This window comes from Streptomyces sp. NPDC002463, assembly GCF_042889835.1.
Lineage (GTDB): Bacteria > Actinomycetota > Actinomycetes > Streptomycetales > Streptomycetaceae > Streptomyces > Streptomyces nymphaeiformis.
The window spans coordinates 56,844-113,391 of record NZ_JBIARL010000013.1; the positions used below are offsets into that span (position 1 = coordinate 56,844).

General features: G+C 72.9%; 50 protein-coding genes (2 of these 50 only partly in view). 17 read left to right on the forward strand and 33 right to left on the reverse strand.

What is annotated here, in order from left to right; all coding sequences use genetic code 11:
• The 4 genes from ACFYX3_RS25565 to ACFYX3_RS25580 all read left to right on the forward strand — a co-directional run.
• Window positions 1-708, forward strand: partial view of a hypothetical protein gene (locus ACFYX3_RS25565; RefSeq protein ID WP_389017617.1) — the end only. It extends 834 nt beyond the left edge of the window; the window shows 708 of its 1,542 coding nt (coding positions 835-1,542); its start codon lies beyond the left edge, outside the window; its stop codon occupies window positions 706-708.
• Window positions 709-856: 148 nt separating this feature from the next.
• The gene (locus ACFYX3_RS25570; protein WP_389017620.1) at window positions 857-1,771 is read left to right on the forward strand and encodes a thiopeptide-type bacteriocin biosynthesis protein; all 915 of its coding nucleotides are present in this window, start codon (window positions 857-859) and stop codon (window positions 1,769-1,771) included.
• On the forward strand, window positions 1,771-2,763 hold the full coding sequence (locus ACFYX3_RS25575) for an ABC transporter ATP-binding protein (RefSeq protein WP_389017623.1): 993 nt from the start codon (window positions 1,771-1,773) through the stop codon (window positions 2,761-2,763). Before ACFYX3_RS25570 ends, ACFYX3_RS25575 begins: the two co-directional genes overlap by 1 nt.
• Window positions 2,760-3,602: an ABC transporter permease gene (locus tag ACFYX3_RS25580; protein WP_389017626.1), complete on the forward strand. Its 843-nt coding sequence runs from the start codon at window positions 2,760-2,762 to the stop codon at window positions 3,600-3,602. The genes ACFYX3_RS25575 and ACFYX3_RS25580 overlap by 4 nt, the downstream gene beginning before the upstream one ends.
• Window positions 3,603-3,731: 129 nt before the next feature.
• Here ACFYX3_RS25580 and ACFYX3_RS25585 read toward each other — a convergent pair whose 3' ends face one another.
• Window positions 3,732-5,297, reverse strand: a complete 1,566-nt coding sequence (locus ACFYX3_RS25585) for a bifunctional 3-(3-hydroxy-phenyl)propionate/3-hydroxycinnamic acid hydroxylase (RefSeq protein ID WP_389017629.1) — start codon at window positions 5,295-5,297, stop codon at window positions 3,732-3,734.
• 237 nt (window positions 5,298-5,534) lie between these two features.
• On the opposite strand from ACFYX3_RS25585, the gene ACFYX3_RS25590 reads away from it, so the two are divergent.
• The 5 genes from ACFYX3_RS25590 (at window position 5,535) to ACFYX3_RS25610 (ending at window position 10,631) form a co-directional block, all read left to right on the forward strand.
• Complete coding sequence (locus tag ACFYX3_RS25590) at window positions 5,535-5,738, forward strand: thiazolylpeptide-type bacteriocin (protein ID WP_382659422.1); 204 nt, start codon at window positions 5,535-5,537, stop codon at window positions 5,736-5,738.
• Between the two features lie 79 nt (window positions 5,739-5,817).
• Complete coding sequence (locus tag ACFYX3_RS25595; RefSeq protein ID WP_389017633.1) at window positions 5,818-7,464, forward strand: class I adenylate-forming enzyme family protein; 1,647 nt, start codon at window positions 5,818-5,820, stop codon at window positions 7,462-7,464.
• The gene (locus ACFYX3_RS25600; RefSeq protein WP_389017637.1) at window positions 7,461-8,303 is read left to right on the forward strand and encodes a 2-amino-3,7-dideoxy-D-threo-hept-6-ulosonate synthase; all 843 of its coding nucleotides are present in this window, start codon (window positions 7,461-7,463) and stop codon (window positions 8,301-8,303) included. The genes ACFYX3_RS25595 and ACFYX3_RS25600 overlap by 4 nt, the downstream gene beginning before the upstream one ends.
• The gene (locus tag ACFYX3_RS25605; RefSeq protein ID WP_389017640.1) at window positions 8,275-9,393 is read left to right on the forward strand and encodes a 3-dehydroquinate synthase II family protein; all 1,119 of its coding nucleotides are present in this window, start codon (window positions 8,275-8,277) and stop codon (window positions 9,391-9,393) included. Before ACFYX3_RS25600 ends, ACFYX3_RS25605 begins: the two co-directional genes overlap by 29 nt.
• 2 nt (window positions 9,394-9,395) lie before the next feature.
• The gene (locus tag ACFYX3_RS25610; protein WP_389017643.1) at window positions 9,396-10,631 is read left to right on the forward strand and encodes an FAD-dependent oxidoreductase; all 1,236 of its coding nucleotides are present in this window, start codon (window positions 9,396-9,398) and stop codon (window positions 10,629-10,631) included.
• A 139-nt stretch (window positions 10,632-10,770) separates the two neighbouring features.
• Here ACFYX3_RS25610 and ACFYX3_RS25615 read toward each other — a convergent pair whose 3' ends face one another.
• Window positions 10,771-11,379, reverse strand: a complete 609-nt coding sequence (locus tag ACFYX3_RS25615; RefSeq protein WP_389017646.1) for a LuxR C-terminal-related transcriptional regulator — start codon at window positions 11,377-11,379, stop codon at window positions 10,771-10,773.
• Window positions 11,380-11,650: 271 nt separating this feature from the next.
• On the opposite strand from ACFYX3_RS25615, the gene ACFYX3_RS25620 reads away from it, so the two are divergent.
• On the forward strand, window positions 11,651-12,307 hold the full coding sequence (locus ACFYX3_RS25620) for a phosphatase PAP2 family protein (RefSeq protein WP_389017649.1): 657 nt from the start codon (window positions 11,651-11,653) through the stop codon (window positions 12,305-12,307).
• Between the two features lie 2 nt (window positions 12,308-12,309).
• On the opposite strand, the gene ACFYX3_RS25625 is transcribed toward ACFYX3_RS25620, so the two are convergent.
• The 21 genes from ACFYX3_RS25625 to ACFYX3_RS25725 all read right to left on the reverse strand — a co-directional run bounded on the left by ACFYX3_RS25625 (window position 12,310) and on the right by ACFYX3_RS25725 (window position 39,877).
• Window positions 12,310-13,629 carry a glutamate-1-semialdehyde 2,1-aminomutase gene (locus tag ACFYX3_RS25625; RefSeq protein WP_389017652.1) on the reverse strand — a complete coding sequence of 440 codons (1,320 nt, stop codon included), beginning with the start codon at window positions 13,627-13,629 and terminating at the stop codon, window positions 12,310-12,312.
• A 7-nt stretch (window positions 13,630-13,636) separates the two neighbouring features.
• Window positions 13,637-14,188 carry a dTDP-4-dehydrorhamnose 3,5-epimerase gene (gene rfbC / locus ACFYX3_RS25630; protein WP_389017654.1) on the reverse strand — a complete coding sequence of 184 codons (552 nt, stop codon included), beginning with the start codon at window positions 14,186-14,188 and terminating at the stop codon, window positions 13,637-13,639.
• On the reverse strand, window positions 14,185-15,381 hold the full coding sequence (locus tag ACFYX3_RS25635; protein WP_389017657.1) for a polysaccharide pyruvyl transferase family protein: 1,197 nt from the start codon (window positions 15,379-15,381) through the stop codon (window positions 14,185-14,187). Before ACFYX3_RS25635 ends, rfbC begins: the two co-directional genes overlap by 4 nt.
• On the reverse strand, window positions 15,378-16,328 hold the full coding sequence (locus tag ACFYX3_RS25640) for a glycosyltransferase family 2 protein (protein WP_389017660.1): 951 nt from the start codon (window positions 16,326-16,328) through the stop codon (window positions 15,378-15,380). The genes ACFYX3_RS25635 and ACFYX3_RS25640 overlap by 4 nt, the downstream gene beginning before the upstream one ends.
• Window positions 16,325-17,623: a hypothetical protein gene (locus ACFYX3_RS25645; protein ID WP_389017663.1), complete on the reverse strand. Its 1,299-nt coding sequence runs from the start codon at window positions 17,621-17,623 to the stop codon at window positions 16,325-16,327. Before ACFYX3_RS25645 ends, ACFYX3_RS25640 begins: the two co-directional genes overlap by 4 nt.
• Window positions 17,620-18,921: a DUF4910 domain-containing protein gene (locus tag ACFYX3_RS25650; protein WP_389017666.1), complete on the reverse strand. Its 1,302-nt coding sequence runs from the start codon at window positions 18,919-18,921 to the stop codon at window positions 17,620-17,622. The genes ACFYX3_RS25645 and ACFYX3_RS25650 overlap by 4 nt, the downstream gene beginning before the upstream one ends.
• A complete protein-coding gene (locus ACFYX3_RS25655; RefSeq protein ID WP_389017669.1) occupies window positions 18,918-19,943 on the reverse strand; it encodes an NAD-dependent epimerase/dehydratase family protein in 1,026 nt (341 codons plus the stop codon). Before ACFYX3_RS25655 ends, ACFYX3_RS25650 begins: the two co-directional genes overlap by 4 nt.
• A gap of 3 nt (window positions 19,944-19,946) precedes the next feature.
• Window positions 19,947-20,594, reverse strand: coding sequence for a PIG-L deacetylase family protein (locus ACFYX3_RS25660; protein WP_389017672.1), 648 nt, complete (start codon window positions 20,592-20,594; stop codon window positions 19,947-19,949).
• A complete protein-coding gene (locus ACFYX3_RS25665; protein ID WP_389017675.1) occupies window positions 20,591-21,385 on the reverse strand; it encodes a glucose-1-phosphate cytidylyltransferase in 795 nt (264 codons plus the stop codon). Before ACFYX3_RS25665 ends, ACFYX3_RS25660 begins: the two co-directional genes overlap by 4 nt.
• Window positions 21,382-22,617: a class I SAM-dependent methyltransferase gene (locus ACFYX3_RS25670; protein ID WP_389017678.1), complete on the reverse strand. Its 1,236-nt coding sequence runs from the start codon at window positions 22,615-22,617 to the stop codon at window positions 21,382-21,384. Before ACFYX3_RS25670 ends, ACFYX3_RS25665 begins: the two co-directional genes overlap by 4 nt.
• Window positions 22,614-23,825: a glycosyltransferase gene (locus ACFYX3_RS25675; RefSeq protein WP_389017681.1), complete on the reverse strand. Its 1,212-nt coding sequence runs from the start codon at window positions 23,823-23,825 to the stop codon at window positions 22,614-22,616. Before ACFYX3_RS25675 ends, ACFYX3_RS25670 begins: the two co-directional genes overlap by 4 nt.
• 7 nt (window positions 23,826-23,832) lie before the next feature.
• Window positions 23,833-25,101 carry an O-antigen ligase domain-containing protein gene (locus tag ACFYX3_RS25680; protein ID WP_389017684.1) on the reverse strand — a complete coding sequence of 423 codons (1,269 nt, stop codon included), beginning with the start codon at window positions 25,099-25,101 and terminating at the stop codon, window positions 23,833-23,835.
• A 1-nt stretch (window position 25,102) separates the two neighbouring features.
• Window positions 25,103-26,644, reverse strand: coding sequence for a right-handed parallel beta-helix repeat-containing protein (locus ACFYX3_RS25685; RefSeq protein ID WP_389017687.1), 1,542 nt, complete (start codon window positions 26,642-26,644; stop codon window positions 25,103-25,105).
• Between the two features lie 11 nt (window positions 26,645-26,655).
• A complete protein-coding gene (locus ACFYX3_RS25690; protein ID WP_389017691.1) occupies window positions 26,656-28,644 on the reverse strand; it encodes an alginate lyase family protein in 1,989 nt (662 codons plus the stop codon).
• Window positions 28,641-30,839 (reverse strand): bi-domain-containing oxidoreductase, encoded by a 2,199-nt coding sequence (locus tag ACFYX3_RS25695; RefSeq protein ID WP_389017693.1) that lies wholly within the window; start codon window positions 30,837-30,839, stop codon window positions 28,641-28,643. Before ACFYX3_RS25695 ends, ACFYX3_RS25690 begins: the two co-directional genes overlap by 4 nt.
• Window positions 30,840-30,856: 17 nt before the next feature.
• Window positions 30,857-32,791: an asparagine synthase (glutamine-hydrolyzing) gene (asnB, locus tag ACFYX3_RS25700; protein ID WP_389017696.1), complete on the reverse strand. Its 1,935-nt coding sequence runs from the start codon at window positions 32,789-32,791 to the stop codon at window positions 30,857-30,859.
• A 3-nt stretch (window positions 32,792-32,794) separates the two neighbouring features.
• Window positions 32,795-34,315 carry a Wzz/FepE/Etk N-terminal domain-containing protein gene (locus tag ACFYX3_RS25705; RefSeq protein ID WP_389017699.1) on the reverse strand — a complete coding sequence of 507 codons (1,521 nt, stop codon included), beginning with the start codon at window positions 34,313-34,315 and terminating at the stop codon, window positions 32,795-32,797.
• Window positions 34,312-35,676: a Wzz/FepE/Etk N-terminal domain-containing protein gene (locus ACFYX3_RS25710; RefSeq protein ID WP_389017702.1), complete on the reverse strand. Its 1,365-nt coding sequence runs from the start codon at window positions 35,674-35,676 to the stop codon at window positions 34,312-34,314. Before ACFYX3_RS25710 ends, ACFYX3_RS25705 begins: the two co-directional genes overlap by 4 nt.
• On the reverse strand, window positions 35,673-36,929 hold the full coding sequence (locus ACFYX3_RS25715; RefSeq protein ID WP_389018089.1) for a glycosyltransferase family 4 protein: 1,257 nt from the start codon (window positions 36,927-36,929) through the stop codon (window positions 35,673-35,675). The genes ACFYX3_RS25710 and ACFYX3_RS25715 overlap by 4 nt, the downstream gene beginning before the upstream one ends.
• A gap of 76 nt (window positions 36,930-37,005) precedes the next feature.
• A complete protein-coding gene (locus tag ACFYX3_RS25720; protein ID WP_376592032.1) occupies window positions 37,006-38,322 on the reverse strand; it encodes a nucleotide sugar dehydrogenase in 1,317 nt (438 codons plus the stop codon).
• Window positions 38,323-38,395: 73 nt separating this feature from the next.
• On the reverse strand, window positions 38,396-39,877 hold the full coding sequence (locus tag ACFYX3_RS25725; protein ID WP_389017705.1) for a sugar transferase: 1,482 nt from the start codon (window positions 39,875-39,877) through the stop codon (window positions 38,396-38,398).
• A gap of 533 nt (window positions 39,878-40,410) precedes the next feature.
• On the opposite strand from ACFYX3_RS25725, the gene ACFYX3_RS25730 reads away from it, so the two are divergent.
• The 3 genes from ACFYX3_RS25730 to ACFYX3_RS25740 all read left to right on the forward strand — a co-directional run bounded on the left by ACFYX3_RS25730 (window position 40,411) and on the right by ACFYX3_RS25740 (window position 42,440).
• Window positions 40,411-40,887 (forward strand): hypothetical protein, encoded by a 477-nt coding sequence (locus tag ACFYX3_RS25730; RefSeq protein WP_382659375.1) that lies wholly within the window; start codon window positions 40,411-40,413, stop codon window positions 40,885-40,887.
• 161 nt (window positions 40,888-41,048) lie between these two features.
• Window positions 41,049-41,681: an RNA polymerase sigma factor gene (locus tag ACFYX3_RS25735; RefSeq protein ID WP_389018092.1), complete on the forward strand. Its 633-nt coding sequence runs from the start codon at window positions 41,049-41,051 to the stop codon at window positions 41,679-41,681.
• Between the two features lie 3 nt (window positions 41,682-41,684).
• The gene (locus tag ACFYX3_RS25740) at window positions 41,685-42,440 is read left to right on the forward strand and encodes a hypothetical protein (RefSeq protein WP_389017708.1); all 756 of its coding nucleotides are present in this window, start codon (window positions 41,685-41,687) and stop codon (window positions 42,438-42,440) included.
• On the opposite strand, the gene ACFYX3_RS25745 is transcribed toward ACFYX3_RS25740, so the two are convergent.
• Both ACFYX3_RS25745 and ACFYX3_RS25750 read right to left on the reverse strand, forming a co-directional pair.
• Window positions 42,437-42,892: a TerB family tellurite resistance protein gene (locus ACFYX3_RS25745; protein ID WP_359513216.1), complete on the reverse strand. Its 456-nt coding sequence runs from the start codon at window positions 42,890-42,892 to the stop codon at window positions 42,437-42,439. The two genes, ACFYX3_RS25740 and ACFYX3_RS25745, sit on opposite strands and share 4 nt — an antisense overlap.
• 93 nt (window positions 42,893-42,985) lie before the next feature.
• Window positions 42,986-44,239 (reverse strand): SLC13 family permease, encoded by a 1,254-nt coding sequence (locus ACFYX3_RS25750; protein ID WP_389017711.1) that lies wholly within the window; start codon window positions 44,237-44,239, stop codon window positions 42,986-42,988.
• 147 nt (window positions 44,240-44,386) lie between these two features.
• On the opposite strand from ACFYX3_RS25750, the gene ACFYX3_RS25755 reads away from it, so the two are divergent.
• From ACFYX3_RS25755 to ACFYX3_RS25765, 3 genes are all read left to right on the forward strand, one after another.
• Complete coding sequence (locus tag ACFYX3_RS25755; protein ID WP_389017714.1) at window positions 44,387-45,301, forward strand: dihydrodipicolinate synthase family protein; 915 nt, start codon at window positions 44,387-44,389, stop codon at window positions 45,299-45,301.
• Between the two features lie 31 nt (window positions 45,302-45,332).
• The gene (locus tag ACFYX3_RS25760; protein ID WP_116158363.1) at window positions 45,333-46,337 is read left to right on the forward strand and encodes a proline racemase family protein; all 1,005 of its coding nucleotides are present in this window, start codon (window positions 45,333-45,335) and stop codon (window positions 46,335-46,337) included.
• A gap of 76 nt (window positions 46,338-46,413) precedes the next feature.
• Entirely contained in the window at window positions 46,414-47,115 is a 702-nt protein-coding gene (locus tag ACFYX3_RS25765; RefSeq protein WP_389017718.1) for a GntR family transcriptional regulator, read from the forward strand.
• Window positions 47,116-47,130: 15 nt separating this feature from the next.
• On the opposite strand, the gene ACFYX3_RS25770 is transcribed toward ACFYX3_RS25765, so the two are convergent.
• From ACFYX3_RS25770 to ACFYX3_RS25805, 8 genes are all read right to left on the reverse strand, one after another.
• Entirely contained in the window at window positions 47,131-48,633 is a 1,503-nt protein-coding gene (locus tag ACFYX3_RS25770; RefSeq protein ID WP_389017721.1) for a long-chain fatty acid--CoA ligase, read from the reverse strand.
• Between the two features lie 17 nt (window positions 48,634-48,650).
• Window positions 48,651-49,583 carry an alpha/beta fold hydrolase gene (locus ACFYX3_RS25775; protein ID WP_389017724.1) on the reverse strand — a complete coding sequence of 311 codons (933 nt, stop codon included), beginning with the start codon at window positions 49,581-49,583 and terminating at the stop codon, window positions 48,651-48,653.
• Entirely contained in the window at window positions 49,580-50,539 is a 960-nt protein-coding gene (locus tag ACFYX3_RS25780) for a beta-ketoacyl-ACP synthase 3 (RefSeq protein ID WP_389017727.1), read from the reverse strand. The genes ACFYX3_RS25775 and ACFYX3_RS25780 overlap by 4 nt, the downstream gene beginning before the upstream one ends.
• 124 nt (window positions 50,540-50,663) lie before the next feature.
• Window positions 50,664-51,557 (reverse strand): enoyl-ACP reductase FabI, encoded by an 894-nt coding sequence (fabI, locus tag ACFYX3_RS25785; protein ID WP_389017731.1) that lies wholly within the window; start codon window positions 51,555-51,557, stop codon window positions 50,664-50,666.
• Window positions 51,557-52,801: a beta-ketoacyl-[acyl-carrier-protein] synthase family protein gene (locus ACFYX3_RS25790; protein WP_389017734.1), complete on the reverse strand. Its 1,245-nt coding sequence runs from the start codon at window positions 52,799-52,801 to the stop codon at window positions 51,557-51,559. Before ACFYX3_RS25790 ends, fabI begins: the two co-directional genes overlap by 1 nt.
• Window positions 52,794-53,075, reverse strand: a complete 282-nt coding sequence (locus tag ACFYX3_RS25795) for an acyl carrier protein (RefSeq protein ID WP_389017737.1) — start codon at window positions 53,073-53,075, stop codon at window positions 52,794-52,796. The genes ACFYX3_RS25790 and ACFYX3_RS25795 overlap by 8 nt, the downstream gene beginning before the upstream one ends.
• A 34-nt stretch (window positions 53,076-53,109) precedes the next feature.
• Complete coding sequence (locus ACFYX3_RS25800; RefSeq protein WP_352024222.1) at window positions 53,110-54,225, reverse strand: radical SAM protein; 1,116 nt, start codon at window positions 54,223-54,225, stop codon at window positions 53,110-53,112.
• Between the two features lie 191 nt (window positions 54,226-54,416).
• Window positions 54,417-55,136, reverse strand: coding sequence for a Phenylacetic acid catabolic protein (locus ACFYX3_RS25805; RefSeq protein ID WP_376592012.1), 720 nt, complete (start codon window positions 55,134-55,136; stop codon window positions 54,417-54,419).
• A gap of 466 nt (window positions 55,137-55,602) precedes the next feature.
• Here ACFYX3_RS25805 and ACFYX3_RS25810 point away from each other — a divergent pair, with 466 nt between their 5' ends.
• Window positions 55,603-56,548, forward strand: partial view of a PLP-dependent aminotransferase family protein gene (locus tag ACFYX3_RS25810; RefSeq protein ID WP_359513202.1) — the 5' portion only. The gene runs 281 nt beyond the window's last position; only the first 946 of its 1,227 coding nucleotides appear in the window; its start codon is at window positions 55,603-55,605; its stop codon lies beyond the right edge, outside the window.

Consider the following 56,548-nt stretch of genomic DNA (forward strand, 5'->3'; position numbering starts at 1 on the left):
ATGGCCGACGTGGTGGAGATGAACCGCGCCCAGCGGTTCCCCGCCGCCCCGGCCCCGGTGGACACGGCCATCCCGTCCGGCACGCCGGACACCGGGCTGTCCTGGGCGGAAGTGCTGTGGCGCCGCACCTCGGGACGGATGCCGCGCGGCCTGTTCGGGAACACCGCCCGGCCGCGTACCGTACCGGGCGGGGTGCTGGACTCCGCGCGCGACTGGCTGCTGACGCCCCCGCCGGGCGACGGACCGCGGGCGGCGGCCGAGGCGCTGCGCGTCACCGCCGTCACCCAGTCGGTGACGGGCCACCCCGACGGGGTGTACGAGGTGACCTCCGGGGCATACATCCCGCGCGCCACCGGCCCCGGCGTGCCGGCCCGGCTGGAGGAGATCTACGGCTATCCCCTGGCACCGGGCAACGGCTGCGACGTACGGCACGCCTCGGTGCTGTGGTTCCTGTCGTTCCGACCCCGGGAACTGGCCGAGCAGCTCGGCACCAGTGCCTGGACGGCGGCGCAGTACACCTGTGGCTGGGCCGTGCACGGACTGACGCTGGCAGCCGCCGCGGCGGGCCTCTACGCCCGCCCGGTCCGGGCGTTCCGGGAGGCGCCCGCGCGCCGCATCCTCGGGCTGCCGGCCGACGAGATGGTGGTCCTCGCGGTGATCAGCGGAACGTCGCGGTTCAGCGGCCCGCTGCTTGACCTCCGACAGTGACGAGAGAGTGGAGACGACAACGGTGCAGTCCCCATCCACCGGGAGCCCGGCATCCCGGACAGCGCCCTGGCCGACACTCGAGGCGGCGGCCTCCCGGGAACTGGACCCCACGGTCCAGTGGCGTTCCTGGCACCTCCACATCGGGTCCATGGCGCGGTCCGCGCACGACAGGGTGGTCACCGAGGTGATCGGCCCCGCGGTGGACCTGTTTCCCGACCACCCCTGGTTCTTCATCCGGTACTGGCAGCACGGGCCGCATCTGCGGCTGCGGCTCGGAGGGCTGACCGCCTCCGAGACGGCACGCGTCGAACGACTGCTCCAGGACCGGCTCGGCCGCGCGGTCCGTCTCCAGGAAGGGGAGGAACCGGTCGACCGGGACACCTATCTGGGGCACGCCCAGCGGCTGTCCGCGCTGGAGGAACCGCACCGCGGCGTCCGCCCGGCCGGCCCCAGGGACCCGGGCTCGTACCCGGACACCTACGTCCCGGAGACGGAACGGTACGGCGGGCCCGCCCTGATGCCCGCCACCGAGCGGCTGTTCCAGCTCTCCAGCGAACTGGTACGCGCCTTCCTGCCCCGGCTGCCCGACTCGCGGTCGCGTTCGGCGATGGCGCTGCGGGCGGCCATGTCCGCCGGCACCGCGCTGGGCGGCCCGGCCGACCAGGCACTCTTCTACCGGCACGGGCTGGACGCGTGGCGGCAGATGGTGGGGGCCGGGTTCCGGCTCTCCGCCGAGCAGCTGGACCGGCTGTGCGGGACCGGCTGGGCCGACGCGGGCGCCGGACGGCACCGGACCGCGCCGCCCGCCGTGGACCCGGCCCAGCACGGCCCGTTCGGGTCCTGGCACACCCTGCTCTGCGACCTGGCCGACCGGATCCGCGCGGAAGGCACCGTCGAACACCCCGGGGAGGTCTTCTTCTCCCACGTCCACATGCTGCACAACCGGCTCGGCCTGACCGTGGCCGAGGAACTGCAGACCTACGCCCGGCTGGTCCACCTCTTTCCGTTCCCGGAGCCCGGCACGGCCGACGCCGCTCCGCAGCCGGCACTCAAGGAGCACTGATGGCACGATCCACGCTCACCACGGCGGCCCCTCCGGAAACGCCGTCCGCCGCCGCACCCCCGGTGGCCGTCCGAACCGTGGGGCTGTCCCGGTCCTACGGCGACAAAACCGTGCTGCACCCGCTCGACCTGGAGATCCCCGGCGGCGGTCTCGTCGGCCTGCTGGGGCCCAACGGCGCGGGCAAGTCCACACTGCTCAGCCTGCTCGTCGGGCTGCGTCGGCCGTCCTCGGGCCACTGCGAACTGTTCGGCGGCGACCCGCGGAAGCCCGTACACCGCAGGATGATCGGGGTGACCCCGCAGGAGACCGGGCTGCCGCTCACGCTCCGGGTCGGCGAGGTGGTCGACTTCGCCGCGGCCCACTACGAGAACCCGGTCCCCCGGGGCGAACTGCTCGACCGCTTCGGCCTGCTGGACAAGGAGCGCCGCCAGACCGGCGGGCTGTCCGGCGGCGAGAAGCGCCGCCTGGCGGTGGCCCTGGCCTTCGTGGGACGGCCCCGCATGGTGTTCCTCGACGAGCCCACCACCGGACTGGACGTGGAGACCCGCCACACCCTGTGGGACGTGATCCGCGCCTTCCACGCCGAGGGCGGCACCGTCCTGCTGACCAGTCACTACCTGGAGGAGATCGAGAGCCTGGCCGACCGCGTGGTGGTGCTCACCCGCGGCCGGGTCGTCGCCGACGACACGGTCGACGCGCTGCGCGGGCTGGTGCGCGCCCAGCGGGTCAGTCTGCTGGCCGACGACGTACCGCCCCTGCCCGGCATCCTCTCCTCCGAGCGGGTCGACGGCCGTATCCACCTGCTGACCCCCGACGCCGACGCGCTGGTGCGCGATCTGGTCACCAGCCGGGTGCCGTTCTCCGGACTCGAAGTCCGTTCGGCGACGCTGGAAGAGGCGTTCCTCACCCTCGCGGACGAGGCCGGGGCGGACGACGCCCCGGCCGGCACGCCCGCGGCGACGACACAGTTGGGAAACAGCCCGTGGCGATGAGCACGTCCGAGACGGCCGGCACGTCCGAGGCGGCGTCCGCCGGCCTCCTCCCCGGCGCGGAGGCATCCGGCCGGGGGGCACGCGCGGCCCTGCGCACCCAGACCAGGATGACCCTGATCCACGCCCGCTACCAGCTGCTGCGCACCCTGCGCATCCCGATCGCGCTGGTGGGCACCGCGTTCTTCCCGGCCGCGTCGATGCTGTTCTTCGTCGTCCCGGCCGTCGGCGACGACCCCGTGGGCTCGACCTACGCGACCACGGCGATGATCGTGTTCGCGACCATGACCAGCAACCTCTTCGGCCACGGCATCGGGGTGGCGGAGGAACGCCAGCAGCCGTGGGACCTCTACACCCGCACCCTGCCCAGCGGGCCGGGCCCGAAGTTCGCGGGACGGCTGCTGGCCGGGCTGGGCACGATGCTGCTGTCCCTGCTCCCGCTGCTGGCCATCGCCGCGTTCGCGACCGAGGCCACCACCACCCCGCTGGGCTTCCTCGCCGGCGTGGCCGTGGTGGTCCTGGTCTCGATACCGTTCACCCTGATGGGACTGACCATCGGGTATCTGCTGCCGGTCCGGGCGGCGATGGCGGTGGTCCAGCTGACGTTCTTCCCGCTCGCCTTCGCCGGAGGGCTGTTCTCCGGGCCGGACCGGGCCCCCGGCTTCATCGAGACGATCGCCCCCTTCACCCCCACGCGCGGCGCCGCCGAGCTGATGTGGGCGGCCGTGGGCGACTACCGCATGAACCCGGTCGCGGCCGTCGCCTTCGCGGTGTGGACGGTGCTCCTGGCCGTGCTGTCGGTGTACGCCTACCGGCGTGACGAGGGCCAGCGTTTCCACTGATCCGGCCCCGGCCGTGGAACGCCGACGACGCGGCGGTGGGGGTGACGGTCCGTCCGGACCGTCACCCCCACCGCCGCACCGTCATGGGCGCTCGCCCGCCTTCCGCGGCGGCGCCCGGGAGGACACCCCCTAAGCGGTCGGCTCCAGGAGGGGCGCCCAGCGGTCGGCCAGTTCCCGCAGCAGCGCCTCGGTCTCCGCCGGATGCCGGGCGAGGCCGTAGACCCGGCAGTCCGGGCGGACGACGGCCGCCGTCGCGCCGAGCGACCCCAGCCAGGCCCGCAGCGGCTCGTCGGCGGCGTCACCGGACCGCAGCGGACGCAACCGCAGCCGCCAGCGCGCCGTGCGCTCCAGCAGGCCGGAGGCGTGCAGCACGGCGGGATCGTCCACCGTGAGCAGGACGAGGTCCGGGCCGAGGTGCCCGGCGGCGCCGAGTACCGACGGTGGAACCGGCAGCCCCGCGCCGGGGCCCGCCGTGCCGTCGTCCCTCCGGTGGTACAGGCCCCCGTCCGGGGCGTGGACGCCGGGCTGTGCCGCGCGGGCGACGTCCGCGTCCGGCCGCGTCGCCATCGCGTTGTCGCGGTGCGCCGCGGCGACCGGATCGATCACGCAGATCATCCGGCCGAGCGCCACCGACCGGTCGATGCTCCCCTGGGCGTGCGGGCGGCGCTCGGCCTCGTAACTGTCCAGGAGTTCCTCCCGCGCGGCGCCGGCCAGCACCCGGTCCAGCTTCCAGGCCAGGTCGCCGGCGTCGCGGAGACCGGAGCACATGCCCTGCCCGGCGAACGGCGGCATCTGGTGGGCGGCGTCCCCCGCGAGCAGCACCCGGCCGGCCCGCCAGCGGTCCGCGTTGCGGGCGGTGAAGGTGTAGACGGCATGGCGTTCCAACGTGGCGTTGCCCGGCTCGACGCCGAACAGCCCCAGCAGCCGCCAGGCGTTCTCGGCGGTGCCGAACGCCTCGGGGGACTCGCCCGGCAGCCGCATGAACTCCCAGCGGCGGTGCCCCGGCCCGGCCGAGACCGCCACCCGGGGGCGCGCGGGGTCGGCGATCTGCGCATTGCACGGCGGGAAGTCCGCCGCGCGGTGCGGGGCCACGTCGCAGGCCATCCAGTCCAGCGCGAAGCCCCGGTCGCTCAGCGCGGCCCCCATCGCCTCCCGCACCATGCTGTTGGCGCCGTCGCACCCGACGATCCAGCGGGCGCTCAGCACCCGCTCCGGGCCGCCGGCCGCGCGGCGCACCGTGAGGTCCACACCGTCGCCCCGGTCGGTCAGTCGTACCGCCTCGTGACCGCGCAGCAGCCGCAGGTTCGGTATCCGCGCGGCGCGCTCCTCCAACGCCTCCTCCAGGCCCGGCTGGTACATGGAGGTGGACACGGGCCAGCGGTGGGCGGGGTCGTGGCCGAGACCGATGCGGAGCAGGGTGCGGCCCGTGGCGTCGACGACCACGTAGTCCTCGGAGGGCTCCCCGAACGTGCTCAGGTGGGGGCCGACCCCCGCGGCGTCGAGGATGCGGGCGGCGTCGGTGTCGAAGGCGACGGCACGCGGCATCGGGTACGGCCTGGGCCAGCGTTCGACGACCGTGACCTGCCAGCCGCGTTGGGCGAGCAGGATCGACAACACCTGGCCGACCGGGCCGAACCCGACGACGAGGACATCGGCGGGGGCCTCTTCCGAAGCCGGGGGCGGCGCAGCGCTCAACTTTCTCTCCCCTCACGAAGAGCGAATGGACTCCCCGGGTGTGACACCGCGCAGGGAAGTCCGGTACGCGGTCACGCTAGCCCGCGTTCCACGCCGGACGGACCCGCGGAACCCCCTCCGGGAAAGAACGTGATGAATGTCAGCGCGGCTCGGGCGGCCGTTGTCCCGTCCGACGGCCGACTGCCAGCATCAGCGGCGTCACCAACCCCTTCTGCAAGGCCAAGGAAAGGATTCACCATGAGCATCCTCGCCAACGAGAACCTGGCCGCCGGCGACCTCTTCGCCTCCTTCGACATCGCCGAGCTGGAGGTGCTGGAGGTCTCCGACAGCGTGGGCCTGCCGGAGATGGGCGCGAGCTCCTCGGGCCTGGCCGTCGAGGACTCCGCGAGCGACGTCAGCCTCTGCTGCTCGTCGTCCTCCTCCACCTGCTGCTGCTGCTGATCACAGGTGTCCGCGTACCGGCCCGTTCTTCGGGCCGGTACGCGGGACCACCCCCGCGCACGTCCCGGAGAGGAGCCCCATGAGCACCGGTACCCCCGTGCGGACACCCCTGTCCTGGACGCGGCACGATCACTACGTCTTCCGGCTGTTGCGCACCTGGGCGGAGCATCCGGAGGCGCCCGCGGTGTACTGGTCGGGGCACCGCCTCACCGCGGGGGAAAGCCTGTCGCTGGTCTTCGACACGGCCGCCGCGCTGCGGAACTCCGGTATCGCCCCGGGCGACACCGTCGCCCTTCTCACCGCGGCCAACCACCCCACGGCGCTCTTCGCGCGCTACGCCGCGCACCTGCTGGGCGCGGCCGTGGTGTCGGTCCGCGCGGCCAACCCCCGCAGCGACGCCGAGATGCTTCCGCCCGAGGTCCAGGCCGAGGTGCTGCGGGACACCGGAAGCCGCCTCCTGGTCGCCGACGAGACCACGGCCGTACGAGCGGCCGCGCTGGTCTCGCCCGGCCTGCGCGGCCTGCTGCTGCCCGCCCCCGGCGCGGCCACCCCGGCGTACGGCACGGGCGGTGCCCTGGCCCGGGTGCCCGAAGGCACGGACTTCGGGCCGGACGAGGCGGCGCCCTACGTCCCCGGAGCCCGCGCCCGGATCACCTTCACCAGCGGGACGACCGGGCTGCCCAAGGGGATCGTCCAGAGCTACCGGACCTGGAACGCGACCGTCGGCATCTACCCGGCCGCCCCCGGCCCCTCCCGCATCCTGGCCGTCACCCCGGTCAGCCACACGGTGGGCTCCATGGTCGACGCAGTGCTCGCCGCGGGCGGTTCCGTGGTGCTGCACGAACACTTCGACGCGGACGAGGTGCTGGACGCCTTCGCCCGCCTCGCCGTGACGGACACCTATCTGGCGGTGCCGCACCTCTACCGGCTCACCGAACGGCTGTCCGCGTCCGGCGGCCGACCGGACCTGTCCGCGCTGCGCCGGGTGGTGTACAGCGGGACCCCGGCCGCGCCGCACCGGATCACCGAGGCGCTGCGCTGGTTCGAGGGGCCGCTGTCCCAGCTGTACGGATCCTCCGAGGCGGGCGGCATCTGCGGCCTGGACCGGCTGGACCACCGGGAACCTGAGCTGCTGCCGACCGTGGGCCGGCCGTTCCCCTGGGTCGGGCTGCGCCTGCGCGACCCGGAGACCGGCCACGACGTCCCCCGGGGCGCGACCGGCGAGGTGTGCGTGCGGTCCGCGACGGTCATGGACGGCTACCTCGGCCGCGACCGGGCGGAGGGCAGCACCCCGGACGGCTGGCTGCGGACCGGTGATCTCGGCCGTCTCGACGTGTACGGCAGGCTCCGGCTGACCGGCCGCATGGGGCAGGTCATCAAGAGCGGCGGACAGAAGGTGCATCCGGCCGCCGTGGAACGGGTCCTGGCCGAGCATCCGGCCGTACGGCAGGCGGTGGTGTTCGGGGTGCGGGACCACGACCGGGTGGAGCGGGTGTACGCGGCGGTGTCCTTGTACCCGGGGAGCGACGGCGACGACGTCCGGCTGCGGGCCCATGTCGGGGCGCGGCTGGACTCGGCCCATGTGCCGGTGCGCATCAGCCGGTGGCCGGAGCTGCCGTTGAACGACAGCGGCAAGCCCGATGTGCGGTATCTCCGCGGACTCGCGGAGGCGGCGGACAGCGAACCCGGCGTGCGGGAGACCACCGGGGAGAGGAGAGCGATATGACGTCATATCTGCACTTTGCGCGCGAGATGCGGCTCGGCAGGCTGTTCCGTCACGGGGACGGCCGGCTCCTGCTCACCCCGCTCGACCACTCCGTCACCGACGGCCCGGTGGTGCCCCGCGGCAGCAGCATCGACCGCCTCGTCGGCCAGCTGGCCGCGGGCGGCGTCGACGGCGTGGTCGTCCACAAGGGCGTGCTGCGGCACATCAACCCGTCCCGCTTCGCCGGCATGTCGCTCGTCGTGCACCTGAACGCGAGCACCCGGCACGCCCTGGACTCGGACGCCAAGTACCTGGTGACCGCGGTGGAGGACGCGCTGCGGCTCGGGGCGGACGCGGTAAGCGTCCACATCAACATGGGCTCGACGGACGAGCGGCAGCAGATCGGGGACCTGGGCCGGGTGGCCGATCTGTGCGACCGGTGGAACCTGCCGCTGCTGGCGATGGTCTACCCGCGCGGCCCCCGCATCCGCCGTCCGGAGGCCCCGGAGCTGGTGGTGCACGCGGCGACGCTCGCCGCCGACCTCGGCGCGGACCTGGTGAAGGTCCCCTACGTGGGGACCGCGGCCGAGATGCGCGACGTGGTCGCCGCCTGTCCCGTCCCCCTGCTGTGCGCGGGCGGCCCGCACCGTGGTGCGGGCACCGACGTGCTGGCGTTCGTCCGGGACGTCATGCGCGGCGGCGCCGCCGGTGTCGCGATGGGACGCAACATCTTCCAGGCCGCCGATCCTCGCCGGATGGCCGCCCGGGTGGCCGGTGTGGTGCACGGCGGGTCCCCGCTGCACATCGCTGACGAGAAAGAAGGGCAGTGTGATGAACGGACAGAAGCTGTGCTGGCTTGACATCCGCGGGGCCGGTGCCGCCCGACCCGCGATCATCGAGGAGGCCCTGCACCAGCGGATCGACGGCATCGTCGCCGGTGACCTGCAGACCCTGGCCGACCTCCCGCCCACCGTCCGCAAGGTGCTGCTCCCCAGTGGCGAAGGCTGGTGGCGGGACGAGTGCTTCCCCGGCGCGGCCGACATAGTGGTGCTGCCGCCCGGCTTCACCGGCCGCGCCGAGCTGGAACAGGCCCACCCCGAGGTGGAGTTCGGCCGCCTGGTGGAGATCATCGACGCCGCGAGCCTGGAGGAGGCGTGCGCCGCGGCGCGGACCGAGCGCTGGAGCGTCCTCGACTTCCGCGACCCGACCAAGATCCCGCTGGAGATCGTCATCGCCGCCGCCGCGGGCTCCAAGGGCGCGATCGTGACCACCGCCGCCGACCCCGAGGAGGCGGCGATCACCTTCGGGGTGCTGGAACTCGGCTCGGACGGGGTGATGATGCCCGGCCGCTCCGTGGGGGACGCCACCGCGCTGGTGGCGGCGGCCCGGTCCTCGGCCGGTGAACTGACGCTGACCGAACTGACCGTCACCGCGACGACGCACATCGGCATGGGCGAGCGGGCCTGCGTCGACACCTGCAGCCAGCTGCGGGAGGACGAAGGGATGCTGGTCGGCTCCTACTCCAAGGGAATGGTGCTCTGCGTCAGCGAGACGCACCCCCTGCCGTACATGCCGACCCGTCCCTTCCGGGTGAACGCCGGCGCGGTGCACTCCTACGTGGTCGCGCCGCACGGCCGTACCAACTACCTCAGCGAACTGCACGCGGGCGCCCCGGTCCTGGCGGTGGACGCCACCGGACGGACCCGCGTGGTGCCGGTGGGCCGGGTCAAGATCGAGACCAGGCCGCTGATCTCGGTCGACGCGGTGTCACCGGAAGGACAGCAGGTCAATCTCATCCTCCAGGACGACTGGCACGTGCGGGTCCTGGGGCCGGGGGGCGTGGTGCTGAACTGCACCGAACTCGCCCCGGGCGACAAGCTGCTGGGGTACGTGCCCACCGCCGACCGGCATGTGGGCTACCCCATCGACGAGTTCTGCCGCGAGCAGTGACCATGACGCACGGTCCGCAGACACCGGCCACCGCCACCCCGGACCACGAGTCCGCCGTGGCGGTGATCGGCGGCGGCATCGCGGGGCTGACCCTGGCGCTCGCCCTCCGGCGGGAAGGGGTGGACTGCACCGTCTTCGAACGGAGCCCGGAACCGGCCGAGGTGGGAGCCGGGCTCCAGCTCGCGCCCAACGCCACCAGGCTGCTGCACCGGCTGGGCGTCGCCGAGGCGCTCCGCGCGGTCGCGGTCCTGCCCCGTGCGCTGAGGATGCGCGGCTGGGACGACGACCGGCCGTTCGGCACCACCGCGCTGGGCGCCGCCTGCCGGCGCGGTTACGGCGCGCCCTACTACACGGTCCACCGGGCCCAGCTGCACCGTGTGCTGTGGGAAGCGGTCGGCGGCGGACGGGTGCGGACGGGGCACCGGCTGACGGACCTGACGGAGGACCCCGAAGGGGTGGACCTCGGCTTCGCCTCCGGCGCCCGGCACCGGGCGGGCGTGGTGATCGGCGCGGACGGGGTGCACTCCGTGGTCCGCGCCTGGCTCGCCGGTGACGAGCCGGTGTTCTCCGGCAGCAGCGTCTACCGGGGGCTGGTCCCGGCCGGACGGCTGCCGTGGGCGGCCGACGAACCGGAGGTCCGCGTCTGGCCCGGGCCCGGGCGCCATCTGGTGTGCTATCCGGTCTCCGGGGGACGGGAGATCAGCTTCACCGCCACCGTGCCCGCGGGCACGGCGGGGGAGGAGTCCTGGACCGCCGAGGGCGACCCGGCCGAGCTCGCCGCCGCCTACCGCGGCTGGAACCCGGCGGTCACCCGGCTCATCGGCTCCGCCGACGTGGTACGCCGCTGGCCTCTGTACGACCGGGAGAGCCTGGCCGGCTGGGTGACCTCCCGGGTGGCACTCCTCGGCGACGCGGCCCATCCCATGCTGCCCTTCCTGGCCCAGGGGGCGAACCAGGCGATCGAGGACGCGGTGACCCTGGCCGTATGCCTGGGCCGGACCGCTGAGGGGGGCGTGCCGGAAGCGTTGCGGCGTTACCAGGAACTGCGTCTGCCGCGCACCGCGCTGATTCAGCGCGGTGCGCGGCAGAGCACGCGGTTTCTGCACATGCGGAACCATCCGAGGCCGGACGAATCCCGCCAGGCCGCCGACGCTGCGGATCCGCACGGTCTGGCGGGGCTGAGGGCCATGGGCTGGCTCTACGGGCACGATGCGGAGGCCGTCGCGGCGGCGGTATGACGGACATCGCCAGGGCCGCGAGACCGGCCGACAGGGCCTGCGCTGCCATGGGAGAGGGGAAAGCCGAGGAAGGCCGGGAAAGGGAGCGGCGAAGCCGGGGTGGTCCCCGGCCGAGCGGGCGGCGCCGCCCCGTCCGGGCTCACAGCCAGCGCTGTTCGGAGGCGATGCGGGCCGCGTCGAAGCGATTGCGGGCCTGGAGTTTCCGGATGGAGGTCGACGCCAGGTTCCGTACCGTGCCGACCGCCAGGTACAGATCCCGGGCGATCTCCTTGAGCGAGGCGCCCGAGGCGGTCAGTCGGAGCACATCGGCCTCCCGGACGCTCAGCGGGCAGTGGAGTGACAGCGGCTGGGAGCTGAAGAGGCCGGGGTCCATGGTCAGACAGCCCACCGCGGCCCCGCGGATGGCTCCGATCAGGTACGTCAGTTCGGCCTGCAGGGACACCACGCTCAGTACGCCGGCCCGGATCGCCTGGTCGGTGAAGGTGAGAGAGGGCTGACTGGAGATCAGGGCCACTCCGCACTGCGGCTGCATCGTGCGCAGTTGGGTCAGGATGGCGAGCACGTCCTCGTCGACGGTGCCCGTCTCGACAACCGCGACGGCCGGTTCTAAGCGCGCCACCACCGGCAGAAGATCAATGTGTTGCTTCGCGGCCCCGACCACGGAGAAGTCGGGCAGAGTGTCCAGGTGCTTCGCCAGGATCTCAACGGACAAGGCGTATCTTCCAGCCACGACGATGCGGATACTCACGGCAGTTCCCCCCGAGGCACGCTGAAGCGACACATCGAAGGGCCGACGCGCCACTGTGGTGGCGCCTGCGGCCGCTCGATGCGGATATGAAGATAATGGGTGGACCGGTGAAGTGTTCGAGGAAAGACAGAAAGTCCAAGCGCACAGCGCCGTAAGGCCGTCGAGGCGGGCCGGACGTGTAACCGAGGCGGTTCGGTCCGGCGCGGACGGTGAGGGGGCTAGCGGGGCATCGGACACGCGGAGGGGCGCGGGCGCGCGGTATCGGGGGGGCATGGGGGAGCGGGGAGTGCAAGTGGGGGGTCGTGCCGTGTTGCCCGGTGCGCTGCGTCCGTGGCTCGGGGGGATCGCCGGCCTCGGCGCGGTGGTGCTGTTCGGGCTCGGGGTTCTCTTCGCCGGGGACAGCCGGCCCGGTGTCGTGGACCTGCGGGTCTGGGCCGTGGTGAACGGGGCCGCGCCGCCCTGGCTGTACGTCGCCCAGGCCATGGATTTCCTGGGCGAGCCCGTCGGAGCGCCCCTGCTCGTCGGGGCCACTGTGGTGGGCTGCCTGCTCCTGCGGCGGCCCCGTGCCGCGGTGCTCGTCGTGCTCGGGGTCGGGGTGACCGTCGGGGTGGCCAAGGTGCTCAAGTCCCTCGTGGGGCGCACCATTCACGGTGACAACCTGTCGTTCCCCAGCGGGCACACCGCCTTCTTCACGTCGTTCGCCCTGGTGGTGGCGTTGCTCGTCGCCGGGTGGCTCCGGGTCGGCAGGACCGTGGGGGTGCCACTCGTGCTTGCCTCGACGCTCCTCGCCGCCGCCGTCATGGGCTGGGCGCAGGTCGTGCTCGGTGCGCACTACCCGACCGACGTCGTCGGCGGCTGGTGCACCGCGGTGGCGGTGGTACCGGTGGTCGCCTGGGGCGTCGATCGGGTCGCTGACGGTCGGCGGTGACCTTACGCCCGGCGGCGGAACACCGGCTTCACCGGTCTCCCTGCCAGCCAGGCGGTGGGGTCCCCGGCGTCCAGGGCCTTTCGGTACACCGCGCACGCCTCGGACACCGCCTCGATCGTGCGGTCGATGTCCTCCTCGGTCAGCGCGCTGCTCACCACGAACGACGGGGCCAGCACCCCGCCCGCGAGCAGCCGGTGCAGGAACAGGGTGCGGTACTCCTGTGACGGCTGCCCGTTCTCGTCGAGCGTGGCGAAGACCAGGTTGCTCGGCCTGCCCCGTACGACTACGTGGTCTCCTACGCCCATCGCCGTTGCCGCCGCACGGACGCCTGCCGCCAAGCGCTCGCCCAGGGCGTGCAGTCGGGCCGTGATGCCTTCCTCCGTGTACGTGGCCTGGACCGCCATCGCCGCCGCCAGGGAGTGCGTCTCCGCGCCGTGCGTGGTGGAGAGGAGGAAGACCCGGTCGTCCGAGTGGCGCAGGCCTCCTCGTTCCATCAGGTCTCGGCGGCCGGCCAGTGCCGAGACCGCGAAGCCGTTGCCCAGCGCCTTGCCGAACGTCGAGAGGTCCGGGACCACGCCGTACAGGCCCTGCGCGCCCGCCTCGGACCAGCGGAAGCCGGTGATCATCTCGTCGAAGATCAGGACGCAGCCGTGTCTGTCGGCCAGGTCCCTGAGGCCCGCCAGGTAGCCCTGCGGCGGCTCCGTCTGGGTGGCCGGTTCCAGGATCAGGCAGGCTATGTCGTCCCCGTGTCGAGCGAGCAGCTCTTCCGTGGCCTTCAGGTCTCCGTACGGGAACTTCAGGGTCAGGTCCGTGGGCGGGATTCCCGCCGCCATCGGTGTCGTGCCTATGAACCAGTCGTCCACGGAGAAGAAGGGGTGGTCCGCGCAGAGCGCCACCCTCGCGCGGCCCGTGACCGCGCGCGCCAGGCGTACCGCCGCCGTCGTGGCGTCCGAGCCGTTCTTCGCGAACTTCACCATCTCCGCGGTCGGCACGGTGGCCAGGAAGCGTTCCGCCGCCTCGACTTCCAGGATCGACGGGCGGACGAAGTTGCTGCCGCGGTCCAGTTCCCGCCGCGCCGCCTCCACCACGCGCGGGTGGGCGTGGCCGAGGCTGACCGACCGCAGGCCGGAGCCGTACTCGATGTAGCGGTTGCCGTCGACGTCCCACACATGGGCGCCCCGGCCGTGGCTGATGACCGGGGCCAGGTGCTCGGGGTACTGGTCGTCGCCCTTGGCATAGGTGTGCGCGCCCCCGGGGATCAGGGTGTGCAGGCGCTCGTTCGCCTCCCGTGACCTGGGGAGTTCGAACTCTTCGGTGTTCACGCCGACCTCACTTCTCTTGGTGCTTCAGGACTTCGGCGAGGCTCGGTGCCTCCCGGTCCCGCTGGGACATCGACGTGGCCGGGAGAGGCCAGGGGATGGCGAGTTCCGGGTCGTCGAAGGCGATCGTCACGTCCTCGGTGGGGTCGTGCGGGCGGTCTATCCGGTACGAGGTGTCCGCGGTCTCCGTCAGTGCCTGGAAGCCGTGCGCGCACCCCGCCGGGATGTACAGGGTCGTCTGCGTCTCGTCGGAGAGGTGGAAGGTGGCCACGTTGCGGTACGTCGGGGAGTCCGGGCGCAGGTCCACCACGACGTCGAAGATGCGTCCGTACGAGCAGCGCACCAGCTTCGCCTCGCCCTCGCCGGAGCGCAGGTGCAGGCCGCGCAGGACCCCGCGGACCGAGCGGGACAGGCTGTCCTGGACGAAGGCGTACGGGTCGAGGCCCACCGAGCGGACCACGTCCACGTCGAAGGTGCGGCTGAAGAAGCCGCGCTCGTCGGCGTACGGCGTCGGCTCGAACAGGTACGCGCCGGCGATCTCCGGGACTTCGGTCGCTTTCATGTGGCCTTCCGGTGTGCGGGGAACAGGGTCGTCGTCAAGGTGGTGAAATGGGCTGTCAGTTGCTCTGCCGCTGCCTTGTTCCGGTCGGTGAGCGTCTGCCGTAGTTCGGGCGATCGCTTCTCCAGGGAGCGGAACTGGTCCAGCAGACGGTCCGCGTCCAGTTCGCGTGCCGGGTGGCAGTACTCGCCGAGGCCCATCCCGGCCATGAGCGCGTCGCTCTTCGCCGCGTAGGTGACCGCGAGCACCGGAGTTCCGGTCTTCAGCGCGCAGATCAGGTTGTGGTAGCGGATCGCCACCACACTGTCCGCGGCCGCCATCTCCTTCATCAGATCGGCCAGCGAGGACGTCTCGGCCGCGGTGAGCAGCGGCGAGTCCACCGCGTCGAGGATCGACGCGACCACCGGCCTGTCGACCTCGTCGCCCGTGAGCAGCCGCACCTGCCTGCCGTCCTCGACCAGCGCGCGGACGAAGCGGGTCGTCCCGTCCAGATAGCGCCGATGGATCTCCTCCGCCCGGGCCCGGTCGTCGTTGCCCCCGTGGAAGGCCATGACGCCCACGCAGACCGGGCCCGGCGACCCCGAGGGCCCGCCCGGCGGCGTCGGCAGGGCGAACGCGAGGTCCGGGTGGACCTCGTCGCGCGCCGTGTCCACGCCCATCGCCCGCATGGCGTCACGGGACTGGGCGTCCCGGTACGAGCGGTACGCGGCGAGCCGTGCCGACCAGCGCACCAGGGCCCGGGTCGGCCGGTTGCGGATCGTCGCGGCACCGACGCCGACCAGCGCGACCGGGGTGCCGACCAGACGGCCGGAGGCACAGAGCAGGAACAGCGCGTACGGGAAGCCCCACGGCCGCAGCGGCAGCGTGGCCTCCAGGACGCCCATGCCCGGGACGATCACCACGTCGTGCCTCCGCACCCAGGCGGCCGTGCGGAAGACGTCGACGAGCTTGCCCAGGCCCTTGCCCGCGACCGCGCCCGCTCGCGAGGCGGTGCGGTACTCCCCGCGGTACCAGTGCAGTCGCGTCGCGGGGATCCCGAACCGGGCCGTCACCGCCTCGGGGCCGCCGCAGAGCGCGTCGACGACCGCTTCCGGGTGTTCCGCGCGGAGGTGGCCGAGGACGGCTTCGAGCGATCCGTCGTTGCCGAGGTTCCCGGAGCCGAGCAGGCCGAAGACCCCGACTCGTACCGGCGTCACGGCCGCCGTCCTTCACGCCCCGCCACCAGCGCGTCGACCGAGACGGCGAGCAGTGCCGGGTCGACCGGCGCCCGGTCCTCGACCCGCTCGCCCGCGCCGCCCGGACGGGCCCGGCTGGACGCCCACTCGGCCAGGTGGCGGTAGCAGGCGCGCCGGTCGGCGGCGGACAGCGGCGCCCGCTGGATCGCCGAGACGAAGCCCCAGACGTACTCGGCGAGCAGCCGGGGCGTCGGGTGCAGCCGGCCCGCCCGGCGCGGGTCCAGGTTGACGCACCGGGAGCGCTTGGAGGGGTTGGCCCGCTCGGCGCGGGTGGGGTGGTCGCGGCGGAAGTACAGCAGCTCCGGCACCTGGTGGAAGGCTCCGTGCAGGCCGATCTCGGAGACGAACGTGCGGTCCGCGTGGTGGTAGCTGTCGAGCGGCTTCACCCGGCGCAGCACATCGGCCCGGATCACCCCGTAGAAGTCGTCGCCGCCCGGCTCGAACAGCATGCTGCGGAAACGCACCGGCGCCTTCGGGGAGCCGGTGGCGAGCTTGTACTCGTACGGGACCTTCACCTGGCCGTCCTCGTCGATGACCGCCTGGTCGGCGTGGGCGAGGATCACGTCCGGCCGCTCGTCGAGCGCCTCCACGCAGCGCTTGAGGAGGTCCCGGGCGTACAGGTCGTCGTGCGAGGCCCACTTGAACAGTTCGGTGCGGCACTCGGCGAACACACGGTTGTGGTTCGGCGTCGCGCCGACGTTCCGGGGCAGCCGGATGTACCGGATGCGCGCGTCCTTCTCCGCGTACGTGCGGCAGATGTCCTGGGTCCCGTCGGTCGAGGCGTTGTCGGAGATGACCAGCTCGAAGTCCCCGTAGGTCTGGCCGAGGAGGGCGTCGAGCGATTCGGCGAGGTACTCCTCGCCGTTGTACACGGGCAGGCCGATGGTCAGCCTGGGTCGGGCGGTCATGAGGTCCTCACTTCGGGGATCGAGTTCAGGTGGTGCTCGCGCCGGCCGGCGCGCAGGTGCAGCCACCACACGGCCGAGCTGCCGACGGTCGCGGCGGCGACGCCCCAGGCCGAGCCGACCGTGCCGGCCACGGCCGCGCCGCCGAGCCCGCCGCCGGCGTAGCAGACGGAGGCGAAGAGCTGGGCGCGCAGGCTGCGCCGGGCCGCGCCGAGCGCGCGCAGCCCGGCCGCAGCGCCGGTGCCGAGGCCGGCACCCGCGACACTGAGCGTGGCCGGCACGATGAGCTCCGAGGCGGAGTGCCAGACATCGCCGAGCACGAGCTCGCCGAGCCCGTCCGGTACGAGGAGCAGCGCCGCGCCCCAGAGCAGCGCGGCGACGGCCTGCCCGCCGCCGAGCAGCAGGCAGAACCGGCCGAGCCGGTCCGGGGCCTGCCGCAGCACCCGCGCGGCCTCGGCGACGGTGACGAGGGACAGGCCCATGAGCAGGGCGAGGAACGGGCCCTGCAGGAGCTCCGCGCCCCGGACGGCGCCCACCGCGCCGACCCCGGCGATCGCGCCGAGTCCGTACGCCCGCAGCTGGCCCGCGCCGCTGAGGCTGCTGTTCTCGACGAGGTACCGGTAGCCGAGATCGCGCTGCTCGCGGAGCCACCCGCGGGCCCGCGCGAGGCGGGGACGGATGCCGGACTGGAGGGAGCCGTAGCCCGCGGCGACCGCCGCGGACCCGCCCCAGGCGAGCACGAAGGCGGCCACGCTGCCCACGTGCGCCGCCACGACCATCGCGGGGACGAGCGCGACGCCCCACACGAGGTCGTTGAGGAACGCCTTCTTCCCGGCGCCGGCCGCGAAGAAGGCGAACCGCCAGGCGTCCTGCAGCAGCAGCCCCGGCAGGACGACGCCCAGGCAGGCGAACGCGGGACCCACGCTGCCGCCGAGCGCGAGCCCGACGAGGAGGCACACCGCGCCGACGGCGGCACCGAGGCCGAGCGCGGCGCCCGACGACCGGGCCACCGCCGCGCGCCAGGACGCCTCGGGCACGGCGCTGAACCGCACCACCAGCGGGTCGGTGGCAAGACCGCGGGAGGCGCCGAGCACCACGCCGTACGTCACCCAGGCCAGGCTGAACACGCCGAACGCGGTCGGCCCGAGCGAGCGCGCCACATAGATACCCACCGCGAAGTTGCTCATGCTGGAGGCCGCCTGGTCGGCCAGTCCCCAGGACAGGCGGCCGACGACGGCCCGCCGGGCGGACCCGGCCGGCGCCGTCGTCTTCTCCTCCTCGGTGGTCACCGGCGTCATGCCTCGATCAGCCCGGCGCCCCGCAGGGCGTCGGCGGCGGCGGCGACGGTGTCGAACGGCAGCCCGGACCGCTCGGCGACGTCGAGCAGGCTGTGCCCGCCGTCGGAGAGGTTGAGCACCCACAGCATCGCCATCTGGGCCTGCTTGGTGTCGCTGCGCCCGCCCAGTGCCTCGTACAGACCGCGCTTGCCCAACTGCGGCTCGCCGTACGGGCTGAGGTTGACGTACCGCCGGTTGCGGTCGAGGAGGGCGAACGCCTCGCGGCAGACGGCGAGCGTGTCCGCCATCGCCTCCGGGGAGACGAAGTCCAGGTCGTCCGCCGACGTGTGGTACTCGGGATAGCCCGCGTACGGGGTCCGGGTGAGCGAGCCCACGCCGAGGTCGAACCCGGGGGAGCAGAACTGCCGCTCGTCGTAGCCGTACGGAGTGAACTCGTTGATCCGGTGCGGGCGTTCGGAGGTCTCCAGGACGTGCCGCAGCACCCGGTCGATCTCCGCGTCCCCGCGCCTGCTCCGCTTGTACGTCAGCGAGCCCGGGTCGCCCGCGCACGCCAGGACCAACCCGTGCTTGACCTTCTCCACCCGCTCCCTGTTGCGGGCCAGCCAGGTGATCGCCCCGATCGTGCCGGGCGCGAACAGGAAGCGGTACGTGTAGTACGGCGTCCGCTCCGCGAGCTCCCGCGCCAGGAACGTCGCCACCGCGATGCCGGCCAGGTTGTCGTTGGCCAGCGACGGGTGGCAGACGTGGCAGGAGACGATCACCTCGTCCTCGACCTGCCCGGGGACCACGTGCTCGGCGTAGGTGAGGTGACCGTCGGCGAGCGTGGAGTCCACGCGCACCTCGTAGTCGCCCTCCGGCAGCGCGTCCAGGGTCTCCTGGGCCAGGCAGAACCCCCACTCCGGCTTGTAGTAGCTGGTGCGGTACGGCACCCAGGACGGGTGCTCCGGCAGGGTGTGCAGGTGGGAGCGCAGCTCGGACAGCGGCATGGTCGCCGACACCGGCACGCTGTAGCCGAGCACGTGCAGGCTGGACGCGGCGAAGTCGACGACCCGCCTGCCGGTGGCGTCGGCGACGTACGCGTCCCGGATGTTCCACTCCTGCGGCACCGTCCAGTCGAGGACCTGCGTCCCGGTCGGCACCTCGTGCACCTGGAGCGGGATGTACTCGCCGACGATGTCCAGGGTGGCGCGCACGCCGTCGCCGGTGATGCTCCGGCAGAGCGGGTACATCCGCTCCACCAGCTTGTGCATGTCCTCACCGGTCGCGGTGACCGGCTGTGCCTCATCGGTCGCGGTCATCGGCGCCACCGCAGGGTGTCGTCGACCGTGCCGTTCTCGGACGCCGCGCGCAGCACGGCGAGGCGGGTGAAGCGCTGCTCGAAGGCCTCCTTGGTCAGCCCGTGCTTCCGGTAGGCGTCGGCGAGTTCGAGCGAGCCCTGCTTCACCGTCCACTCGCAGTCGAAGCCGGGGATCGCGTCGCGGAACCGGGAGAAGTCCACCCGGTACGAGCGGGGGTCGGCGCCGTTCTCGCCGGTGATCCGCACCTTGGCGCCCTCGACCGCCTCCGCGACCTGTTCGGCGATCTCGGCGACCGTGACGTTGTTGACCTCGCTGCCGATGTTGAACGCCCGGTCGTGCACCGCCTCCCGGGGCGCGTCGAGCGCGGCAGTGAAGGCCCGCGCGATGTCGGCGGCGTGCACCAGCGGGCGCCACGGGGTGCCGTCGGAGAGCACGAGGACCTCGCCGGACAGGAGCGCGTGGCCCACCAGGTTGTTGAGGACGATGTCGGCGCGCAGCCGAGGCGAGTAGCCGAAGGCGGTGGCGTTGCGCATGTACACCGGGCTGAAGTCGCCGTCGGCCAGCTCGTGCAGGTCGTCCTCCACCCGCACCTTGGACTCCGCGTACGGCGTCACCGGGCGCAGCGGCGCGTCCTCCGCCACCAGATCGTCACCGCCGGCGGCGCCGTACACCGAGCACGTCGACGCGTACAGGAAGCGCCGCACCCCGGCTTCGCGGGCCAGCCGGGCGAGGCGTACGGACGCGTGGTGGTTGATGTCGTAGGTGAGCTCCGGTGCCAGCGAACCCAGCGGGTCGTTGGACAGCGCGGCCAGGTGGATCACGGCGTCCACCCCGGCCACGTGCTCGGCCGTGACATCGCGCAGGTCCACGCGGGCCCCCTGCGGGTCCGCGGGCTGCGGGCCGAGGACGCAGTCGGCGAACAGACCGGCGTCGAGGCCGACGACTTCGTGTCCGGCGGCCGTGAGGACCGGGGCCATCACGGTGCCCAGGTAGCCCTGGTGTCCGGTCAGCAGTACGCGCAAGGTTCATTCCCCCAGGTCGAGAGTGAGTTTGGTGACGGCGAACGCCTCGGCGTAGCGCGTCTGGCTTTCGATGCCCCGGATCCGGGCCAGGCCGAGGAAGGCCTCCCGGTCGTACCAGGGGCGGTGCCGCTGCGAGGGGTAGTGCTCCTGCAGCAGCCGCACCTTCTGTTCGGCGATCTCCGGTGACAGCGGCTGGTACGCCACCGGCCGGCCGAGGTCGGCGTCCCACTTGACGATCTCGTAGCCGAGCACGAGGTGGTCGCGGAACGCGGTGGGGATCAGCTGCGCAAGGCCGCGGTGGTCCTGGTGGGCGTCCTCGGTCCGCGGGGCCAGGACCAGGTCCGGCTCGGTCCGCCCGCGCAGCTCCTCGACGGCGGACTTGGCCTCCTCCCAGTGCGCGGGCATCCGGCCGTCCGGCAGCTTGAGCACGGTGAGGCGCAGGTCGGCGCCCGGGCAGAAGGCGGCGAGCGCGGCCCGCTCCTCCTGCTCGCGCTCGGTGCCGCCGCCGGAGAGCACCAGCGCGTCGACGCGGATGCCCGGCCGCGCGAGGCACAGCGTCAGGAGCGTGCCGCCGGCGCCGATGGCGATGTCGTCGCAGTGCGCGCCGACCGCGACGATCCGGTCCAGACGCCCGGTCCCGAGCCGGATCACGCGCTCACCCCGGCGTCGTCCCGCTCCCACACGGCCCACGGCCGGTCGCCCCGCGCGTAGGCCTCGTCGAGCGCGGCCCGCTCCTTCACGGTGTCGGTCGGCTTCCAGAAGCCGCGGTGCTGGTGCGCCACCAGGCGGCCCTCCTTGGCCAGGCCCGCGCACCCGTCGGCGACCAGGTCGCCGTTCTCGGGTATGTGGTCGAAGACCTCCTGGCGGAGCACGAAGTAGCCGCCGTTCTCCCACAGCGGCAGATCGCTCACCGCGGTGATGCCCCCGACCAGGTTGTCCTCGCCGAGCTCCACGCAGTGGAACGAGGACTGCGGCGGCACCACCATCATCGACGCGCCGGCGTCCCGCTGGGAGAACCGGTCGATCATCTCGTCGAGCGGCGCGTCGGTGAGCACGTCGGCGTAGTTGGCGAGGAACATCTCGTCGCCGTCCAGGTGGTGCCGGACCCGGCGCAGCCGCTCGCCGATCGGCGACTCGATGCCGGTCTGCGCGAACGTGATCGTCCAGTCGGATATGTCGGTGGACAGCAGCTCGGTCCGCCCGCCGCGCAGGACGAAGTCGTTGGACGTCGTCTCCTCGTAGTTGAGGAAGAAGTCCTTGATGTGGTGGGCCCCGTAACCGAGGCAGAGGATGAACTCCGTGTGCCCGAAGTGCGCGTAGTAGCGCATGACGTGCCAGATCAACGGCCTCGGGCCGACCATCGCCATCGGCTTGGGCACGTCGTCGGAGGTCCCGTTGCGCATCCGCATCCCGTAACCGCCGCAGAACAGTACGACCTTCATCGCTCCACCTCGACAATGCTCAGTTCCGGGATGGGGAAGACAAGGCGGCCGCCCCACTCGTGCACGAAGGACAGCTGCTCGACCAGCTCGGCCCGCAGGTTCCACGGGAGGACGAGGACGTAGTCCGGCCGGTCCTCGGCGATCCGCTCGGGCGGCAGGATCGGGATGCGGGTGCCCGGGGTGAACCTGCCGTGCTTGTACGGGTTCCGGTCGACCGTGTACGCGAGGAGGTCGGGCCGGATGCCGCAGTGGTTGAGCAGGGTGTTGCCCTTGCCGGGGGCGCCGTAGCCGACGACCGTCTCGCCCCGGTCGGCCGCCTCGATGAGGAACCGCAGCAGGTCCCGCCGCACCTTCGCCACCCGGTCGGAGAACTCGGTGTACCCGGACAGCTCCTGGAGCCCGGCCGCCTTCTCCCGGTCGAGCACCTCGGCCACACGACCGCTCGGCTCCCCGGCCACCGCCGCAGGCCGGGCCCACAGCCGGATGGAGCCGCCGTGCGTCGGCAGCAGCTCGACGTCCACCAGCGTGAGTCCGCCGCTCGCGAGCGCGCGGATCGCGGACGCGACCGTGTAGTACTGGAAGTGCTCGTGGTAGATCGTGTCGTACTGGTTCTCCTCGATCAGGGTCAGCAGGTGCTGCACCTCGACGGAGACCCAGCCGTCGTCCGCGACGAGGGCCCGCAGCCCCTGGGTGAAGCCGACGACGTCGGGGATGTGCGCGTACACGTTGTTGGCCACGACCAGGTCCGCCGGGCCGTGCTCCGCGCGGACGGCCGCGCCGGTGTCCGGGCTCAGGAACTCCGTGACCGTGGGCACGCCCGCCTCCCGCGCGGCGGCGCCGACGTTCACCGAGGGCTCGACGCCGAGGCAGCGGATCCCGCGGTCCACCACGTGCTTCAGCAGGTAGCCGTCGTTGCTCGCGACCTCGACCACGAACGAGTCGCCGCCGAGGCCGAGCCGCTCCACGGCGTCCGTGACGAACGTCCGCGCGTGCTCCACCCAGGACGTCGAGTACGAGGAGAAGTACGCGTACTCCTTGAACGTCTCCTCCGGCGTGATCAGCGGCGGGATCTGCGCCAGCCAGCAGTCGGTGCAGACCCGCAGGTGCAGCGGGTACGCGGGCTCCGGCCGGTCCAGCTGGTCCGCGGCGAGAAAGCTCTCGCACGGTGGCGTCGCCCCCAGATCGACGACGCTCGCCAGCGTCGCCGAGCCGCAGAGTCGGCATCGTGTCATTTACTGCCCCCCATTGATTCCGTCCGACCCGCGATCGCGGTGCGGTACTCCTCCACCAGACGCTCCAGCCCGACGGACGGGCTGAAGAGCTGCTCGTAACGGCGCCGGGCCGCACGGCCCATCTCCCGGTTCCGGTCCGGCCCGTCCGTGACCCGCCGCAGGCAGGCGGCGAGCGAGGCGGCCTCGCCCGGTCGGTGCAGCAGCCCCGTCACCCCCTCGTCGACGAGTTCGACGAAGCCGCCGTGAGCGGCGGCGACGGCGGGGACCCCGGTCGCCATCGCCTCGGCGACCACCAGGCCGAACGTCTCCCTCGCCATCGAGGGAGCCACCACGGCGACCGACCGCGCGACGGCCTCCCGGCACTGGGCCGGGTCGTACAGGCCGGCGTACCGCACGTCGTCCCGGCCCGCCGCCCAGGCCGTCACCTCCGGCTCCATCGGCCCCGCGCCGGCGATCACCAGCGGCACGCCCACACCGCCGTCCGCCGCCAGCGCGTCCCACGCGGCCATGAGCAGTCGTACGCCCTTGGGCTCGGCCAGCCGGCCCAGGAAGAGCACGTGCTCGCCCGCGCCCGTGCGGACGGTGCCCGGATCCGGCACGAAGTTGTGCTTCACCGTGAGGCGTTCGGCCGGCATGCCCGAGCTCACCAGGAGGTCGCGCTGCGCCGCGGAGATGCAGAGGAACCGCTCCACGCCCGACCACCACCGCCGCCGGTTGACCGCCAGGCTGACCGCGAGCGGCACCGTCGCGAGCCGCGAGTTCCGGTAGCAGCCGTGCCGGACGGCGGGCAGCGACGTCACCGACCCGACGCACTCGGTGCACGGCCTGCCGTCCCGGTGCAGCGTGCCGGGCGGGCAGACCTGGGTGTAGTTGTGCAGCGTGGCGACGACGGGCACGCCCGCGTCGGCGCACGCGGTGATGACCGCGGGGGAGAGCAGCGGGAAGACGTTGTGGACGTGCACCACGTCCGGCCGGTCGGCGCGGAGCCTCGCCGCCAGCTCCGTACGGACCGCGGGGTTCCACGGCACGAGGAGCGGCACCGCGGCCTTGCCGAGGAGGGAACGTCCCGCGATGTCGTCACTGCGCCGCTCGAACAGCTCGACCCGGTGGCCGGCCGCGCGCAGCAGCCCCACCTCCTCGTCGACGACCCTGTTCTCCCCGCTCGGCTGCGCCGACGAGTAGCGGTTGTGCACGACCAGTACATGCATGCTCAGATCACCTCCGGGCCCATCGCGGGACACGTATGCGGGGAATGTCGGACCTCTGCCGAGGAAGCTCGGGCATCGGGAGGGGCTCGGCCGGGGCGGGCGCCGCGAGCAGCGAGGCGGCCAGGGCCAGATGCAGCAGATACGCCGAGGCGTCGCCGAGACCGACCTCGGTGTACGAGGAGATCGCGCAGTAGCCGATCAGGAAGATCGCGCAGGCCCTCGACAGCGACGGCGGCCGCAGCAGCGCGATGCCGCCGAGCGAGAGGAGGAACGCCGCCACGATGGCGACGCCGAGCAGTCCCTGCTCGTTGTAGACGGCCAGCCAGCTGTTGTCGATCGGCAGCCCGTCCCACGACTTGTCGCCCAGGCCCAGGCCGAAGACGGTGTCCCCGGTCGTCCGGGGTGCCGAGAGGAGGGAGTCCCAGACCTTGGCCCGGCCGGTGAGGTTGGAGAAGTTCTCCTGGCTCTGCCCGCGCAGGAACCAGGTCCGCAGCGCGGAGCCGAACACCACCGCTCCCACCGCGGCGCACAGCACCGTCCAGCCGAAGAACTTGCGCGCGGCGGCGCTGGTCAGGATGAGGGAGCCGATCGCCAGGACCAGACCGATGATCATGCCGAGCGTCGCCGTCCGGGTGTGGGTCATCGCGAGCAGCACGAACGACGGCACGATGACCACCGCCGCCCCGGCCGGCGTGGTCCGGCGGCCGACCAGGAGCAGCACGGAGAGCCCGATGACCACCGCGGAGTACTGCCCGATCTGCGGCGGCGTCAGTGGCCACAACGCGCCCACGAGACGCCCGCCGTAGTACTCGGGCATGGCCGTGCCCGGCGAGATGACCAGACCGGCGGCCACCAGGACGAGCACCGCGAAGTACATCCGGATGTGGTACCGGATGAACTTCAGGCTGCCGTCCCACCAGCGGCTGAGCAGCCACAGCGTGCCGACGAACAGCGCGAGGCGCGCGCACCGGAACAGCGCGCCTGCCCCGACGTCCACGCTGGAGATCAGGCTCGGCACGAGCAGCAGGGTCAGCAGGAACACGAAGGCGCTGGGCCGGATCCGCAGCCGGAGGTTGGTGGTGAGCGCCAGCGTGAACGCGCCGACCAGCGCTCCCATGGTGACCATCTGGATGAGGGAGCGGGGCAGCGTGACGATGGTCTTCGCCCCGGCGGAGCCGAGCACGTTGAGGGCGAGGAGCGCCCAGGCCGTCCCGACCGTCTTCGGCGTGCGGTCCGGGTCCGTCTCGACGGCCGCCGGCGTGGTGTCCGTCCGCAACTCAACCACCTTCCTGCGTACGGAAGGTGCTGCCCGCGTCCTGCCCGTACGGCGTGCCCTGCCACTGCCCGGAGCCGAGCGTCCGGCCGGCGTCGTGGGCGACGAACGTCCACGGCCCGACGTAGACGTTGTCGTGCCAGCGGTTGTCCTGCCGGAGGGTGATCGCCTGCGCCACCCGGTCGCCCTTGTACGGCGACCAGTCCGGAGAGGTGCCCTCGTTCGAGAGCACCGCCATGCGGTCGCACAGGACCGTGCAGTCGAGGACGGACTTGTCGAGGACGAAGCGGTTGCCGTGGATGTCCACCCGCTGGGTCTTCCACCGGCAGTCCGCGTAGAGCGGCGCGGTCGCGATCCCGGGCCGTGCGCAGCGCTTGGTGTCCTTCACCAGCAGGGTGCAGTAGCCGGTCGAGGTGTTGGCCGGGCTGTTGCAGAACCGGTCGGCGTTCTCCCACAGGGTGATCCCCGACCAGTTGTCCTCGAGCACGTTCCCGTAGATCTCGATCCTGTCGGTGCGGGCGGGGATCCGCGGCTCGCCGCCCGCCTCCGACACGTAGACGGTCGCGTACGGGAAGTCGTCGCCGTCCTTGGCGGCCGCGCGGCCCTCGACCCAGTTGTTCCGCCGGATCGTGTTGTTCCGGATGACCGCGTTGTAGCTGGTCTCGTACATCAGCGCGGCACCGTCGTTGGCTTCGAGGACGTTGTCCTCGAAGAGGAAGTCGTTGTTGTTGTTGTCCGCCCACAGACCGGTTCCGCGGTTGTCGTGCACCCAGTTGCCGCGGATGTCGGCGCCGTCGACCGCCCAGAACTTGATGCCTCCGGTGCAGCCGCAGCCCGGCTGCTTCCGCTCCCAGTCGTCGGTGTTGTTGCCGGTGATCTCGTTGCCCTCGACGACCAGGCCCTTGACGGAGTCACCTGTCTTGTACGCGTTCATGCCGTACTGGCCGTTGCCGCGCAGGCAGCTGGCGCGGACCTGCTGACGGGCACCGGCCATCAGCCCGGCGCCGGAGTTGTGCTGGATCGTCGCGTGCTCGATCACCCACCCGTCGGCCATGTCGTGGTTGACCACGCCCTCGTCCTGCGGCGCGGTGAAACCCTGCACGGTCAGGTACCGGATCGTGACGTCGCGGGCGGTGCCGCCGAACGCGTAGTGGTTGGTCCGCGCGCCGTCGAGCACCGCGCCCGGCGCCCCGAGATACGTGTTCCCCTCCTTGGGGAGGACCTGGTCGTACTCGCCCGGGTCCAGCCTGTGCCGGCCCGGCCGCAGCCAGAACGTGGTGTGCGGCGGACTGTCCTCGGTCTTCGCGGCCAGGTCCCCGACGACCCCGGGGTCGACCGTCACCGCGCCCGCCGGAGCCTTCGCAGGACCGGCCGCGGGCCCGGCGCACACCCGGGCCACGGCCGGGGACGCGGACGGAGCGGCGGTGGCCCTCGGCCGTGCGTCCGGCTGCGGCCCCGCGTCCGGCGTGCCGCTCTCGCAGCCGGTCGCCACGAGCAGCGCCAGCAGTGCCGCCGGCACCGCCCGGTGCCGCCACGTGATCCCCAAGGTCCTCCTCCCTAGCCGTGGAACCCGAGTACGGTGACGAACTCCGCGCCGTCGGCGACGCCCGTGCCGACCAGCGTGGTGGCGGGCTCCTTGCGCCCGAAGCCCGCGGAGTACCAGCCCAGCATGGGGTATCCCCTGCTCGAAGAGCTTGGGGAAGGATTGCTCTCGCCGCGGTGCGCCCGCCAGGACAGCTGCGCGGGCAGGTCGAGCACCGCGGAGCGGTCCTCGCCGTCCACGGTCCAGGTGAGCACCGCCCGGCTCCCCTCAAGCTCGGCGGTGACCGCCGGGCCGAGGTGGAACGCCAGCTCCACGGCCGCGCGCGGGCCGCCCCGCACCTCGTCGACCACCCGAAGCTCCCGGCTCGCGGCCGTCAGCTCCACCCGGCGGCGGTGCGTCGAGGGCCGGTAGCCGTCGTGCTCGGCGCACCAGCGGGACACCTCCGGGTTGGAGGTGTCCGCGACCAGGACGCGGCTCTCGGCGTGCCGGGTCCACAGGAACGGGCCGCCGGAGACGGACTGGTCACGACCGTCGAGCCGCAGGGTGTTGTGGCCGAGGGTCGACCGGAAGTACTGCCGCCACTCGGGCTGCCCGTGGTAGCAGTACGTCCCGGGGTCGGCGAGCACGTCGACCCCGTCGTGCCGGACCTCCACGGACAGGGCGTCCGCGTGCCCGTGCGCGGCGATGGACAGGAATCCGTGCGGACCGCCGTCGCAGCGGACCCAGATCTCTCCCCGCCCCTCTTCCGGCCCCCTCAGGATCGTCATGCCGGCGTCGGGGAAGTGGACCGGCCGGCTCGCCGGGCGGGTCCATGTCCTGACGCCGGGTCTGATCAGCGCGGCGAGCAGCGGGGTGCGCACATCGGTGCCGGTCACCTCCGGCCACCACGCCCGCCGGCCGAACACGGCGTCGCCGGTGGCGAGGAGCGAGCCCCAGCGGCCGGTGCCCGAGCCGTCCACGATCAGACCGTGCCCGTCGTCCGCGTCCCCCTGGCGCGGCGGCCGCAGCCGACCGTCCACGACGGCCGCGAGCGCGTCGGTCATCCGCAGCAGCACGAGCCGGACCGTCTCGGGCACCGGCACGCCCGCGGCGTCCGCCTCGGCCAGCGCGGCCAGGCCGAGTTCGAGGACGAGGCCGTGGTACTCGGAGGCCAGCTCGCGGTTCAGGCCCGACAGGAAGGTGTTGCTCCGAAGGTGCCGGTCGAGGGAGCGCAGCGCGTCGTCCCGCCAGCGTGCAGAGGACGGGAACCAGTCGAACGCGCAGGCAGCGGCGAACTGCCCGGCGGCCTCGGCGACGGCGTGGTTGTTCGCCGACGAGCCCCGGCTGGGGAAGGCGGCCAGCCAGCGCTGGTGGTGCCAGATCTGCCGGAGCGCCACCGGGTTCTCCTCGAACAGCGCGGCCGCGCCCGGCCAGCCGTCGAGCAGCCGGCGGACCCACACCCAGGAGAGCAGCCGGATCCCCAGCTCGATGCCGCTGGTCCAGTGCACCCCGCGCAGCGGCGGGTTGCCCGCCCACCACGACCGCAGGTGATGGGCCACGCGCTCCGCGTACCGCTCGTCCCCTGTGACCGCGTAGGCGGCGGCGAGCACGGTGAGGTACTGGTGCCGGGACAGCTCCCAGATCTGCTTGATGTCCCCGACGGTCTCCTCGTCCCGGTACGGCACGTCGAAGGCGTACCCCGACGGGGCGCGGCGCCCGGTCTTCGGGTCGAACCACCAGTCCGGGTCGGCCAGGTCGTCCCGCTCCACCCCGAAGTACTCGGCGTACCCGGCCATCAGCCGGTCCGCCTCGGCGACGAGACGCTTCGCGGCGTCCGGAGCCACCGCGTCGAGCGTCCCGGCGGGGAGCACGGCGGTGAACCGGGCGCCGGTCACGCCCGGGCAGCAGTCCGGCCGCGCCGACCGCCAACGCCGTCTGCGCACCGCGTCGACCGCCCGGCCGCCCACCTCGCCGGGTCCCATGGCGGACAGCCGGCGCAGGTACCAGCCCGCGCTCATCGTCATCGCCGCTTCTCCAGCGTCACCGGCGCGCCGCCCGCCAGGCCGGCCGGCACGGCGAGGGTGGCCGCCGTGGTGGCGACGAGCGACTCCAGCGGCACCGGCATCGGCCCGCCGGTCCGCACGGCCCGGACGAAGGCGGCCAGCTCGGCGTTCTGGCCCTTGTCGCGGGCCTTGGGCAGCCGCGAACTGACCCACCGCTTGGGGCCGGCCGTGCTCTTCTCGAAATACACGGAGGCGCGGACGAAGTCGTCGAGCCGCAGCACCTTGCCGTCGGCGACCAGGTCGAGGGTCTCCTTGGGGTAGCCGGAGGCGCCGGTGGTGACGTAGCTGATGGTGGCGGTGGAGCCGTCCGGGTAGCGCAGCACGACCTGGAGGTCCTCGTTGCCGGGGGTGGCCACCGCGTACACCGACACCGGGTCGGCGTCGAGCAGCCAACTCGCCGTGTCGATGAAGTGCCCGCCCTCACCGGCGAACCGCGAACCCTCGCTGCCCTGCCGGAGGTACCAGCTGCCGTGCTCCAGACGCCCGGCGTTGACCAGGTAGCGGAGGTTCGCGGGACCGGTCCGGGCACCGAACCGCTTCTTCGCCTCCTGGAGCAGCGGCGCGAACCGGCGGTTGAAGCCCACCTGCAGCCGGTCGTTGCCGGACTCCTCCACCGTCGCGAGCACACCGGCCAGCTCGTCCTCGCCGAGCGCCAGCGGCTTCTCCACGAACACGGCCTTGCCGGAGAGCAGCGCCTTCCGGGTCAGCTCGGCGTGCGAGCTGTGCCGGGTGACCACGAACACCGCGTCGACGGACTTGTCGCCGAGGACGGCGTCGAGATCGGTGGTCGCCCGCGCGAAGCCGAACTTCCGCTGCGCGTTGGCCGCGGACAGGGCCGTCGTGGTGACGACCGTGGACAGCTCGACGCCCTCGCGCTCGGCCAGGTGCGGCAGCAGCATCGACGTGGCGTAGTTGCCCGCGCCGACGAACGCGATCCGTACCGGCGATCCGGCGGGCCGGGCCTTCGCCGGCTTCACGTGCACCGCGGGCACGGCCACCGCCGGCGCCTCCGCCGCACCGGTCTCCTCCGCCTGCTCGGGGTAACGGAACAGCACGGCCACGGCCTTCAGTTCACCGTCCTTCAGCGACCGGTACGTCTCGACGGCGTCGTCGAAGTCGGCGACGTGGGAGACCAGGGGCTCCACGTCGACGCTGCCCCGGGCCATGAGGTCGAGGAAGCAGGCCAGGTTCCGGCGCTCGGTCCAGCGGACGTAGCCGATCGGATAGTCCCGGCCCTCCAGCTCGTACTCCGGGTCGTAGCGCCCCGGGCCGTAACTGCGGGAGAACCGGACGTCGAGCTCCTTCTCGTAGTACGCGTTCCACGGCAGGTCCAGACGGCACTTGCCGATGTCGACGACCCGGCCCCGGTCCCGGCACAGCCGGGCGGCCAGCTCGACGGGCTGGTTGCTGCCGCCACCGGCCGCCAGGTACACCTGGTCCACGCCGTGCCCGTCGGTGAGCTCGGCGACGGCGGCCTCCACCGCCGACGACCCGGGATCGCCGCAGGCCTCGGCGCCCAGCCGCTCGGCGAGCTCGCAGCGCGCCGGGTCGGGGTCGGCGCCGACGACGCGGACGCCCGAGGCCGCGAGGAGCTGCACCACCAGCTGCCCGATCAGCCCGAGGCCGATGACGAGCGCCACCTCACCGAGCCGCGACTCGCCCTGGCGGACGCCCTGGAGCGCGATGGACCCGACGGTGCCGAAGGCCGCGTGCCGGGGCGCGAGGCCGTCCGGCACCGGGGTGTACAGGTTCTTCGGCACCCAGTTCAGCTCGGCGTGCAGCGCGTGCTCGTTGCCGGCGCAGGCCACGAGGTCGCCGACCTTCACGTCGTCGACGCCGGCGCCGACCTGCTCGACCACCCCGCACAGCGAGTAGCCCAGCGGCGTGTACGAGTCCAGCTTGCCCATCACCTTGCGGTAGGTCGCGGGCACCCCGTTGGTCGCCACGCTCTGCACGACCTTGGCCACCTGGTCCGGGCGCGAGCGGGCCTTGCCCAGCATCGACATGCCGGCCTCGGACACCTTCATGAGCTCCGTACCGGTGGATATCAGCGAGTAGGCGGTCCGGACGAGGACACCGCCCGGCTTGCACCCCGGCACCGGCACGTCGAGCACGGCCAGTTCGCCGCTCTTGTAGTTCTGTACGACCTGTTTCACCGAAGTCCTCTTGTTCTCTACGCAGTCAAGGAAGCGGTCTGGCCGGACCCGGAGGTCGCGCCGCGGTACCAGTACTCGAGGGTCAGCACATGCCACAGATGCTTGGAGTGGTCCCGGTGCCCGGCCGCGTCCTCGGCGGCGAGCCGCGCCAGGGCGTCGCGGCGCAGGAACCCGGAGCGGACGAGCTCGCCGTCGTGGATCACCTCGCGCACCAGCGGGGCCAGGTCCCGGCTCATCCAGGCACGCAGCGGGGCGCTGAACAGGCCCTTGGGCCGGTACACGATCTCCCGCGGCAGGACCGAGGCCGCCGCCTCCTTGAGGACGGCCTTCCCCTGCCGTCCCACGATCTTGCGGTCACCGGGCACGGTGAACGCCGCCTTGACCACCTCGACGTCCACGTACGGCACCCGCACCTCCGTCGACGCGGCCATGCTCGACCGATCCGTGTACGCGAGGTTCAGGCCCGGCAGGAACATCCGGGAGTCGCCCAGGCACATGCGGTTGACGAAGTCGTCGAGCTCGTTGTCCTCGTACACGTCGGCGTGCTCGGTCAGCACGTCGTCGACCGTGCCGGCGAGGTCCGGATCGATCAGGTCGAGCAGCTCGTCCCGGTCGTACATGGTGTAGCTCCGCCGGAACGCGGTCTCCTCCGGCAGATCGGCGAAGGACAGGAACCGCTTCGCGAAGCGCACCGACCGGTACCCGCGGCGGGCCGAGGCGACCGGCAGCCGGTCCACGGCCGCGGACAGCCCGCGCCGCAGGGGCCTCGGGACGCGCTGGTAGCGCAGCGCGATCAGGTTGGCGAGGTGCTTGCGGTACCCGGCGAACAGCTCGTCGGCGCCCATCCCCGACAGCATCACCTTCACCCCCGCCTCCCGGGCGGCCGAGCAGATCAGGAAGGTGTTGATCGCGGCGGGATCGCCGATCGGCTCGTCCAGGTGGTACGTCATCCGCGGCAGCAGGTCCAGCACGTCCGGAGCGATCTCGATCTCGCGCAGGTCGACGCCGAACCGCTCGGCCACCTGCCGGGCGTAGCGCAGATCGTCCGGCATCGCCTCGAACTTGGCGTCCTCGGCGCGGAACCCGATCGTGTAGGCCGAGATCCCCGGCTGCTCACGGGCCGCGAGCGCGGTCAGATAGCTGGAGTCGAGGCCGCCCGACAGGAAGGTCGCCACCGGCACGTCGGCCAGCAGATGGCGCCGGGTCGACTCCTCGACGATCGCGGCGAGATCCGGCAGCTCGCCGGCCAGGGCCCGCTCCCTGCCCTCGGCGGCGACGTCCTTCAGGTGCCAGAACCGGCCGCGCTCCACCCGTCCGTCGGGCCGGCACCGCAGCCAGCTCCCCGGCGGCAGCTTCTCCGCCTCGCGGAACGCGCACCGCGAGTCCGGCACCCAGTAGTAGAGCAGCGAGGCCACCAGGGCCGCGTGGTCCACCTCGAGCGATCCGCCGGTCACGGCGGCGAGCGCCTTGAGCTCGGAGGCGAACACCAGACCCTCGCCGCGCCGCAGCAGGAACAGCGGCTTGATGCCCAGCTGGTCGCGGACCAGCACCAGCTCACCGGTGCGCTCGTCGAAGATCCCGAACGCGAACATGCCGCGCAGCCGGGGCAGACAGTCCGTGCCCCAGCGCCGCCACGCCTCCAGGACCACCTCGGTGTCCGACGTACCGCGGAAGCGCACACCGGCCGCCGCCAGCTCGGCCCGCAGCTCGGGCGCGTTGTACAGCTCGCCGTTGTACGTCAGGACGAGGCCGTCCGACACCATCGGCTGGGCGCCGGTCTCGGACAGGTCGACGATGGACAACCGGCGGTGCCCCAGGTGCACTTCGCCGTCACCGACGGGGTGGCCGTACCGTCCGGACCCGTCCGGACCGCGATGGGCGAGGGTGTCGGTGAGCCGGTCGGTCACTTCCTTCCCGTCAGGCCAGCGGTACGTGCCTGCGATGCCACACATGTGCTACCGAGCCTCCTGGTCGCTCTCCGGGACCGTCGCCCACGCGGGCAGCCGCTCCCTCCGCCGCCTGCCCGCGCCGTTCGGCCGGGCCGGCCCCTCGTTCTGGCCGCGCGGCGCGGCCGACGGCCCCCCGTCCCACAGCGTGCCGTCGGTCCGGTCACGCGGATCGGGGTCGATCAGCACCACACCGAGCACGAGGATCCGCTGGTCGGCGAGCTGCCGCGCCACGGTGTGCAGCCAGGCGGCACTCTCGTGACCGGCCCGCACGACGAGCACGGTCCGCGTGCCGAGGTACGGCAGGTCGGTCCACGCCGCGCCGGGCGCCACCGAGCCGACGCCGACCCGGCGCTCCTGGTGCGCCACGGCCGCGGCGCGCTCCAGGCCGACCACGGTCGGGTCCCCGGGCCGCGGTCGGCGGTCGGCGAGCTCCGGTCCCGGCAGGCCGTCGACGACGACCACGGGACCCTCCGCGCCCAGCGCCCCGGCGAGGTCCAGGGCGATCACGCTCGCGCCGCGCGCACAGCCCAGTTCGAGGAGGGACAACGGCTCCGCGGAGCCGCGCGCGGTGCGGGCCAGGGACGCGGTGAGCCGCGTCCGGGCCGCCCGGGCCCGGCGGCGCTGCCACCGTCTGCCCGGCCGGCCCGGCAGCTCCGCGATCACCGAGACGCCGAGGTTCGCCGCGATCTCCCGGCGCAGCACGGGACGGTCCGCCACCACCGTGCCGACGGCCGCCACCGCGAGCCCCAGGGCGAGCCCGAGGACGAGCCCGATCCCGGCGTCCTTGGCGAGGGTCTTGAGCAGGGACCGCTTGACCGGGCGCGGATCGTCCACGATCTGCGTGCCGGCGATCAGCCGGGGCGTGCCGATGCGGGCCTGCTCGGCGCGCTGGCTGAAGTCGGAGATCCGCGAGGTGAGTTCGGCCCGGCGGGAGAACAGCGACTCCGTGTTCGCGGAGGCCTTCGGCGCGCTCGTAGGCGACTCGTCCCCGATCTCCTTGTTGACCTGGGCGAGTTCGTCCTTCAGTCGGTCCCGCTGGTCGAGCAGCGCCTTCGCGTCGGCGTTCGCCGCCTGCTGTATACGCCGCACGTGGTCCGCGACGAACGCGTCGGCCAGCGCCTTGACGCGGGTCACCGCCTCCGCCTCGCTGTCACCCTTCGCGTTGATCTGCAGCAGGTTGTTGGTGAGGCCGAGACCCTCGTACTCCTTCATGAAGTCCTCGGGCTTCTCCGGGGACTTGAGGGCCTTCAGGGCGTCGCCGGCGATCCGCGTGGTCTGCAGCAGCGCGACGTCGGTGCGGATCAGCGTCCCGGGGTCGTTCGGCTGGTCCTCCTGACGGGCGACGAGCACCTTCGTCATCGCGGTCGGCGGCGCCGGCAGCAGGACAGCCACCGCCGCGCCGAGGACCATCCCGAGCAGCGCGAGCGAACCCCAGAGCCGGCGGCGTCTGCGTACCGCCACCACCAGCGCATGCAGGTCGAGCAGCGGAGCGGCGGCCGGCGACTCCGCGGTCGTACGTGTCGTCACGCCGGGCCTCCCATCGCGTCGGCGCCCACGGCGACCGTCGGCTTCGCGGCCTCCCGGGGCCGGCCGGCGGACCGCTTCGTACGGGTGCGGACCGTGCCGGCGAGGACGACGCCGACGACCTCGTGCCCGGCGTCCGCGCACGCCTCGGCGATCCCGGCGAGCTCGGCGGCCGTCCACTGGCCCGCGCTGAGCACGACGAGGGCGCCGGACGCGTCGTCGCGGTCCGGCACCATCGGCTCGGACACCGACACGCCCACCATCCGCAGCGCGGGGTCGCCCCCGGCCTCGGTGACGAGCTCCCCGGCGGCCCGGCCGGCGATCGGGTCGCCGTCCGGGACCACGACGAGCAGCCCCCCGGGTTCCGGCAGCCGGTCCCGGAGCCGGGCGCACACCCGCCGGTAGCGGATCTGCCGACCGGCCTCGTCGCCCGAGCGCGGGGGCGGGACGTCCCACCGGACGTCGATGCCGAGGAGCCGGCGGAACCAGGTCCGCGGGCCGCGGCCCTCCGGCCGGTGCGCGTGCCGCTCACCGGGCACGTCGACGGTGCCGAGAAGCGCCACGCCGAGCGCCCCGGCGATCTCCCCCTCGGTGCGCAGCCGGCGGCTCATCCGCGCGGCGGTGAGATGCCCGATGACCGTGACCAGGAAGAACAGCAGCGCCCCTGCGGCGATGAGCTGCGGCCGCGTCGGCGGGGCTTCACCGGTGGGCCGGGCCGCCGGGCCCATGACGACCATGTGGGCCTTGCTCGACGTGGGGTCGGCCTGGCCCAGCTTCTCGATGGCCGACTGCAGCGAGGTGCGCAGCCCTTCGAGCTCGGTACGGGTCTGCACGCTCTCCACGCTCCGCCCCGTACCGGACGCGTCGGCCAGTTCCGTGATGCGGCGGCTGGTCTGCACGACCGTCTGCCGCAGGGTCTCCAGACGCGCGGCCGCCTCGGGGTCGGCGTTGTCGCCCACGATCCGTGCGGCGAAGGCGACGAACTGCGCCGCCACCTGGTCGGAGAGCTGCTGTGCGCGCTCGGGCGTGTCGGCGGTGCCCGAGATCGCGATGATGTTCCCCTCGGTGGCCTTGGCGGTCACCCGGTCCTTCAGCTCGGTGGTGCCGATCCCGCTCCAGTGGAGGTCGGACGCCACGCGGTCGATCACCACCGAGCTGGTGGCGACCTCCGCCTGGGTCCGCAGCTCGCGCTCCTCCCAGGCGCCCGGCAGCAGGACGGACGCCGACGTCGTGTAGCGCGGCGGGATCAGCAGCGAGGTGCCGTACCCGACGAGCGCGCCCACGAGGACGACGACGGTGAGCAGCCGCCGTCGCCGACGAAGGATCCGCCCGATCGTGACCAGGCGTATGGTGTCATCGCTCAACGGAGCGGCCTCGTCCCTTCCCGGTCCGTGTCGTCCCGGTCCGTGTCGAACGCCTCGTTGCCGTCCGCCTCCGTGTCGTCCGCCGACGCCGGAGCGTGCGGACGGCAGGCGGCGGCGTAGGCGGCGAGCAGCGCGCGCTGGGAGTTGGGCCAGGACAGCGGCCCGCCGATCCGCTCCTGGCCGATCTTGCCCATGAGCTCCCGCTTCTCCGGATCGTCGAGGAGCTGCGCGACCAGCCGGGCGAACTCGGCCTCGTCGTCGGCCGGCGCGTAGACGGCGGCGTCACCGGCGGAGACCCGCGCCTCCCGCAGGTCGAAGGAGACGATCGGCCGGCCCATGACCATGTACTCCAGGACCTTGTTCATGGTCGACACGTCGTTGAGCGGATTGTGCGGGTCGGGGGAGAGGCACACGTCGGCGGTGGACAGGTAGCGCACGAGGTCGGCGTCCGGGATCCGCCCGGTGAACTCCACCTGCTCCGAAAGACCCAGCTCCCGGGACAGCTCCACCATCGCGTCGAAGGTGTCGCCGCCGCCGACGAACACCGCGTGCCAGTCGCTCCGTCCGACCTCGTCGCGCAGCTTCGCGAGGGCGCGCAGGGCGTAGTCGACGCCGTCCTGCGGACCCATCACGCCCAGGTAGCACAGCAGATGGGGCTTGCCGCGCTTCAACTCCGGCTCGGGCGGCACGGGGTGGAACCGGTCGATGTCCGGGGCGCTGCGCACCACGAACACGTCCGAGGGCCGCCGTCCGCCACGGCGCACCGCGACGTCCTTGTAGCTCTCGTTCGTGGCCAGCACGACGTCCGCGGCCCGGTACGTCATCCGCTCGAGCGCGCACACGCCGCGGTAGAGCAGGTCCTTGCCGCGGTCGAACCGCGAGAGGTACAGCTCGGGCACCAGGTCGTGCTGGTCGAAGACGAACCGCGTGCCGCGCCGCTTCAGCCAGAGCGCGGGCAGGAACAGCAGGTCCGGCGGGTTGCAGGCGTGGACCACGTGGACCGGGCCGACCTTCCGGGCCAGCCGGAAGGTGTGCCACAGCGCCGATCCGTACTCCTTGAGGTATCCGGCCGGTCCTCCGGTGGCCGCGCGCAGCGGGTAGCGGTGGATCCGCACCCCGTCGATCTCCACCTCCCGCTCCGTGTCCCGTTTGCTTCCCTGCGGGCAGATGACGTCCACCGTCCAGCCCGCGTCGCGCAGCGTCGTGCACTCCTGCCACACCCGCCGGTCGAACGGCACCGACAGGTTCTCCACCAGGATCAGCGCGCGCCGAACCCGCTTCCCGCCGCCGGACTTCGTGCCACCAGACGTCGTGCCGACGGCGTTCGTGTTACCAAGCAAGACCCATGTACCCCGGTTCGGCCCGCCGCGCGTCGGCGTCGGGAAGGTGGATGAGATCGACGATCACCGGGCCGTCACCGTGGGGGAGCGCCGAGAGCACGGCCGGATCCCGGGTGCCGACCAGGCAGACCTCGGCGTGTTCGAGCACCTCGTCGACGGAGTCCGTGAGCAGCTGCGCGAGGTGCGGCAGCCGGGACTCGATGTACTCGCGGTTCGCGCCGAGCAGCCGGGAGAGGTGCACGTTGGCGTCGTAGATCCGCAGCTCGTACCCCTTGCCGTAGAGCCGCTCGGCCAGTTCGACGAGCGGGCTCTCGCGCAGGTCGTCGGTGCCGGGCTTGAAGGAGAGCCCGAACAGGCCGACCCGGCGCTTGCCGGTGCGCTCGACCAGCTCCACCGCCCGCTGGAGGTGGTCGGCGTTGGAGGGCAGTACGTGGGACAGGATGGGCACCGAGACGTCGGCCCGCTGCGCCGCGTGGACCAGGCTGCGCAGGTCCTTGGGCAGGCAGGAGCCGCCGAAGGCGAAGCCGGGCCGCAGATAGGCGGGGCTGATGTTCAGCTTGCGGTCGGCCAGGAACACGTCGATCACCTGGTGCGAGTCGACCCCGAGCGCCTGGCACACGGCGCCCAGCTCGTTCGCGAAGCCGATCTTGAGCCCGTGGAAGGCGTTGTCCGCGTACTTGATGGCCTCGGCCACCGGCACGGGTACCCGGAACACCTCGCCGGGCAGGCCCTCGTACAGCGCCGCCACCACATCGCCGCTCGCCGCGTCGAGTTCGCCGATGACGGTCTTGGGCGGGTCGAAGAAGTCCCGCACGCTTGTGCCCTCGCGCAGGAACTCCGGGTTGACCGCCACCCCGACGTCCACGCCGGCCGTGCCGCCGACGTTCTTCTCCAGGATCGGCACGAGCAGGTTCAGGCAGGTGCCCGGGAGCATGGTGCTGCGGAACACGACGGTGTGCCGCCCGCCCCGCTCGGCGAGCGCGGCGCCGATCTCCTCGGTGACCCGCTCCAAGTACGTCGTGCACAGGCTGCCGTTGGGCTCCGAGGGCGTACCCACGCAGATCAGCGACACCTCGCTGTCCGCGATCGCCTCGCGGACGTCGCCGGTGGCGCGCAGCGCCCCCGTCTTCACGACCTCGGCGACGAGCTCGCCGATCCCCTCCTCGACCACCGGGGCCTTGCCGTCGTTGACCAGGTCGACCTTCACCGGGTTCACATCGACCCCGATGACCTCGTGACCCATGCTGGCCAGGCACGCGGCCGACACGCAGCCCACGTAGCCGAGTCCGAACACGCTGATTCTCATGACCCGTTCCTCCCCCCAGTCAGGCCCTTCCGGCCTGCGGTCCGCGTGCAGGCCGGACGACTTCCCCCGCGCATCAGTACGCCCCCTGCCCGTAGAGCACCGCGCGCAGCGTCTTCCACAAGATCACCGTGTCCAGGGCGAGCGACCAGTCCTCCACGTACCGCAGGTCGAGGCGGACCGCCTCCTCCCACGGCAGGTCGCTGCGGCCGCTGATCTGCCACAGACCGGTGAGTCCGGGCTTGACGAGCAGGCGCCGCCGGATGTCCGGGCCGTACGCGGCGGACTCCTCCGGTAACGGCGGCCGCGGGCCGACGAGCGACATCGAGCCGGTGAGCACGTTGAAGAGCTGCGGGAGCTCGTCGATCGAGTACCGGCGCAGCACCGTCCCCACCCGGGTCACCCGCGGGTCCCGGCGGAGCTTGAACAGCGGTCCCGCGCCTTCGTTGCGGTCGGCGAGCGCGGCACGCGCCGCGCCGTCGGCCCCGGTGACCATCGTGCGGTACTTGAGGATGGTGAACTCGCGGCCGTCCTTGCCGACCCGGCGCTGGCGGTAGAACGCCCCGCCCCGGCTGTCCAGCATGACGAGCAGCGCGACGAGCGCCATCAGCGGCGCGAACAGGACCAGCAGGACCGCCGCGCCCAGCCGGTCGACGACGCCCTTGATCGCCCGGCGGCCGCCGGTGAAGGTCGGCATGCTGACCCGGAGCAGCGGGATGCCGAGCACCGCGTCGACGTGCAGCCGCGGGCCGGCCACCTCCATCAGGACGGGCGCCACGACCATCTCGGCGTCGCTGCCCTCGAGGTTCCAGGCGAGCCGCCGCAGGCGGTCCGGCGACCAGTGCGCGTCCGGGGTGACCGCGACGACCCGGTAGCCGTCGTGGCGGACGTGCTTGGCGACGTCGGACAGCTGCCCGACGACGGGAACCCCGTCGAGCAGGTCACCGTCGAGCCCGCGTCCGTCCGTCGTGCAGACCGCCTCCACCCGCCAGCCGATGTGCGGGAACTTGCGGGTCCGGGTGATCAGGTCGCGCACGGTCGCGGGGCTTCCGGCGGCGAGCACCGGGCGCAGGCAGCGCCCTTCCTTCCGCTCCCGGTGCAGCCAGAGCCGCAGCAGATACCGCGCGGTCATGGTGACCAGCGCGATCGCGGGGATCGCGACGAAGATCCAGAGCTTGATGTTCCGCGAGGTGAGCGCTATCCCGCCGAGCGCCAGGACGACGACCACCGTGAACAGGGAGCGTCCGAGCCGGCGGAACTCCTCGGCGCCCTGGCCGAGCACGGCCGGGGCCCACGAGCGGTTGACCGCGAGCGCGCCCAGCACGAGCAGCTGGGTGCCGAACGCGAGAATGCCCCATTTCTCATGCCAGTTGGCCGCGTCCCGCGCCCCGAAGAAGTCGCCTATCGCCGTCACGACGAAGGCGGTGGACACGGCGTCGCTGATGATCACGGTACGGCGGTAGCGCTGCTCCCACTCGAGCGCGGGCCGGCCTATCGCCCCGTCCGTCAGACGCTCGTGCGCCGACGGAAAAGGGCTGACTACTCCCCCTTGCCGCACAGAACCCCCCAGGTCCCCAGTGGTTCGACGTGTTCGCCCAACACTCCCCCGGGAGCCCGCGCCCTCCCCGGCGCAGACATCCCGGCCCTACTCAGAGCTGTGCAAACGGGAACCGGTCCGCGCCCCGGGTGCTCCCCGCACCCGCGGCCCTCCCGGGCCCCCGGAACTGATCGTCCCCATGGCTGGTGGCGGGGACGTGACTACTGGCTTTCCGCAGCGCCGGACCTGTGGTGGATGAGTGGTCGCCTCGTGTCCGATCACCTGAAGCACGGTCAATCTAGAGCATCGGGGACCGGTATGAAGAGGGAATGTGTGAAATTTGTGCCCGACGTTCGAGGCTGGCCGGATCCGCCGATCAGTGACCGGTTATGGGCGCCTTGATGCCACTGCGTCCTCTTGTAACTCGCCATCACTCGGGGGGCGTTCGCGACAGCTGTGACCAGGGTCACGTGCGCGCCCCGTGATGTTTCCCGGGGCGGATCCGCTGGGTCACCCGGCGGCTTCCGCCACTCCTACGGGGAAGGTGGTCATCAGTGGACTGCGAGAGCCTGACGTTGCGCGCGGACGGCATGGGGCGGCATGCGGAGGAGTTCGTCGAGAGGGCGACCGCGAGGGCGCGGCTGCCGCTGGACTACTCCGTCGGCAGCCTGCGCGTCGTCGACCGGGTCGTCGACGGGCTGCGGCGGGGCGGCGCCGGACGGGAGGAGGTGGCCGGGACGCTGCTCGGCCTCGGGGCCTATGTGGGGGAGGTGCTGGTGCGGGAGGCCGGGGCCGTGTGGGTGGACCTGCCGGACGAGCACATGCTGCGGTCCGTCTTCGGGTACCCCGTCGCGGTGCGGATGCCGGACGGCCGGGTGTGGAACCCGCTCGGCCGGACCGTGAACCGCTTCGAGATCGGTACGAAGGAGTCCCTGTACCTGTACTTCCTCACCCTGCACGGCCGGCGGTCCGCCGGTTCGCGCCGCCTCCTGGCCCCTCACCCCGACAGGGTGTCGGGAAAGGCCTGTTGACCGTCTGACAGGATGGACGTCCTCCGGTTGTTCCGTGGGGGACCGGGGTTCGCGGGTGTACGGGTTGTGAAGAGGGTCGGGTGGGCGAGGGAACGGGGCACGCGCCCGCCAGGGCACACGACCCCGAGCACGACGAACCGTCCCGCTCCGAGGGCGAGGCCCTGCCCGGTCCCGAGCACGACGAACCGTCCGGCTCCGAGTCCGCGGCTCTCCCCGGTCCCGAGCGCGAAGACCCGTCCGGCCCCGAACGGGACGCCCGTCTCGCGGAGGCCGTCGAGCGGGCCCGGCGCGGGGACGAGGGGGCGTTCGCGGAGGCGTACCGGATCGTGCATCCCGGGCTGCTCGGCTATCTGCGCGGCATCGTCGGCGAGGACGCCGAGGACGTCGCCTCCGACGCGTGGCTGGAGATCGCCCGGGACCTCGGCCGCTTCCGCGGCGACGGCGCGGGCTTCCGCGGCTGGACCGCGACCATCGCCCGCCACCGGGCCCTCGACCACCTGCGGCGCGTACGGGCGCGCCCCCGCCCCACCCGGTTCGAACAGGACCTGCTCGAACTGCCGGCCGCCGCTGACGCGGCGGGCGAGGCACTGGACGCGCTCTCGACGGAGACGGCACTCGCCCTCATCGCGGGTCTCCCGCGCGACCAGGCGGAGGCCGTGCTGCTCCGGGTCGTCGTCGGGCTCGACGGCCCTTCGGCCGCCCGAGTGCTGGGCAAGCGTCCCGGTGCGGTACGGTCCGCCGCACATAGGGGATTGAGGCGACTTGCGAAACAACTCAAGGGGAGAGAGAGGTGACGGATGCCTGACGAAATGCGCGACGGAGAGCTGGGGGAGCTGCTGAGAGCCGCTCTGCGCGAGGAGGGCGTCGCCGGAGGGGAGAAGGGTGCTCTCGCCGCCTTCCGGGAGGCCCGTGACGCGGGGCTGCACACCTCACGACCCACCCGCGACCGCGACGACTGGACGCCGGCCGAGGAGCGGCGGCGTCCCCGGCGTTCACTGAAGACGGCCGTGGCCGCGCTGGTCGCGAGCGTGACCCTCGGCGGTGTGGCCGTCGCCACAGGCGACCTCCCCGAGCCCTTCCTCGGCGCCACCGCCCCGACCTCCGAGCCGAGCCCCACCACTCACTCGGCGCCGGGCCCCGACCCCGCTCCCGCTCCCGACCCCGCTCCCGCTCCCGCGAAGCACGGTGCGACAGCGGGTGCGACCTGGACCCCGCCACCCGGCACGACCGCTCCGCTGCGGCCGGAGAAGGATCCGCCCGAGCTCCCCGGCAGGAGCCGTGAGGCCCTCTGCGACGCCTTCGAGAAGACGGAGGGGAAGGCGAAGGGAAACGGGAACGGCAAGGCGAAGGCCGGAGCACCCCCGTCCGCCGCGCGGCAGCGGCTCGTCGCGGCCGCCGGCGGCGAGGAGTCCGTGGCCGAGTACTGCGGGCGCGACCTCCGCCCCGCCCGTGACCCGTCCGCCGCGCCCCGCCCGAACGACGGCACGGGCCGCGGCGACTCCTGGGTCGGCCCCGGCAGGGGCGACGCGCACGCGCGCGCCGACAGGCCCTAGAGGTCGAACTCGTGCGGCGGCAGGTCGAGCGTGAAGCACGCCTCCCGCACCACGGCCTGCTCCGTCTTGTCGAAGTCGCCGTCCGCGCCGCCGATGACGATGCCGATCTGGACGACGGCCCGGGCCTCGGCCGGCTTCTTCTTCGCCTTGGCGATCTCCTGGAGCACGCTGACCTTGCCGAAGTCGAAGTCGGCGGTCAGCTTGTCCAGGTTGGCGTCGAACCGGCGCTGGAGGTCCGTCGCGTCGAAGTTCTGCAGCACCTCGTTGGTCGCGATGAGCTGGGCGACCCGGCGGCGCTCGGCGGGGTCGATCGTCCCGTCGGCGGCGGCGACCAGCGCGCACATGGCCATGCTCGCGTCGCGGAACGCGCCGCTCTTCAGGTCGTTCTTCTTCGCCACCAGCTGGGTCTGCATCGTCGATGCGGATTCCTTGATGCGGTCCCACAGAGCCATGGTCGAGTACTCCAGACGTCGATTGTTTCTACGGACTTGTAGAACGTAGCAGTGGGGGCTGAGGTTCCCGGGACGTGAGAAACGGCGCGCCGGTCACCCGCCGAGCATCTGCAGCGAGGCCCACAGCGCCACCGTCGACGCGGTGAGGGCGGCCGGGACCGTGAGCAGTCCGAGGCGGGTGAACTCGCCGAGGGCGACGGGGTGTTCGTGGTCGTGGGCGATGCGGCGCCACAGGAGCGTGGCGAGGGATCCGGCGTACGTGAGGTTGGGTCCGATGTTCACCCCGAGCAGCACCGCGAGCACCGCACCGGGGCCGACCGCGGACGCCGCCGGCATCAGGGCCAGGGTCGCGGGCAGGTTGTTGATCAGGTTGGCCAGGACCGCCGCGAGCGCGGCGGTGCCGAGCAGCTCCGGGAGCGAGGTGCCGTCGGGAAGGACGTGGGCGAGTACGTCCCCGAGGCCCTGGTCGACGACGGCGCGGACGACGACGCCGAGGGCCAGGACGAACGCGAGGAAGGGCAGCGCCGCCGAGCGGACCAGCGCGCGCGGGGTGGTCCGGCGGCGGGCCAGGGCGCGCACGGCCAGGACCGTGGCGCCCGCCGCGGCCGCCCAGGCCGGGTCGACGCCGGTGGCCGAGGCCACGCCGAACCCGGCGAGCGTCGCGGCCACCGTGCCCAGGGCGAAGAAGGGTGGAGTGACGGGTTCCGGCGGCTCGACGGGGGTGGCCGGGGCGGCGAGGTCCCGGGCGAAGAAGCGGCGGAAGATCCCGTACTCGACGGCGATCGCGGCGAGCCAGGGGAGCAGCATCAGGAGCGCGAACCGCGTGAAACCGAGCCCGCCGGCGGTGAACGCGAGCAGGTTGGTGAGGTTCGAGACCGGCAGGAGCAGCGAGGCCGTGTTCGACAGATGCGCGCCGGCGTAGGCGTGGGGTCCCGGCCGCGCCCCCATCCGGGCGGCGGTCGCGAAGACGACCGGGGTCAGCAGCACGACCGTCGCGTCCAGGCTCAGGGTGGCGGTGATCAGCGAGGCGAGTCCGAAGACGGCGCCGAGCAGCCGGCGGGGGCGGTGGCGGGCCCAGCGGGCCATCCAGGCGCCGCAGGCCCGGAAGAGCCCCTCGTCGTCGCAGAGTCCGGCGAGGACGAGGACCGCCGCGAGGAAGCCGATGACCGGCCCGAGCCGCGCGGCCTCCTCGCGTACGGCCTCCGGGGTGATCGCGCCCACGGCGAGGACGGCGCCGGCGGCGGGGAGGGCGAAGGCCGCCTCGGGCAGGCGGAACGGGCGGGCGACGGCACCGGCGAGGGTGGTGACCAGGGCGAGCACGGAGACGGATGGGGCGAGGGCGAGCATGCGTTCGATCATCCGGGTCGGCCGGGGCGGATCTTGAGGGGGGTGCCCCACTCCGCCTGACCGGTCGTCAGAACTGGGCCCGTGCCGAACCCTTGTGGACCCCGCCCCCATCAATAAAATGTCACACACCACAGTAGGGAGTCCTTCATGGTCCACGAGCAAGCCCCCGTGCACCGCGCCCGCCCCTGGCACGGGATCATGGTCGCCACCGCCCTCCCCTTCCGCGCGGACGGCACCGTCGACCACGACGCCTACGCACGGCACGTGGCCCGGCTGATCGCCGACGGCTGCGACGGTGTCGTCCCCAACGGCTCCCTCGGCGAGTACCAGACCCTCACCGACCGGGAACGCGCCGAGGTCGTCCGTACCGCCGTCGAAGCCGCCGGGGACGGGGCCAGGGTCATGCCGGGCGTCTCCGCGTACGGCAGCGCCGAGGCCCGCCGCTGGGCCGAACAGGCCGCCGAGGCCGGCTGCGGCTCGGTCCTCCTCCTGCCGCCCAACGCCTACCGGGCCGACGAGCGGTCCGTGCGCGCCCACTACGCCGAGGTCGCCGCGGTCGGGCTGCCCGTCGTCGCCTACAACAACCCGTACGACACCAAGGTCGACCTCACCCCCGCCCTCCTCGCCCGCCTCCACGCCGACGGCGGCATCGTCGCCGTCAAGGAGTTCAGCGGCGACGTCCGCCGCGCCTACGAGCTCGCCGAACTCGCCCCCGGCCTCGACCTGCTCGTCGGCGCCGACGACGTCCTCCTCGAACTCGCCCTCGCCGGCGCCGTCGGCTGGATCGCCGGCTTCCCCAACGCCCTCCCGCGCGCCTGCGCCACCCTCTACCGCGCCGCCGCCGCCGGCGACCTCGCGGTCGCACTGCCGCTCTACCGCGCGCTGCACCCGCTCTTCCGGTGGGACTCCAGAACCGAGTTCGTCCAGGCCGTCAAGCTCTCCATGGACCTCGCCGGCCACACCGGGGGCACCACCCGGCCGCCCCGCCTCCCGCTGACGCCCGAACAGGAGGCCGTCGTGCGCGCCGCCACGGAGAAGGCCCTCGCCGAGGGCCACGCGTAGAGCCCGTCATCCACCCATCAGAAGGGACCCCATGCGCACCCGCCACGTCTACCACGCGGTGGACTCCCACACCGAGGGCATGCCCACCCGCGTCATCACCGGCGGCTTCGGGATCATCCCCGGCGCCACCATGGCCGAGCGGCGGCTCCACTTCGCCGAGCACCTCGACCACGTCCGCACCCTCCTCATGTACGAACCGCGCGGCCACGCGGCGATGAGCGGCGCGATCCTCCAGCCGCCCACCCGCCCCGACGCCGACTACGGCGTCCTCTACATCGAGGTCTCCGGCCTGCTCCCGATGTGCGGACACGGCACCATCGGCGTCGCCACCGTCCTCGTCGAGACGGGCATGGTGCCGGTCGTCGAACCGGTCACCACCGTCCGCCTCGACACCCCCGCCGGACTCGTCAGCGTCGACGTCCGCGTCGAGGACGGCCGCGCCCGCTCCGTCACCCTCACCAACGTGCCCGCCTTCTCCGTCGGCCTCGACCTCAAGACGGACGTGCCCGGATACGGCACCGTCACCTACGACCTCGCGTACGGAGGCAACTTCTACGCCTTCGTGGACCTCGACTCCCTGGGCCTGCCCTTCGACCGCGCCCACAAGCAGGAGCTGCTCGCCGCCGGGCTCGCCGTCATGGACGCCGTCAACGCCGGACCCGACCGGCCCGTCCACCCCGAGAACCCGGCCTTCGCCGGCGTCAAGCACGTCTACCTGACCGCACCCGGCTCCGACGCGACCCGCTCGCGCCACGCCATGGCCATCCACCCCGGCTGGTTCGACCGCTCCCCGTGCGGTACCGGCACCAGCGCCCGCATGGCCCAGCTGCACGCGCGCGGACTGCTCGCCCCGCACACCGACTTCGTCAACGAGTCCTTCATCGGCACCGAGTTCACCGGCCGGATCGTCGACGAGACGACCGTCGGCGGGCTGCCCGCCGTCGTCCCGACCGTCACCGGACGCGCCTGGATCACCGGCACCGCCCAGTACTTCCTCGACCCCGACGACCCGTTCCCCGCCGGCTTCCTGCTCTGACCGCCCTCAGGGACCGTCCGGCCGGAGAAACGTGACATTGTACGATGCTCCCCCGTGACATCTCGGAGGACGCACGATGGGTGACCTGAAACAGTACGGCCTCGTCAGAGCCCAGGAACGGCTCCGCGACCAGGTCGGCCACGCCCTTCGCGCCGCCCTGATCGCCGGGGAGCTCCGCCCCGGCCAGGTCTACTCGGCCCCCGGCCTCGCCGGCGACCTCGGCGTCTCCGCCACCCCGGTCCGCGAGGCCATGCTCGACCTGGCCCGGGAGGGCCTGGTCGAGCCCGTCCGCAACAAGGGCTTCCGCATCACCGAGGTCAGTGAGCGGGACCTCGACCAGTACACCGAGCTGCGGACCCTCATCGAGGTCCCCACCATCGGCCGGGTCACCCGCAGGGCCACCCGGGAGCAGCTGGAGGAGCTGCGTCCGGTCGCCGAGGAGATCGTCTCGCGCGCCCGCGAGCACGACCTCATCGGCTACCTGGAGGCGGACCGCCGCTTCCACCTGGCCCTCCTCGCCCTCTCGGGGAACGAGCGGCTCGTCGAGACCGTCGGAGACCTGCGCAAGCGCTCCCGGCTCTACGGCCTCACCGGCCTCGACGAGGCCGGCAAGCTCGTCTCCTCCGCCGAGGAACACCTCGAACTCCTCGACCTGATGATCGCCGGGGACGCGCCCGGCGCCGAGGACTGCGCTCGTCGTCACCTCGGGCATGTGCGGTCCTTGTGGGCCGACCCTGACGCGGGCGACGAACCGGATGACGGAGACGGTCCGGCCTGACCGATGGAACCCCCCTCAGGAACCGTCCGGCGGGACGATCTCCCGCTTGAGCACCTTCCCCGTCGGACCCTTCGGCAGCGCGTCCGTCAGCCAGATCCGGCGCGGGTACTTGTACGGGGCGAGCCGCTCCCGCACGTGCGCGCGCAGCTCGGCGGGGGAGACCCGGCCGCCGGGCCGCAGGACGACCGCGGCCGCGACCTCCTGCCCGTGCACCGGATGCGGGACGCCGAGGACGGCGGCCTCCGCCACGCACGGGTGCAGGTGGAGGACCTCCTCCACCTCCCTCGGGTACACGTTGAACCCGCCCCGGATCACGACGTCCTTGACGCGGTCGACGACCCGGAAGTCGCCGGACGCGTCACGGGTGCCCAGGTCGCCGGTGTGCAGCCAGCCGTCCCGTACCGTCTCGGCCGTGGCCTCCGGGCGGCGCCAGTACCCCTTCATCACGTTGTGGCCCCGGATGACGAGTTCGCCGACCTCACCGTCCGGGACCTCCTTGCCGTCCCGGTCCACCACCCGCATCTCCACCCCCAGGACGGGGATGCCGATGGTGCCCGGGGAGCGCGGCCGGTCGATCCGGTTCACACAGGCCAGCGGCGACGACTCCGACAGCCCGTACCCCTCCAGGACCGCGCAGCCGAAGGCGGACTCGAAACCGGTCAGCACCGCCACCGGCAGGGGCGAGCCGCCGCACAGGCAGACCCGCAGCGACGACACGTCGTGCAGCGCACGGTCCGGGTGCCGCAGCAGCAGCCCGTACATGGTGGGGACACCGAGGAAGACCGTGACCCGGTCCCGGGCGACGAGCGCGAGCGCGCCCGCCGGGTCGAAGCGGGCCATGAGGGTCAGACAGGCGCCCACGGCCACCGCGCAGTTCAGCCCCATCACCTGCCCGAAGGAGTGGAAGAGCGGCAGCCCGCCGAAGACCACGTCCGAGGGGCCCAGCTCCAGGACCCGCACGCCTTCGTCGACGTTGCGCCGGATGTTGCGGTGGGTGAGCTCGGCGCCCTTCGGCGCCCCGGTCGTGCCGGAGGTGTAGAGCACGACCGCCGTGTCCTCGGGTGTACGGGAAACGGGCTCCACGCGCGCGTGCTCCGCCAACAGCGCGCTGAAACCGTCCGGTTCGACCACGAGGTGCGGGGTGCCCGCGAGCCGGGCCCCCTCGGCGGCCTCCCCGCCGTCCCCGTGCCACGAGAGCATCAGCGCGGCCTCGGCGTCCGCCAGACAGTGACGGACCTCGCCCGCGCGAAGCAGCGGGTTGAGCGGGACGACGATCGCCCCCGCGCGCAGGATGCCGTAGTAGAGCACCGCGAACAGCGTGCTGTTCGGCAGCATGAGGGCCACCCGGTCACCCGGCCCCACCCCGCGCGCGTGGAGCAGCGCGGCGGCCCGCCCGGCCAGGTCGTCGAGCACGCCGTACGTCAGCGTCTCGGCGCCGAGCCGCAGCGCGCTCCGGTCGGGGTGCGCGCCCGCGCTCCGGGCGAGCAGCGCGGGAACGGTGCCGTCGTCGACGCTCATCAGAGGTACTCCTTCGCTCACGCCCGGGCCTCCGACCGGGTGCCGGTGCCCTGCCACTCGCCGGCGTCGCCCGGCGCCGGGAACTCCGCCCACGCCGCGATCCGCTCCACCAGGCCCGCGTTGTGCCGGATCCAGCGGAAGTGGTCGAGCCGCCGGCCGCCGGCGTCCGGCGACCGGTAGCTCCAGCGCTCGACCCGCGCCGACGGGAGCTTCGCGCACAGGTGGTCCACGGCCCGCGGAGGCGCGAGCGCGTCGCCCTCCACGTCGACGGCGAGCACGGGCAGGTCGACGCCCCGCAGCGCCTCCTCGTAGTCCGCGGCCGCGCCCCTGGCCCCGTACCGCCCGGTCCGCATCTGCCGGGCCCAGTCCCGCATCACGCCCACCGACTCCCGCCCGCCGAAGCCGAACCGGTGCCCCGGCCAGTACCCGAGCAGCTCCGCACCGGCCACGCACAGCAGGCTCCGTACGAGCCACCGCGCACCCGGCCGGGGATCCGCCCCGGTACCGAGCGCGCGCCACCACGCCGAACCGCTCGCGACCAGGACGACCCCCGCGAGACGCGGCCGCAGCAGACCGCAGTGCACCAGCCCGAGCTGGCCGCCGAGACTGTGGCCCAGAAGCAGCCTCGGCGCCTCCGGGAAGGCCCGCTCGACGGCGTCCAGGACCGCACCGAAGTCGTGCTCGACGAGCTCGCGGTAGCCGAAGCGGACCCCGCGCGCCGGAACCGGGGTGCTCTCGCCGTGGCCCCGCAGGTCCGTCGTCACCACGGTCGCGCCCCGCCGGTGCAGCGCCCGTACCAGCGGCGTGTAGTGGCGGGCGGCGGTACCCATCGCCGGGAGGACGACCACGACCGGGGCGGTCGGTTCGGGGCGCGCGTGGACACGGACCACGAGCCTGGCGCCGTCCGGGGCGGTGAGCTCGGCCAGTACGGGGAAGGGAGGCGTCCTCATCGGCTCTCCGCGTCCGCGAGACGCCAGCCGATCACGCCCGCCCCCCACGTGACGCCCGCGCCGAACGCCGCCACCCCCAGCAGGCCCGTCGGGCCGAGGCGGCCCTCCTGCCAGGCCTGGTGGAGGGCGATCGGGATGGAGGCGGAGGAGGTGTTGGCGACCCGGTCGACGTTGAGGTACAGCCGCTCCGGCGGGACACCGAGCTCCTTGCCCACCGCCCGTACGATCCGCGCGTTGGCCTGGTGGGCGACGAACAGGTCGACGTCGTCGGCGGTCAGCTCCCGCCGCGCGAGCACGTCCCGGGCCGCCTCGCTCATCCGCTCCACCGCCTGGACGAAGATCTCGGGACCGTCCATCCGCAGCTTCCGGTCGTACCGGTCGGCGTAGAGCAGCGGGATCAGATCCCCGTCCGAACCGAGCCGGAAAGCCGGCTCGGGACCCTCCCCCCTGCCCACGTCGGCGAGGACCACCGCCCCCGCGCCGTCGCCCAGCAGCACCGCCGTCGACCGGTCCTCGTGGTCGGTGATCCGGGTCAGCGCCTCGGCGCCGCACACCAGGACGGTGCCCGCCCGGCCCGACTCGATCAGGGCCACCGCGTGGTCCAGGGCGTACACGAACCCGGCGCAGGCCGCGTGCAGATCGAACGCGGCGGCCCGGTCCGCCCCGAGCCGGGCGGCCACCTCCACGGCGAGGCCCGGGGTGGTCCGGTCGGGGGTCGTGGTCGCCACGACGACGTGCCCCACCTCGCGCGCGGTGCGCCCCGACCGGGCGAGCGCCGTCCGGGCCGCCGCCAGGGCGAGGTCGGCGAGGTGTCCGTCCTCCGGCAGGAAGTGCCGCTGCCGGATGCCGGTCCGCTTGACGATCCACTCGTCGGAGGACCCGATGGCGGCGAAGTGGCTGTTGGGCACCGCCCGTTCGGGCAGCGCGGAGCCGACGCCGACGATCGCCGCGGTCATGAGCGGTCCTCCTTCACGAGCGGTCCTCTTTCACGAGCGGTCGTCCTTCCTGAGCGGTCGTTCTTCGCGAGCGGTCCGACTTCACGGGCGGTCCGCTTGTACGAGGGGCCTCAGCGGTCCTCTTTCACGAGCGGTCGTCCTTGCCCGCGCGGGGCGGCGAGCCGATGCCCGGGGGCTCGCCGACGGCGCCCACCCCCATCCGGACCGCGTGCATCCCGCCGTCCGCGTGCACGATCTCCCCGGTGACCGTGGCCGCCAGGTCCGACAGCAGGAACAGGACGGGGCCGACGAGCCGCGCCGGATCGGCGCGGCTCCAGCCGAGCGGCGCCTCCTGCTCCCAGCGGTCGGCGATCCGGTCGAACGTGCTGACGGCCCGCCCGGCCACGGTCTCCACCGGGCCGGCGGCGACGAGGTTGACGCGGATGCCGGAGTGCCCCAGGTACAGCGCGAGATAGCGGCAGACCGCCCCGAGCGTGGCCTTGCCGACGCCCATCCAGTCGTACCCCGGCCACGCCCCGGACGAGTCGAAGTCGAGCCCGACGACACTGCCCCGGGCCCCGCCCGCGCCCCCGCCCTCGCGCAGCAGCGGCGCGAGCGAGGTGGTCAGCGAGTGCAGCGAGAACGCCGCCGTCCGCAGCGCGAGCGTCGCGCTCTCCACGGGCGTGGTGAGGAAGTTGCCGCTGAGCGCGGACTGCGGGGCGGCGGCGATCGCGTGCAGGACGCCGTCCACCGCGCCCCAGCGGCGCTCCAGCTCCTTCGTCAGCGCGCCGAGGTCCTCGGGCCGCGTCACGTCCAGCTCCAGGACGTCGGCCGGGTACGGGAGGCCGGACGCCGCCGCCTCCGTGATCCGCCGGGTCCGCCCGAAGCCCGTCAACAGGACCTCCGCGCCCGCCTCCTGGAGCGCCCGCGCGGTGTGCCAGGCGATCGAGTCGTCGTTGAGGACCCCGGTGACCAGATAGCGGCGCCCGGAGAAGCCGAGCAGGTCGGGAACGCCGTGGGGATCGCGCGACGCGCGCATCAGGACCGCCCTTCCACGGCCAGGACCAGGGCCGCGTTGTGTCCGCCGAAGCCGAACGAGGTGGAGAGCCCGAACAACCCGCCCGCGCCCGCCCGCGCGGTGAGCTTCCGCGCCGTACGCACGAGGTCGAGCGGGCCGAGCGCCGGGTCGGGACGGCGCAGCCCCGCCGTCGGCGGCGCGACGCCGTGCCGCAGCGCCTGGAGGGTGGCGATCGCCTCGACCGCGCCCGCCGCACCGAAGAGGTGCCCGAGCGCGCCCTTCCCGGAGGAGAGCGGCAGCTCCGCGAGGACCCCGGCCCCGAGGGCGCCCCGCAGGGCCTCGCACTCCAGGCGGTCGTTGAGCGCGGTGCCGGTCCCGTGGGCGTTCGCGTACGCCAGCTCCCCGGGCGCCACCGACGCCTCCCGCAGCGCGAGCGACACCGCCCGGCCCGCCGGCCCGCCGCTCGGGTCGGGCGCGGTCACGTGGTGCGCGTCGGAGGTCGCCGCGTACCCCCGTACGACTCCGAGGACCTCGGCCCCGCGCCGGGCGGCGCCCGCGGCCGTCTCCAGGACGAGGATCCCGGCGCCCTCGCCGATCACGAAGCCGTCGCGGTCCCGGTCGAAAGGACGGGAGGAACCGCTCGGGGAGAGCGCGCCGGCGTTCGCGAAGGCGGCCGCCACCAGGTCGGACGAGGAGGCCTCGGCGCCACCGACCACGACGGCGTCGGCCGCGCCCGAGGCGAGCAGCCGCATCCCCGTACCGACGGCCTGGGCACCGCTGCTGCACGCGGACGCGACACACAGGCTCTCGCCGTGGAGACCGTGCCGCATGGAGAGATGGGCGGCGGCCGCGTTCGCCATCATCTGCGGGATCATCAACGGCGACACGAACCCCGCGCCGTCCCTCTCGTACACCTCCCGCTGCGCCTCGAAGGAGGCCGTGCCGCCGAGCCCGCACCCGATGACACAGGCGACGCGCTCGGGCTGCCAGGGCGACGGCGCACCGTCCCGCTTCCCGGCCTGCGTCAGGGCCTCCTCGGCCGCCACGAGGGCCAGCTGGGTGAACCGATCGGTGCGGCGCACCACGTTCCGCGGCAGGTGATCGGCGGCCGTGAAGTCCGCGTGCCGGAGGGCCGGATGGGAACCCGCCACCGCCATGTCCCCGGCGACGGCGCGCTCGTGGAGCACGCCGGCGCCGACGCCGAGCGGGGTGACCGCGCCGAAACCGGTGACGACGACCTCCCGGCCCCGGCGCGGATCACTCAACTCCGGCCTTCTCGTAGCACAGTTCGAGGATCTGGCCGACGGTGTCGATGCCGTCGAAGTCCTTCGTGCGGATCGGGACGCCGAGGTCCCGCTTGACGGACTGCGCGAGCTCGACCATGTCGAGCGAGTCGATCTCCAGATCGTCGAGCGCGGCCCCGGGCACGACGTCGGATGCGTCGACGCCCAGCTCGACGAGGGCGTCGGTGACGAACTGCTCGATGGAGGCGCGGTCCAGCGTCGTGGACGCCGCGGATGTCGCTGATGTCTCGGACATGACTCTCCCGTGAAGTGAGGGGCCAGGGCTGCGATCAGGGGGTGATGAGCTTCGAGGCGTGGTACGGGGACCAGTGCCACTGCCGCCAGTAGCTCTCCGCGATGTCCACCCACTCCTCCAGGCGCGCGGCGCTGTCCAGGAAGCGGGAGGCGCTCACCACCAGCCAGCTGTAGACGGCCTGGCTGTCGCGGCAGCCGCCGCAGTCCCCGGACGTGCAGCAGAACTGCAGCGACTCGTAGTCGGCGCCCCAGGCCGCGAAGCCCGGGATCACCGGGTTCCCGTTGGCCACCCGCTCCTCGTGGTCGGGGTGGTCGACGCTGAGGCTCGGGCACACGTCGTACCCGAAGCGCGCCCCCCAGTGCGAGGTGCCGGTGATGAGGCTGCGGATGAAGTACGGGTGGCTGACCACGGCCTCCGGATAGGCCTCCTTGACCCGCAGGGCCTCCTCGAGGACGCGGCGCTCGTTCTCGATCTGGATCGGGTTGTCGGAGCCGTGCTCGCTGTAGAAGTTGAAGGTGACGATGTTGCCGTTCTCGGCGATCCTGCGCACGGTCGGTTCGAGGTACGGCAGCCCGGCCTCGGAGAGCGCGAAGATGAACAGGACCCGCGGATCGTCCTTGTAGTGCGACAGCGCCGTGTCGAACAGACCGGTGAACTTGGAGCCGTTGACCCGGATGGCCCGCAGGTCGTCGTCGAGCGGCCCGCCGCCGAAGATGCTGACGGCGACGGCGATGTGCTCGAAGCCCTGCACGGGCATCGGACGCAGGCCGTTCGTCGAGATCGTGATGTACGGCAGCTCCTCGACGAAGGCCTCCACCCGGCGCAGCACCAGGGTCGGCTCACCGCCGATGAGGGTGGCCTGGTTGACCCCCTCGTCCCGCAGCCGGCGGGCGAAGGCACGGATCCGGTCGACGTCCGAGAGCTCGCGCACGGCGGTGTCGAAGCCGCCCTCGAAGTACCAGCAGCCCTTGCAGCGGATGTTGCAGGTGTTGGTGAGGTGCACCTCGCACGAGCGCACCTCCCGGCCGAGACGGCGCAGCCGGTGCAGACGCTCGGCGAGATCAGGACGTTCGGCCAGGAGGGCGGCGGTGCGCTCCTTCGCCTCGCGGCGGCCGAGCGGGCGCGGGGTGATGGTCAGGGGGGTGGCCATGGGGTGCGGACTCCTCGATCGGACGGCTGCTCGGTGTCTCGGGCGCGCTGCCTGGCCCTCTGGGGCGTCTCGGGGCTGCTCGGGGCGGCTCCGTGCTCTTCGGGCCTGCTGGTGTCTGCTCGATCTGCTCGGGATTGCTCGGGCCGCTCGTGCCCGCCGGTGTCTGCTCGGGCCGCTCGGGCCTGCTCGGTCTACTCCGGGACCTTCAGGCCGAGGCCCTCGATGCGCGGGGTGACCTTCGCCCGCCAGATGTCGCGCGCCTCCCCGTTGGTGGTCTGCCGGAGGCCGAAGCGGACCGCGAGCTTCGACCGCTCCGAACGCGCGCTCCCGAAGATCCGGTTGAATCCCGGCCACAATCGGTCGAGCCCCTGCTGGAGCTCCTCGCGGCCCTCCTCGGTGCGGGCGAGATTCCGGCAGACACGCGCACCGTGCGCGATGTGCACCTTCTCGTCGAGAATGATCGTGCGCACCGCCTCGGCCCACGGCTTGTAGCTGCTCTGCGCGAATTCGGAGATCATCACCATCGCGGTCTCCTCGCCGATGTACGAGAAGATTCCGCGCTCGGCCCACGTGGTGCACGTGTGGAACTCGTGGCCGGCGAAGAGATCACGGTCGGCCAGCCGCTGCTGCTCCATGTATCCGGTGTCGACGCCGACGTCGGCCAGGATCCTTTTGCCGATCTTGTAGTGGTCGTACTCCTCGACGGCACGCTCGGCGCACACCTGCCGCTCCTCGGCGTTCGGCGCGAGCGGAAGGAACACCTGGATGTAGTCGTCGGCCCCGGACAGTTCGCCCTCTGTGTTGACGATCATTCCCCGGACGGCGATCTCCCGGTAGTCCTCGGGCATGGCGAGGAATTCCTCGGGAGTACGGACGACGACTGCCTCGTCGACGGGAACGGAAGATGACATGGTGATCCACTCGCCTCGCTCGTTCGACTTCGACCCGAAAGACCGCTGACATCGCGGTGGTGGAGCGGTCGAACGCTATCCACGGCACCGCCGTCCATCAATGAGACCGAGGACCGGAATGGCCGGTTTCCCCGAGTCGTCCACGACGTGCGGAGAACCGGATCGAGAACCGGTCGCGGCGCGTCGGACAACGGGGAAGAAGATCATCACACCCGCCCTCTCCCGAGTCGACCAGCGAGAAAGACGGGAGGAGGGAAATCCTCCGAATTCACCGCCCGCGGCCGGATTCCCACGGCCCGCAGAGTGGCCGAATCATGGCCGAATCAGGTACGGAGCAAGCGGGCGGCAGGCCGGCGACACGCCCGGAATTCGCCCTGCGTGAGGGACCTGAAGAGTGTCAACTCGGCCACGCCGGGAGGGAATCGAACGACCTGGACACCGTCTTGAATCTCTATATGCTGGCGCCATGCTTTCTGCCGCCTCCGCGCCCGCGAACGCCACCTCCACCACCCCCTCCGTGCCCGCGCCGGCCACCGCCTCACGGCTGGCCAACGTCGGCTCGTCGCCGGTACGGGAGATCCTGGCGCTCACGGCACGGCCCGAAGTGATCTCGTTCGCCGGAGGCCTGCCCGCCCCCGAGCTGTTCGACATCGCCGGCATCCGCGCGGCGTACGACCGGGTCCTCGCGGAGAGCCCGCAGACCGCCCTCCAGTACTCGACGACCGAGGGCGACCCCGACCTGCGCACCGCCATCGCCGCCCGGCTCACCGCGCGCGAACTGCCCACGGACGCCGACGACCTGCTCGTCACCACCGGCTCGCAGCAGGCCCTCACGCTCCTCACCACCGCCCTCGTCGAACCCGGCAGCGTCGTCCTCGTCGAGGACCCCTGCTACCTCGCCGCCCTGCAGACCTTCGGCTTCGCGGGCGCGCGCGTCGTCCCCGTGCCCACCGACGACCAGGGCATCATCCCGGAGGCCCTGGAGGAGATCGCGGCCCGCGAGAAGGCGACCCTCCTCTACATCGTCCCCACCTTCCAGAACCCCACGGGCCGGACCCTCCCCGCCGAGCGCCGCCACGCCGTCGCCGAGGCCGCCGCGCGGCACGGCTTCTGGATCGTCGAGGACGACCCGTACGGCGAACTGCGCTACGACGGCGAGCGCGTCCCCGCCATCGCCGCCGACCCCGCGGCGGCCGACCGCACCGTCCTGCTCGGCTCCTTCTCCAAGGTGATGGCCCCCGGCCTGCGCCTCGGCTACCTGCGCGCCCCCGCCGGGCTCCGCCGCGCCTGTGTGATCGCCAAGCAGGCCGCCGACCTGCACACCTCGACCATCGACCAGGCCGCCGCCGCGCGCTACCTCCGCGACAGCGACCTCGACGCACACGTCGCGGTGATGCGCGCCGCCTACCAGG

Bases quoted from the DNA above. Each gene is read 5' to 3' on its own strand.
- ACFYX3_RS25570 (WP_389017620.1), top strand. From the start codon at position 857: ATGGCGCGGTCCGCGCACGACAGGGTGGTCACCGAGGTGATCGGCCCC.
- ACFYX3_RS25575 (WP_389017623.1), top strand. From the start codon at position 1,771: ATGGCACGATCCACGCTCACCACGGCGGCCCCTCCGGAAACGCCGTCC.
- ACFYX3_RS25580 (WP_389017626.1), top strand. From the start codon at position 2,760: ATGAGCACGTCCGAGACGGCCGGCACGTCCGAGGCGGCGTCCGCCGGC.
- ACFYX3_RS25590 (WP_382659422.1), top strand. From the start codon at position 5,535: ATGAGCATCCTCGCCAACGAGAACCTGGCCGCCGGCGACCTCTTCGCC.
- ACFYX3_RS25595 (WP_389017633.1), top strand. From the start codon at position 5,818: ATGAGCACCGGTACCCCCGTGCGGACACCCCTGTCCTGGACGCGGCAC.
- ACFYX3_RS25600 (WP_389017637.1), top strand. From the start codon at position 7,461: ATGACGTCATATCTGCACTTTGCGCGCGAGATGCGGCTCGGCAGGCTG.
- ACFYX3_RS25605 (WP_389017640.1), top strand. From the start codon at position 8,275: ATGAACGGACAGAAGCTGTGCTGGCTTGACATCCGCGGGGCCGGTGCC.
- ACFYX3_RS25610 (WP_389017643.1), top strand. From the start codon at position 9,396: ATGACGCACGGTCCGCAGACACCGGCCACCGCCACCCCGGACCACGAG.
- ACFYX3_RS25620 (WP_389017649.1), top strand. From the start codon at position 11,651: ATGGGGGAGCGGGGAGTGCAAGTGGGGGGTCGTGCCGTGTTGCCCGGT.
- rfbC (WP_389017654.1), bottom strand. From the start codon at position 14,188: ATGAAAGCGACCGAAGTCCCGGAGATCGCCGGCGCGTACCTGTTCGAG.
- ACFYX3_RS25640 (WP_389017660.1), bottom strand. From the start codon at position 16,328: ATGACCGCCCGACCCAGGCTGACCATCGGCCTGCCCGTGTACAACGGC.
- ACFYX3_RS25645 (WP_389017663.1), bottom strand. From the start codon at position 17,623: ATGACGCCGGTGACCACCGAGGAGGAGAAGACGACGGCGCCGGCCGGG.
- ACFYX3_RS25650 (WP_389017666.1), bottom strand. From the start codon at position 18,921: ATGACCGCGACCGATGAGGCACAGCCGGTCACCGCGACCGGTGAGGAC.
- ACFYX3_RS25665 (WP_389017675.1), bottom strand. From the start codon at position 21,385: ATGAAGGTCGTACTGTTCTGCGGCGGTTACGGGATGCGGATGCGCAAC.
- ACFYX3_RS25670 (WP_389017678.1), bottom strand. From the start codon at position 22,617: ATGACACGATGCCGACTCTGCGGCTCGGCGACGCTGGCGAGCGTCGTC.
- ACFYX3_RS25675 (WP_389017681.1), bottom strand. From the start codon at position 23,825: ATGCATGTACTGGTCGTGCACAACCGCTACTCGTCGGCGCAGCCGAGC.
- ACFYX3_RS25690 (WP_389017691.1), bottom strand. From the start codon at position 28,644: ATGACGATGAGCGCGGGCTGGTACCTGCGCCGGCTGTCCGCCATGGGA.
- asnB (WP_389017696.1), bottom strand. From the start codon at position 32,791: ATGTGTGGCATCGCAGGCACGTACCGCTGGCCTGACGGGAAGGAAGTG.
- ACFYX3_RS25720 (WP_376592032.1), bottom strand. From the start codon at position 38,322: ATGAGAATCAGCGTGTTCGGACTCGGCTACGTGGGCTGCGTGTCGGCC.
- ACFYX3_RS25740 (WP_389017708.1), top strand. From the start codon at position 41,685: ATGCCTGACGAAATGCGCGACGGAGAGCTGGGGGAGCTGCTGAGAGCC.
- ACFYX3_RS25745 (WP_359513216.1), bottom strand. From the start codon at position 42,892: ATGGCTCTGTGGGACCGCATCAAGGAATCCGCATCGACGATGCAGACC.
- ACFYX3_RS25750 (WP_389017711.1), bottom strand. From the start codon at position 44,239: ATGCTCGCCCTCGCCCCATCCGTCTCCGTGCTCGCCCTGGTCACCACC.
- ACFYX3_RS25755 (WP_389017714.1), top strand. From the start codon at position 44,387: ATGGTCCACGAGCAAGCCCCCGTGCACCGCGCCCGCCCCTGGCACGGG.
- ACFYX3_RS25760 (WP_116158363.1), top strand. From the start codon at position 45,333: ATGCGCACCCGCCACGTCTACCACGCGGTGGACTCCCACACCGAGGGC.
- ACFYX3_RS25765 (WP_389017718.1), top strand. From the start codon at position 46,414: ATGGGTGACCTGAAACAGTACGGCCTCGTCAGAGCCCAGGAACGGCTC.
- ACFYX3_RS25770 (WP_389017721.1), bottom strand. From the start codon at position 48,633: ATGAGCGTCGACGACGGCACCGTTCCCGCGCTGCTCGCCCGGAGCGCG.
- ACFYX3_RS25775 (WP_389017724.1), bottom strand. From the start codon at position 49,583: ATGAGGACGCCTCCCTTCCCCGTACTGGCCGAGCTCACCGCCCCGGAC.
- ACFYX3_RS25780 (WP_389017727.1), bottom strand. From the start codon at position 50,539: ATGACCGCGGCGATCGTCGGCGTCGGCTCCGCGCTGCCCGAACGGGCG.
- fabI (WP_389017731.1), bottom strand. From the start codon at position 51,557: ATGCGCGCGTCGCGCGATCCCCACGGCGTTCCCGACCTGCTCGGCTTC.
- ACFYX3_RS25795 (WP_389017737.1), bottom strand. From the start codon at position 53,075: ATGTCCGAGACATCAGCGACATCCGCGGCGTCCACGACGCTGGACCGC.
- ACFYX3_RS25800 (WP_352024222.1), bottom strand. From the start codon at position 54,225: ATGGCCACCCCCCTGACCATCACCCCGCGCCCGCTCGGCCGCCGCGAG.
- ACFYX3_RS25805 (WP_376592012.1), bottom strand. From the start codon at position 55,136: ATGTCATCTTCCGTTCCCGTCGACGAGGCAGTCGTCGTCCGTACTCCC.